The organism is Nonomuraea turkmeniaca (assembly GCF_005889735.1).
Taxonomy (GTDB): Bacteria; Actinomycetota; Actinomycetes; order Streptosporangiales; family Streptosporangiaceae; genus Nonomuraea; species Nonomuraea turkmeniaca.
Window position 1 is genome coordinate 1 of record NZ_VCKY01000016.1, and the last position, 56,196, is coordinate 56,196.

The 56,196-nt window shown below is 68.6% G+C and carries 56 protein-coding genes and 3 pseudogenes (1 of these 59 only partly in view); 29 read left to right on the forward strand and 30 right to left on the reverse strand.

Annotated elements, in window-relative coordinates; genetic code table 11:
- The 13 genes and pseudogenes from ETD86_RS06890 to ETD86_RS59580 form a co-directional block, all read left to right on the forward strand.
- Positions 1-243 (forward strand): annotated as a pseudogene (locus ETD86_RS06890) (sugar ABC transporter permease); the annotation flags it as partial.
- Positions 240-1,151, forward strand: coding sequence for a carbohydrate ABC transporter permease (locus ETD86_RS06895; RefSeq protein ID WP_211369869.1), 912 nt, complete (start codon positions 240-242; stop codon positions 1,149-1,151). The pseudogene ETD86_RS06890 and the gene ETD86_RS06895, both read left to right, overlap by 4 nt.
- Before the next feature lie 20 nt (positions 1,152-1,171).
- Positions 1,172-3,250, forward strand: a complete 2,079-nt coding sequence (locus tag ETD86_RS06900) for a beta-galactosidase (RefSeq protein WP_211369870.1) — start codon at positions 1,172-1,174, stop codon at positions 3,248-3,250.
- 451 nt (positions 3,251-3,701) lie between these two features.
- Positions 3,702-5,366, forward strand: coding sequence for an ABC transporter substrate-binding protein (locus tag ETD86_RS06905; RefSeq protein ID WP_170222917.1), 1,665 nt, complete (start codon positions 3,702-3,704; stop codon positions 5,364-5,366).
- Positions 5,363-6,280, forward strand: a complete 918-nt coding sequence (locus ETD86_RS06910) for an ABC transporter permease (RefSeq protein ID WP_246147711.1) — start codon at positions 5,363-5,365, stop codon at positions 6,278-6,280. The genes ETD86_RS06905 and ETD86_RS06910 overlap by 4 nt, the downstream gene beginning before the upstream one ends.
- 71 nt (positions 6,281-6,351) lie before the next feature.
- A complete protein-coding gene (locus tag ETD86_RS06915; protein WP_246147712.1) occupies positions 6,352-7,176 on the forward strand; it encodes a carbohydrate ABC transporter permease in 825 nt (274 codons plus the stop codon).
- Between the two features lie 4 nt (positions 7,177-7,180).
- A pseudogene (locus ETD86_RS57965) lies at positions 7,181-9,694 on the forward strand (TIM-barrel domain-containing protein); the annotation flags it as partial.
- Positions 9,695-9,701: 7 nt separating this feature from the next.
- Positions 9,702-11,684: a beta-galactosidase gene (locus ETD86_RS56725; RefSeq protein ID WP_211369871.1), complete on the forward strand. Its 1,983-nt coding sequence runs from the start codon at positions 9,702-9,704 to the stop codon at positions 11,682-11,684.
- Positions 11,681-12,178, forward strand: a complete 498-nt coding sequence (locus tag ETD86_RS56730; protein WP_211369872.1) for an alpha-galactosidase — start codon at positions 11,681-11,683, stop codon at positions 12,176-12,178. The genes ETD86_RS56725 and ETD86_RS56730 overlap by 4 nt, the downstream gene beginning before the upstream one ends.
- A gap of 13 nt (positions 12,179-12,191) precedes the next feature.
- Complete coding sequence (locus ETD86_RS56735; RefSeq protein WP_211369873.1) at positions 12,192-12,617, forward strand: hypothetical protein; 426 nt, start codon at positions 12,192-12,194, stop codon at positions 12,615-12,617.
- Positions 12,618-12,715: 98 nt separating this feature from the next.
- Positions 12,716-14,194, forward strand: a complete 1,479-nt coding sequence (locus ETD86_RS06935) for a glycoside hydrolase family 43 protein (protein ID WP_246147714.1) — start codon at positions 12,716-12,718, stop codon at positions 14,192-14,194.
- Between the two features lie 61 nt (positions 14,195-14,255).
- Entirely contained in the window at positions 14,256-15,953 is a 1,698-nt protein-coding gene (locus tag ETD86_RS06940) for a cellulase family glycosylhydrolase (RefSeq protein ID WP_138665270.1), read from the forward strand.
- Between the two features lie 58 nt (positions 15,954-16,011).
- The gene (locus ETD86_RS59580; protein WP_342779234.1) at positions 16,012-16,392 is read left to right on the forward strand and encodes a hypothetical protein; all 381 of its coding nucleotides are present in this window, start codon (positions 16,012-16,014) and stop codon (positions 16,390-16,392) included.
- Between the two features lie 26 nt (positions 16,393-16,418).
- Here the strand turns inward: ETD86_RS59580 and ETD86_RS59585 are convergent, their stop codons facing one another.
- Positions 16,419-16,565 carry a sugar-binding domain-containing protein gene (locus ETD86_RS59585; RefSeq protein WP_342779235.1) on the reverse strand — a complete coding sequence of 49 codons (147 nt, stop codon included), beginning with the start codon at positions 16,563-16,565 and terminating at the stop codon, positions 16,419-16,421.
- Between the two features lie 462 nt (positions 16,566-17,027).
- On the opposite strand from ETD86_RS59585, the gene ETD86_RS06950 reads away from it, so the two are divergent.
- Positions 17,028-18,065: a LacI family DNA-binding transcriptional regulator gene (locus ETD86_RS06950; RefSeq protein WP_246147716.1), complete on the forward strand. Its 1,038-nt coding sequence runs from the start codon at positions 17,028-17,030 to the stop codon at positions 18,063-18,065.
- Here the strand turns inward: ETD86_RS06950 and ETD86_RS59930 are convergent.
- Both ETD86_RS59930 and ETD86_RS59935 read right to left on the reverse strand, forming a co-directional pair.
- Positions 18,028-18,528: a carbohydrate-binding protein gene (locus ETD86_RS59930; protein ID WP_246147730.1), complete on the reverse strand. Its 501-nt coding sequence runs from the start codon at positions 18,526-18,528 to the stop codon at positions 18,028-18,030. The genes ETD86_RS06950 and ETD86_RS59930 overlap by 38 nt on opposite strands.
- Before the next feature lie 20 nt (positions 18,529-18,548).
- Positions 18,549-18,722 (reverse strand): hypothetical protein, encoded by a 174-nt coding sequence (locus ETD86_RS59935; protein WP_425465617.1) that lies wholly within the window; start codon positions 18,720-18,722, stop codon positions 18,549-18,551.
- A gap of 104 nt (positions 18,723-18,826) precedes the next feature.
- Here ETD86_RS59935 and ETD86_RS59940 point away from each other — a divergent pair, with 104 nt between their 5' ends.
- Positions 18,827-19,486, forward strand: coding sequence for a Mu transposase C-terminal domain-containing protein (locus tag ETD86_RS59940; RefSeq protein ID WP_246147718.1), 660 nt, complete (start codon positions 18,827-18,829; stop codon positions 19,484-19,486).
- Between the two features lie 168 nt (positions 19,487-19,654).
- On the opposite strand, the gene ETD86_RS06970 is transcribed toward ETD86_RS59940, so the two are convergent.
- The 3 genes from ETD86_RS06970 to ETD86_RS06980 are packed head-to-tail and all read right to left on the reverse strand — an operon-like array spanning position 19,655 to position 21,127.
- Positions 19,655-20,374, reverse strand: a complete 720-nt coding sequence (locus ETD86_RS06970) for a VOC family protein (RefSeq protein WP_170222918.1) — start codon at positions 20,372-20,374, stop codon at positions 19,655-19,657.
- 11 nt (positions 20,375-20,385) lie between these two features.
- On the reverse strand, positions 20,386-20,946 hold the full coding sequence (locus tag ETD86_RS06975; protein WP_138665272.1) for a PadR family transcriptional regulator: 561 nt from the start codon (positions 20,944-20,946) through the stop codon (positions 20,386-20,388).
- Positions 20,947-20,986: 40 nt separating this feature from the next.
- A complete protein-coding gene (locus ETD86_RS06980) occupies positions 20,987-21,127 on the reverse strand; it encodes a hypothetical protein (protein WP_246147719.1) in 141 nt (46 codons plus the stop codon).
- A gap of 416 nt (positions 21,128-21,543) precedes the next feature.
- Between ETD86_RS06980 and ETD86_RS06985 the strand changes: the two genes are divergently transcribed.
- Positions 21,544-22,386 (forward strand): hypothetical protein, encoded by an 843-nt coding sequence (locus ETD86_RS06985; protein ID WP_138665273.1) that lies wholly within the window; start codon positions 21,544-21,546, stop codon positions 22,384-22,386.
- Positions 22,387-22,766: 380 nt separating this feature from the next.
- On the opposite strand, the gene ETD86_RS06995 is transcribed toward ETD86_RS06985, so the two are convergent.
- The 11 genes from ETD86_RS06995 to ETD86_RS59945 form a co-directional block, all read right to left on the reverse strand.
- The gene (locus ETD86_RS06995) at positions 22,767-23,378 is read right to left on the reverse strand and encodes an LGFP repeat-containing protein (protein ID WP_170222919.1); all 612 of its coding nucleotides are present in this window, start codon (positions 23,376-23,378) and stop codon (positions 22,767-22,769) included.
- 69 nt (positions 23,379-23,447) lie between these two features.
- Complete coding sequence (locus ETD86_RS07000) at positions 23,448-24,044, reverse strand: LGFP repeat-containing protein (RefSeq protein ID WP_138665275.1); 597 nt, start codon at positions 24,042-24,044, stop codon at positions 23,448-23,450.
- Between the two features lie 113 nt (positions 24,045-24,157).
- Entirely contained in the window at positions 24,158-24,817 is a 660-nt protein-coding gene (locus tag ETD86_RS07005) for a hypothetical protein (protein WP_138665276.1), read from the reverse strand.
- A 556-nt stretch (positions 24,818-25,373) separates the two neighbouring features.
- A complete protein-coding gene (locus ETD86_RS07010; protein WP_138665277.1) occupies positions 25,374-26,183 on the reverse strand; it encodes a CAP domain-containing protein in 810 nt (269 codons plus the stop codon).
- Between the two features lie 65 nt (positions 26,184-26,248).
- Positions 26,249-26,485: a hypothetical protein gene (locus ETD86_RS07015; RefSeq protein ID WP_138665278.1), complete on the reverse strand. Its 237-nt coding sequence runs from the start codon at positions 26,483-26,485 to the stop codon at positions 26,249-26,251.
- Between the two features lie 240 nt (positions 26,486-26,725).
- On the reverse strand, positions 26,726-26,911 hold the full coding sequence (locus ETD86_RS54880; protein WP_170222920.1) for a hypothetical protein: 186 nt from the start codon (positions 26,909-26,911) through the stop codon (positions 26,726-26,728).
- A 76-nt stretch (positions 26,912-26,987) separates the two neighbouring features.
- On the reverse strand, positions 26,988-27,290 hold the full coding sequence (locus ETD86_RS54885; RefSeq protein ID WP_170222916.1) for a hypothetical protein: 303 nt from the start codon (positions 27,288-27,290) through the stop codon (positions 26,988-26,990).
- A 62-nt stretch (positions 27,291-27,352) separates the two neighbouring features.
- Complete coding sequence (locus ETD86_RS07020; RefSeq protein ID WP_138665279.1) at positions 27,353-28,330, reverse strand: SDR family NAD(P)-dependent oxidoreductase; 978 nt, start codon at positions 28,328-28,330, stop codon at positions 27,353-27,355.
- A 209-nt stretch (positions 28,331-28,539) separates the two neighbouring features.
- Entirely contained in the window at positions 28,540-28,929 is a 390-nt protein-coding gene (locus ETD86_RS07025; protein WP_170222921.1) for a hypothetical protein, read from the reverse strand.
- A gap of 357 nt (positions 28,930-29,286) precedes the next feature.
- Positions 29,287-29,418, reverse strand: coding sequence for an acetyltransferase (locus tag ETD86_RS56755; protein ID WP_246147721.1), 132 nt, complete (start codon positions 29,416-29,418; stop codon positions 29,287-29,289).
- 28 nt (positions 29,419-29,446) lie between these two features.
- Positions 29,447-29,788, reverse strand: coding sequence for a GNAT family N-acetyltransferase (locus ETD86_RS59945; RefSeq protein ID WP_211369877.1), 342 nt, complete (start codon positions 29,786-29,788; stop codon positions 29,447-29,449).
- Between ETD86_RS59945 and ETD86_RS07035 the strand changes: the two genes are divergently transcribed.
- Positions 29,670-30,383, forward strand: coding sequence for a site-specific integrase (locus ETD86_RS07035; protein ID WP_138665282.1), 714 nt, complete (start codon positions 29,670-29,672; stop codon positions 30,381-30,383). The genes ETD86_RS59945 and ETD86_RS07035 overlap by 119 nt on opposite strands.
- A 141-nt stretch (positions 30,384-30,524) precedes the next feature.
- Here ETD86_RS07035 and ETD86_RS07040 read toward each other — a convergent pair whose 3' ends face one another.
- The 3 genes from ETD86_RS07040 to ETD86_RS07050 are packed head-to-tail and all read right to left on the reverse strand — an operon-like array spanning position 30,525 to position 31,820.
- Positions 30,525-30,812: a YceI family protein gene (locus ETD86_RS07040; RefSeq protein ID WP_138665283.1), complete on the reverse strand. Its 288-nt coding sequence runs from the start codon at positions 30,810-30,812 to the stop codon at positions 30,525-30,527.
- Positions 30,809-31,399, reverse strand: a complete 591-nt coding sequence (locus ETD86_RS07045; RefSeq protein WP_138665284.1) for a dihydrofolate reductase family protein — start codon at positions 31,397-31,399, stop codon at positions 30,809-30,811. The genes ETD86_RS07040 and ETD86_RS07045 overlap by 4 nt, the downstream gene beginning before the upstream one ends.
- On the reverse strand, positions 31,392-31,820 hold the full coding sequence (locus ETD86_RS07050; protein ID WP_138665285.1) for a VOC family protein: 429 nt from the start codon (positions 31,818-31,820) through the stop codon (positions 31,392-31,394). The genes ETD86_RS07045 and ETD86_RS07050 overlap by 8 nt, the downstream gene beginning before the upstream one ends.
- Positions 31,821-31,908: 88 nt before the next feature.
- On the opposite strand from ETD86_RS07050, the gene ETD86_RS07055 reads away from it, so the two are divergent.
- Both ETD86_RS07055 and ETD86_RS56765 read left to right on the forward strand, forming a co-directional pair.
- A complete protein-coding gene (locus ETD86_RS07055) occupies positions 31,909-33,018 on the forward strand; it encodes a helix-turn-helix transcriptional regulator (RefSeq protein ID WP_138665286.1) in 1,110 nt (369 codons plus the stop codon).
- Positions 33,019-33,139: 121 nt separating this feature from the next.
- Positions 33,140-33,577, forward strand: a complete 438-nt coding sequence (locus ETD86_RS56765) for a helix-turn-helix domain-containing protein (RefSeq protein WP_211369878.1) — start codon at positions 33,140-33,142, stop codon at positions 33,575-33,577.
- On the opposite strand, the gene ETD86_RS57980 is transcribed toward ETD86_RS56765, so the two are convergent.
- Positions 33,572-33,940 (reverse strand): hypothetical protein, encoded by a 369-nt coding sequence (locus ETD86_RS57980; RefSeq protein ID WP_246147723.1) that lies wholly within the window; start codon positions 33,938-33,940, stop codon positions 33,572-33,574. The two genes, ETD86_RS56765 and ETD86_RS57980, sit on opposite strands and share 6 nt — an antisense overlap.
- Between ETD86_RS57980 and ETD86_RS59950 the strand changes: the two genes are divergently transcribed.
- Positions 33,827-34,108 (forward strand): integrase core domain-containing protein, encoded by a 282-nt coding sequence (locus ETD86_RS59950; protein WP_425465618.1) that lies wholly within the window; start codon positions 33,827-33,829, stop codon positions 34,106-34,108. The genes ETD86_RS57980 and ETD86_RS59950 overlap by 114 nt on opposite strands.
- 52 nt (positions 34,109-34,160) lie before the next feature.
- On the opposite strand, the pseudogene ETD86_RS59955 reads toward ETD86_RS59950, so the two are convergent.
- The 5 genes and pseudogenes from ETD86_RS59955 to ETD86_RS07080 form a co-directional block, all read right to left on the reverse strand.
- Positions 34,161-34,442 (reverse strand): annotated as a pseudogene (locus ETD86_RS59955) (integrase core domain-containing protein); the annotation flags it as partial.
- Between the two features lie 27 nt (positions 34,443-34,469).
- A complete protein-coding gene (locus ETD86_RS56775; protein WP_211369880.1) occupies positions 34,470-34,874 on the reverse strand; it encodes a helix-turn-helix domain-containing protein in 405 nt (134 codons plus the stop codon).
- A gap of 464 nt (positions 34,875-35,338) precedes the next feature.
- Positions 35,339-37,117: a N,N-dimethylformamidase beta subunit family domain-containing protein gene (locus ETD86_RS07070; protein WP_138665287.1), complete on the reverse strand. Its 1,779-nt coding sequence runs from the start codon at positions 37,115-37,117 to the stop codon at positions 35,339-35,341.
- Entirely contained in the window at positions 37,114-38,310 is a 1,197-nt protein-coding gene (locus tag ETD86_RS07075) for a condensation domain-containing protein (protein ID WP_138665288.1), read from the reverse strand. Before ETD86_RS07075 ends, ETD86_RS07070 begins: the two co-directional genes overlap by 4 nt.
- The gene (locus ETD86_RS07080; RefSeq protein ID WP_138665289.1) at positions 38,243-43,420 is read right to left on the reverse strand and encodes a non-ribosomal peptide synthetase/MFS transporter; all 5,178 of its coding nucleotides are present in this window, start codon (positions 43,418-43,420) and stop codon (positions 38,243-38,245) included. The genes ETD86_RS07075 and ETD86_RS07080 overlap by 68 nt, the downstream gene beginning before the upstream one ends.
- Before the next feature lie 174 nt (positions 43,421-43,594).
- Between ETD86_RS07080 and ETD86_RS07085 the strand changes: the two genes are divergently transcribed.
- Genes ETD86_RS07085 through ETD86_RS07110 form a run of 6 tightly spaced genes read left to right on the forward strand, consistent with a single transcriptional unit; the run spans position 43,595 to position 49,222 of the window.
- Positions 43,595-45,013, forward strand: a complete 1,419-nt coding sequence (locus tag ETD86_RS07085) for a class I adenylate-forming enzyme family protein (protein ID WP_138665290.1) — start codon at positions 43,595-43,597, stop codon at positions 45,011-45,013.
- Complete coding sequence (locus ETD86_RS07090; RefSeq protein WP_138665291.1) at positions 45,010-46,146, forward strand: condensation domain-containing protein; 1,137 nt, start codon at positions 45,010-45,012, stop codon at positions 46,144-46,146. Before ETD86_RS07085 ends, ETD86_RS07090 begins: the two co-directional genes overlap by 4 nt.
- A gap of 5 nt (positions 46,147-46,151) precedes the next feature.
- Positions 46,152-46,385: a phosphopantetheine-binding protein gene (locus ETD86_RS07095; protein WP_170222922.1), complete on the forward strand. Its 234-nt coding sequence runs from the start codon at positions 46,152-46,154 to the stop codon at positions 46,383-46,385.
- Complete coding sequence (locus ETD86_RS07100; protein ID WP_246147724.1) at positions 46,382-47,254, forward strand: thiamine pyrophosphate-dependent dehydrogenase E1 component subunit alpha; 873 nt, start codon at positions 46,382-46,384, stop codon at positions 47,252-47,254. Before ETD86_RS07095 ends, ETD86_RS07100 begins: the two co-directional genes overlap by 4 nt.
- Positions 47,251-48,216, forward strand: coding sequence for an alpha-ketoacid dehydrogenase subunit beta (locus ETD86_RS07105; RefSeq protein WP_138665293.1), 966 nt, complete (start codon positions 47,251-47,253; stop codon positions 48,214-48,216). The genes ETD86_RS07100 and ETD86_RS07105 overlap by 4 nt, the downstream gene beginning before the upstream one ends.
- Entirely contained in the window at positions 48,209-49,222 is a 1,014-nt protein-coding gene (locus ETD86_RS07110; protein ID WP_138665294.1) for a 2-oxo acid dehydrogenase subunit E2, read from the forward strand. The genes ETD86_RS07105 and ETD86_RS07110 overlap by 8 nt, the downstream gene beginning before the upstream one ends.
- A gap of 145 nt (positions 49,223-49,367) precedes the next feature.
- Here ETD86_RS07110 and ETD86_RS07115 read toward each other — a convergent pair whose 3' ends face one another.
- Positions 49,368-49,976, reverse strand: coding sequence for a TetR/AcrR family transcriptional regulator (locus tag ETD86_RS07115; RefSeq protein ID WP_138665295.1), 609 nt, complete (start codon positions 49,974-49,976; stop codon positions 49,368-49,370).
- A 105-nt stretch (positions 49,977-50,081) separates the two neighbouring features.
- Here ETD86_RS07115 and ETD86_RS07120 point away from each other — a divergent pair, with 105 nt between their 5' ends.
- Positions 50,082-51,302 (forward strand): FAD-dependent oxidoreductase, encoded by a 1,221-nt coding sequence (locus ETD86_RS07120; RefSeq protein ID WP_170222923.1) that lies wholly within the window; start codon positions 50,082-50,084, stop codon positions 51,300-51,302.
- On the forward strand, positions 51,293-51,943 hold the full coding sequence (locus ETD86_RS07125) for a DUF3159 domain-containing protein (protein ID WP_138665296.1): 651 nt from the start codon (positions 51,293-51,295) through the stop codon (positions 51,941-51,943). Before ETD86_RS07120 ends, ETD86_RS07125 begins: the two co-directional genes overlap by 10 nt.
- On the opposite strand, the gene ETD86_RS59010 is transcribed toward ETD86_RS07125, so the two are convergent.
- Together ETD86_RS59010 and ETD86_RS59015 are read right to left on the reverse strand one after the other, a co-directional pair.
- Positions 51,921-53,714 carry a rhamnogalacturonan lyase family protein gene (locus ETD86_RS59010; RefSeq protein ID WP_281286881.1) on the reverse strand — a complete coding sequence of 598 codons (1,794 nt, stop codon included), beginning with the start codon at positions 53,712-53,714 and terminating at the stop codon, positions 51,921-51,923. The genes ETD86_RS07125 and ETD86_RS59010 overlap by 23 nt on opposite strands.
- Positions 53,681-53,974, reverse strand: a complete 294-nt coding sequence (locus ETD86_RS59015) for a rhamnogalacturonan endolyase family protein (RefSeq protein ID WP_281286882.1) — start codon at positions 53,972-53,974, stop codon at positions 53,681-53,683. Before ETD86_RS59015 ends, ETD86_RS59010 begins: the two co-directional genes overlap by 34 nt.
- Before the next feature lie 301 nt (positions 53,975-54,275).
- Here ETD86_RS59015 and ETD86_RS07135 point away from each other — a divergent pair, with 301 nt between their 5' ends.
- Positions 54,276-55,151: a TIGR03619 family F420-dependent LLM class oxidoreductase gene (locus ETD86_RS07135; protein ID WP_138665297.1), complete on the forward strand. Its 876-nt coding sequence runs from the start codon at positions 54,276-54,278 to the stop codon at positions 55,149-55,151.
- A gap of 74 nt (positions 55,152-55,225) precedes the next feature.
- On the opposite strand, the gene ETD86_RS07140 is transcribed toward ETD86_RS07135, so the two are convergent.
- Positions 55,226-56,196, reverse strand: the 3' portion of a protein-coding gene (locus ETD86_RS07140) for a LacI family DNA-binding transcriptional regulator (RefSeq protein ID WP_138665298.1). It continues 103 nt past the right edge of the window; the window shows 971 of its 1,074 coding nt (coding positions 104-1,074); the start codon falls outside the window, past its right edge — the gene reads right to left on this strand; the stop codon is at positions 55,226-55,228.

Here is a 56,196-nt window from a genome sequence, read left to right on the forward strand (position 1 = left end):
CTTCTGATGGCACTGATCTTCTCGGTGATCGGCAGCTTCCAGCTGTTCAACGAGCCGGCGTTGCTGCAGCGCCTGGCCCCCAACGTCATCGACAGCGCCTACACCCCCAACCTGTACACCTACTCCCTGGCCTTCGTCAGCCAGGACGTCAACTACGCGGCGGCCGTCTCCTTCCTGCTCGGGCTCGTCATCGTCGTGGTGTCGTACACCGTCCAGCTCGCCGTCGCCCGGAGGAGAAGATGACCGTCACCGCAACGGCGCCGCCCCGGGCCACGGCCGGCGCCGCCCACTCCGCCGCAGCGGGCCGGCGTCGTAGCCCGGTGCTCACGTTGGGGATGCTCGCCGTCCTGGTCTACTTCCTGCTGCCGCTGTTCTGGCTGGTGGTGGCGGCCACGAAGACCACCGGCGCGCTGTTCTCCAGCTTCGGGCTCTGGTTCGGAGGTGACTTCGCGCTGCCGGCCAACGTCCGGAACGTCTTCACCGCTGACGGCGGAGTGTACGTCCACTGGCTGCTCAACACGGGGATGTACGCGCTGGTGAGCGCGGGCGGCGCGGCGCTGCTGGCCGCCCTGGGCGGCTACGGGTTCGCCAAGTTCGCCTTCCGCGGCAACAGGCTGCTGTTCGGAACCGTCCTCGGCGCGATCATGATTCCCAGCACCGCCCTGGTCATTCCCACATACCTGATCTTCTCGAACGTCGGGCTGGTGAACACGCCCTGGGCGATCATCCTGCCCTCGCTGGTGAACCCGTTCGGGCTCTACCTCATGCGGGTGTACGTCGAGGAGGCGGTGCCCGACAGCCTCCTGGAGGCGGCCCGCATCGACGGGGCCGGCGAGTTCCGGATCTTCCGCCAGGTGGTGCTGCGCCTGCTCGCGCCGGGCTTCGTCACCGTGCTGCTCTTCACGCTCGTCGCCACCTGGAACAACTACTTCCTGCCGCTGATCATGCTCAACGACCCCTCCCTCTACCCCGTCACCGTCGGCCTGGCCAACTGGGCCGGGCGGGCGTCGGTGGGTGGAGGCGGCACCGGCGACGTCATCCCCCTGGTGGTCACCGGCTCACTGTTGTCCATCATCCCGCTGGTCGCGGCGTTCCTGATGCTCCAGCGCTACTGGCAGAACGGCCTCACCGCCGGCGGGGTCAAACAATGAACGAAACGAAGGGAACATACGTGTCGCGAGTGCTCTTCGGTGCCGCCTACTACCCCGAATACCACCCCAGTGAGCTGCTGAAGACCGACCTGGACCTGATGGCCGAGGCGCGCTTCTCCGTCATCCGGGTCGGCGAGTCCGTCTGGTCGACCTGGGAGCCCGAGAACGGGCGCTTCAACCTGGACTGGCTCCAGCCCACGCTCGACGGCGCGCACGAGCGCGGCATCGGCGTCATCCTCGGCACCCCGACCTATGCCGTGCCGCCCTGGCTCGCCCGCCAGTACCCCGAGATCGCCGGCGAGCGGGGCTCGGGACGGCGCATCCCGTGGGGCGCCCGCCAGGAGATGGACTTCACCCACCCGGCCTACCGCTTCCACGCCGAGCGGATCATCCGGCGCATCGTGGAGCGGTACGCCGGGCACCCGGCGGTGATCGGCTTCCAGGTGGACAACGAGCCAGGCCCGGTGCTGCTGCACAACCACGGCGTCTTCCAGCGCTTCGTTGATCACCTGCGCGACCGCTACGGCGACGTGGAGACGCTCAACGAGGAGTGGGGCCTGGTCTACTGGTCGCATCGGCTGTCGACCTGGGCCGACCTGTGGACGCCGGACGGCAACGCGCAACCGCAGTACGAGCAGGCCTGGCGCCGCTTCCAGGTTGAGCAGGTCACCGAGTTCATCGCCTGGCAGGCGGATATCGTGCGCGAATACGCCAGGCCGGACCACTTCGTCACCACCTGCATCTCCTACGACCGGCCGGCGGTGGCCGACGACGAGTTGACCCGGCACCTCGACGTCACCGCCGGCAACCCGTACTACGCCATGCAGGACGGTCTCGCGCTGCCCGCCGGGGGGAGCGGCCCGCAGCAGTGGGCCACCCACGACACCTGGGCGTTCTACCTCAGCGCCGACCGGATGTTCGCCTCACGTCAGGAGCCCTTCCTGGTCACCGAGACCAACGCGCAGGCCATCGGTCCGTCGTGGATGAACCAGCCCGCGTACGACGGTCAGTGGCGGCAGGCCGCCTGGGCGCTCGTCTCGCGCGGCGCGAACATGATCGAGTACTGGCAGTGGCGCACCCTGGTCTTCGGCACCGAGACCTACTGGGGCGGCGTCCTGCCGCACAGCGGCCGCCCGGGCCGCGTCTATCGGGAGATCGCCCGGATCGGCGCGGAGCTGGAGACGGCCGGCGAGCTGGTCGCGGGCCTGATCCCGGACGCCGACGTCGCGATGCTCTACTCCATGCCGAGCAATTGGGCGCTGACCGCCCAGCCGGCTCTGGCACTGCCGGACGGCGGCCCGGACCGGCGTTCCTACCAGGGCATCTTCGACCCGTTCTACCGTGGCGCGTTCGAGGCGGGCCTCCAGGTACGGGTGCTGCACGCGGCTCAGGCGGTGGCGGCCGAGCCGGGCGAGCTGGCCGCACGGCACCCGGTCCTCGTCGCCGCCGGTCTGTACGCGGCCGACGACGCCACGCTGGACTGGCTGACGGCCTACGCCGCGGCCGGCGGCCATCTGGTGCTCGGGCCGCGCACCGCGTACGCCGATCACGAAGCACGCGCGCGCCGCGAAGTCCAGCCGGCCCGGCTCGCCGAGCCCGCGGGCGTGTCGTACGACGAGTTCAGCAACCTGCCGGCCGACCTGCCCGTGCAGGCCACGCCTGGCTCACCGCTGAGGCTGCCGTCCGACGCCGCGGGCACCCGATGGGCGGACGGCGCGCACGCGCAGGACGCCGAGGTGCTCGCCGACTACCGGCACCCGCACTTCGGCGGGTGGGCGGCCGTGACCACCCGCCCGTACGGCGCGGGCCGCATCACCTACGTCGGCACCATCCCCAACCCCGGCATGGCCACGGCGCTGTTCCGCTGGCTCGTCCCCGATGCCGGGTCGTGGGGCGGCATGCCGTCGGGCGTGACCTCAACCGGCGCCGTCACGGCGGACGGGCGGCGGCTGCGCTTCCTGCACAACTGGACCTGGGAGGAGGTCGCCGTCCCGGCACCGACGGCGGTGCGCGACGTGCTCGCCGGCGCCGACCACGCGGCCGGCGCGGAACTGCGTCTCGGTCCATGGGATGTACGCGTCCTGCTGGAGATGCCATAGCCGTCGCTGCGCCATGGCCCATCCGAACGGCGGGTGCTGAAGGACCTCAGCCTGCGCGAGATCGCCGTCCGGCTCATCATCGCCCAGGTGCGGGAAGAAAGACCGGCACCCCCTCGCGCGCCGGCGTCATGCGCATGCTGCGCGACCACAACGATTCTTTCGTCGAGGGTTAACCGTTCGAGTAGGTCGTCGACGCGCTTGTGGATCGGCAGCGCGGGGCCCTGAAGGGAACCGTGCCGGCCGCGGGCCAGAGCCGGGAAGCTCACGTGTCAGACCTCTGAGCAGGCTCGATGGAAGTGTGGTCAGCGAAGCTGTCACGAACCTGCCGGGCTGTCAATGCCTCCCAGAAAGGAAATTTTCGTTTAAAAACGTCCCTTGTGTTGCCCGAAACATGTCATTAGTCTCGCGGCAACATAGAAGCGCTTCGACGACTTCGAAGGGTAAACCCCCCATGAAACCCGAGTTGAACCGCAGAAGCTTCATCGGTGCCGCCGCGATGGCTCCTCTCCTCGCCGCCTGCGGCGGCGCACCCCAGCAGAAGCAGAAGGTCGGCACGAACACCAAGACCGGGCTCCGGGCGGCGCTCCCGTCCTACGTGCCGAGCACCTCCGTCAAGGCGGACATCGCCTCCGTCACCGGCTCCGGCGGAGCGGTGACCGAACCCGCCTTCCTGTCCTACCCCTCCGGCGGGATCGCCACGGTCCAGGGCGTGCCGGGCAAGGGCGGCAGCTACACCGCCGTCACCCCGCTCTGGGGCACGGTGCCGCCCGCGAACAACTCCTTCTACCAGGCCATGAACAAGGCCCTGGGCGCCACCCTCACCATGAAGCCGGCCGACGGCAACAACTACGACACCATCGTCACGCCGATGGCGGCGGCCAAGAAGCTGCCCGACTGGATCCAGCTGCCGAACTGGTGGAACGCCAAGTTCGGCACCGACCGGCTGGTCGGCACCCAGCTCGCCGACCTGACCCCGTACCTGGCCGGTGACAAGGTCAAGAAGTATCCCAACCTCGCCGCCATCCCCACCGGCGCCTGGCAGGCCTGCGTGTGGGGCGACAAGCTGTATGGCATCCCCTCCTTCTCCACCAACTTCAGCGTCCCCGGCTACATCACCTACCGGCGGGACATCCTGGAGGCCAAGGGCATCACCCCCGACCAGGTGAAGTCCGTCGAGGACTACATGAACCTCGGCAAGGAACTGACCGACGCCAAGCGCGGCGTGTGGGCCTTCGACGACGTCTACACCTACATGGGCTTCGCCTGGGACATCCCGCTCAAGTGGAAGGTCGAGGGCGGCAAGCTGTTCCACAAGTACGAGCTGCCGCAGCTGCTCGAGGCGCTCGACTGGCATTACAAGCTGGCCAAGTCGGGCTACCTCCACCCGGACGCGATCGCCGGACGGAACGCCGACAGCAACGCCCGCTTCTACGCGGGCAAGGTGCTGATCTCCGGCGGGGGCGCCGGCGGCTGGCACCTCGCCGACTACGAGTCGGGCGTCGCCGCCGACAAGAACTACCGGCGGGGCGCCTTCGACTACATCTCCCACGACGGCAAGAGCCCCGGACGCATGTACATGGGCGAGGCGGCCCGCATCATCAGCTACCTCAACATCAACCTGAAGCCGGAGCAGATCGAGGAGTGCCTGGCGATCGCCAACTACCTGGCGGCGCCGTACGGCTCGGCCGAGTACACGCTGATCAACTTCGGAGCGGAGGGCGTCCACCACACGATGAAGGACGGCGTGCCGACCGCGACCGAGGACGGCAAGAAGTTCGTCCAGGCCTCGACCTTTCCCTTCCTGGCCTCGCCACCCTTGGTCATCAGCAACCCCGGCGCCGACCAGGTCACCAAGGACTACGCGGCCTGGCAGGCCAAGAATGTTAACGCTCTCATCAAGCCGGTGTTCTGGAACATGAACATCAGCATGCCCCAGCAGATCTCCCTGCTGGAGACCTCGCAGGCCATCGACGACGCCATCAAGGACTGCTACCACGGCAAGAAGACGGTCGCCGAGGTCAAGGACGTCATCGACTCCTGGAAGAAGAGCGGCGCCGATCGGCTCAAGGGCTGGATGACCGAGAACGTGCTGAACAAGTACGGCACGGGCCAGTGAACGAGGGCCTGACCAGGCGGGACAGACTGCGGCGCGACCGATCCCTGCTGATCATGGTGGCGCCCGCAGTCGTCCTGCTGCTGATCTTCAGTTACGCGCCGATGGTCGGCGTCATCACCGCCTTCCAGTACTACGACCCGCTGATCGGGATCTGGGACAGCGACTGGGCCGGCCTCGACCAGTTCCAGCAGCTCTTCGCCGACTCGCGCTTCTGGCACGCGTTGAGTAACACGCTCTATCTGAGCTTCGTGCAGCTCATCCTGTTCTTCCCGATCCCGATCGTGCTGGCGATGCTGCTCAACTCGGTGCTCAGCGAGCGGGTGCGCAACTTCGTCCAGTCCGTCGTCTACCTGCCGCACTTCTTCTCGTGGGTGCTGGTCATCACGATCTTCCAGCAGATGCTGGGCGGCGCGGGCGCGTTCAACCAATGGTTGCGCTCGAACGATCTGGCCACCTGGGACGTGATGACCAATCCCGACACCTTCGCGCTCCTGGTCACCTTCCAGGGCGTGTGGAAGGAGGCCGGCTGGGGGATCATCGTCTTCCTGGCCGCGCTGGCCGCCATCAACCCCGGCTTGTACGAGGCGGCCGCGGCGGACGGCGCCGGGCCATGGCGGCGGATGTGGCACATCACCCTGCCGGGCCTGCGCGGAGTGATCGTGCTGATGCTGGTGCTGCGGCTCGGCGGCGCGCTCTCGGTCGGCTTCGAGCAGTTCCTCATCCAGCGCGATGCGGTCGGCCACGAGGCCGCGGAGGTGCTCGACACCTACGCCTTCTACTACGGCATCGCCACGACGAACTACAGCTTCGGTGCGGCGGCGGGCCTGTTCAAGAGCGTGATCTCGCTCCTGCTCATCTGGGGCGCCAACAAGCTGGCGCATTCCTTCGGCGAGGACGGGTTGTACCGGAAATGAGTCAAAGACCAAGTTGGCAGGAGCCGCCAACCCTGGCCGGCCAGTCAACCAAGGGCGTCACCCTCGGTGGGGTGCTGCTGATCGTGCTGGTTCCGCTGTGGATCGTGGTGCTGACCAGCCTGTCCACCAAGGGCGCCATCAACCGGGCCGGCGGCCTGGTGATCTGGCCCGACGGGATCACCTTCGAGGCGTACGAGGAGATGCTGAAGGGCCCGACCGTGCGCACCGCGCTGCTGGTGAGCCTCGGCATCACCATCATCGGCACGGCGATCTCCATGGTCGTCTCCGTCCTGTGCGCCTACGGCCTGTCGCGATCGGGCTCGTTCGGGCACCGCTTCATCCTGGTGCTGCTGATCGTGACGATGTTCGTCAGCGGCGGCCTCATCCCGACGTTCCTGGTGGTGACCGGGCTGGGCGGCTACGGACAGTGGTGGGCGCTGATCCTCCCGGGCGCGGTCTCGGTCTTCAACATCCTGATCCTCCGCTCCTTCTACTCGAGCACCGCTGCCGAACTGATGGACGCGGCCCGGATCGACGGAGCGAGTGACTGGCGGATCCTCTGGTCCGTCATCCTGCCCACCTCGCGGGCGGTGACCGCGGTGATCGCCCTCTTCTACGCCGTCGGCTACTGGAACTCCTTCTTCAACGTCATGCTCTACATGCCGACGGAGAGCGAGAAGTGGCCGCTGCAATATGTGCTGCTGACCTACGTCAACCGCGGCGTCGGCATGCCCGGCTCGGTCAACGCCGGTTTCGGCATGGCGCACTCGCAGACCGCGCCGCTGTCCTTGCAGATGGCCGTGGTGGTCCTCACCCTGGTGCCGCTCGTGATCGTCTATCCGTTCGTCCAGAAGCACTTCCGGACCGGCGTCCTGACCGGCGCCATCAAGGGCTGAACGCATGGTGACCATCGCCGATGTGGCCAAGGCGGCGGGTGTCTCCCCGAGCACGGTCAGCTATGCGCTCAGCGGCAAGCGCCGGGTCTCCGCCGAGACCCGGCGGCGCGTCGAGCGTTCCGTTCTCGAGCTCGGGTTTCACCCGAACGCGGGCGCCCGGGCGCTGGCGGGCAAGCGCTCGCACATCCTGGCCCTGGCAGTGCCGCTCCGCACCGACGTGTACGTGCCGATCATGATGGAGATCGCCACCTCCGTCACCGTGGCGGCCCGCAAGCAGGGCTACGACGTGCTGCTGATCACCAACGACGAGGGCCCCGACGGTATCCGCCGCCTCGCGGTGAGCGGCCTGGCCGACGGCGTCATCCTCATGGACGTCGAGTTGGACGACAAGCGCATCCCGACGCTGGGAGACCTGCGGACCCAGGCGGCGCTCATCGGCCTGCCCGACGACCCCCGAGGACTGTCCTGCGTCGACCACGACTTCTCCGCCGCCGGCGCGCTGTGCGCGGATCATCTGGCCGACCTGGGCCACCGTGACATCGCCTTCATCGGTTACGGCTCCGGTATCTACCGGCGGCACGCGGGATACGCCGAGCGCACCCTCGCAGGGTTCCGCGCGCGTGCGAAGGAGCGCGGTCTGCGTTTCCTGCACCGTCCATGCGAGGGAACCTATGAGGGCACCGCAGGCACGCTCGGCCGCATCCTGTCCGACAGGCCGCACACGACCGGCTTCGTCGTGCAGAACGAGGGAGCCATCGGTCGAGCAGGTCATGTCCCGGATCTCCGCATCCACGCGCGGCGAGCAGCCCACCGACGAACTCGTGCTGCTCAGCCCCACCCTGACCGTCCGTCAGAGCACCGGACCGGTCCCGGAACACAGCCTCATCTAGGAGCACTTCGTATGTCCCCGCATTTCCGCGACCTCGGCGAGGCCCTGGAATGGCGTGCCAAGGGTGAGACCCTGCGCGTCGAGGCGTGGGGCCCGGACGCCGTCCGCGTCCGGGCCACCCCTGGTGGCCCCCTGCTCGACGACCTTCCCGGGGCGCTGCTCGACACGCCGCCACCCGGCGCCAAAGCGCGGATCAGCATCTCAGAGCACCACGCGACCGTGGTCAACGGTGCTCTGACCGTCCGCGTGGACGCCGACAGCGAGGAACGACTCACCCCCGAGCTCCCGGCGACCGCCGGGCGGCTCACCTTCCTGCGTACCGAAGACGGGGCCGAACTGCTCGCCGAGCAACCCGCCCACTTCTGGTGGCCGGGACCCCGGCTCCACACCGCGACCGGGAACGGCTACCACCGGCTGGAGCAGCGCTTCCGCGCCTACCCCGGCGAGCGGATGTACGGCCTGGGCCAGCACACCCACGGCCTGCTCGACCAGAAGGGCGCGGTCATCGACCTGGTCCAGCGCAACGGCGAGGTCTCGATCCCGCTGCTGGTCTCCGACCGCCGTTACGGGCTGCTGTGGAACTCGCCCGCCATCGGCCGCGTGGAGCTGGCTGAGACCGGAACCCGCTGGGTCGTCGACAGCGCCCGCCAGATCGACTACTGGGTGACCGCCGGCCGGCCGGCCGACGTGCTGCGGCGCTACGCCGACGCGACCGGCCACACACCCGAACTGCCCGAGTGGGCCTCGGGGTTCTGGCAGTGCAAGCTGCGATACCGCACCCAAGAAGAGCTGCTGGAGGTCGCCCGGGAGTACAAGCGGCGCGGCCTGCCGCTGTCCGTGATCGTCTGCGACTTCTTCCACTGGACCCACCTGGGGGAGTGGCGCTTCGACCCCGCCGAGTGGCCCGACCCGGCCGCCATGGTCCGCGAGCTGGACGAACTCGGCGTCAAACTGATGGTCTCGATCTGGCCCTCCGTCAGTCCGGTCAGCGCGAACTACGCGCCGATGCTGGACCAGGGCCTGTTCATCGGTACCGAGTACGGGCCGGTCGCGCACGCCGACTGGCCGGACAAGGGGCTCGGCGCCTACTCCGCCCAGGTCGCCTTCTACGACGCCACCAACCCCGAGGCGCGCGCCTACGTCTGGGAGCGCATCAGGCGCCACTACCACGACCTGGGCGTCAAGGTCTTCTGGCTCGACGCGGGCGAGCCGGAGCTCAAGCCCGGGCACCAGCAGGGCCTGCGGTATCACGCCGGCCCGGGTCTCGAGGTCGACACCATGTACCCGCGAGAGAACGCCCGCATGGTCCATGACGGCTTGCGCGCGGCGGGCGAGGACGAGATCGTCTCGCCCAACCGCTCCTCCTGGGCAGGCGCGCAGCGGTACGGCGCCGCGCTGTGGTCGGGCGACATCGACACCGACTTCGCCTCCCTCCGCACCCAGATCAAAGCCGGTCTGAACGTCATGATGTCCGGCATCCCGTGGTGGACCACCGACATCGGCGGCTTCCACGGCGGCGACCCCGACGACCCGGCCTACCGCGACGTCCTGGTGCGCTGGTTCCAGTACGGCGCCTTCTGCCCGCTGTTCCGCCTGCCCGCGACGGAGCCCGGCTCCCGATCCGAAAGGACCAGCCATGACGACCCGCCACCTGATCGACCGCCTCGGCGGCCTCGCCTTCGGCGGCGACTACAACCCCGAGCAGTGGGACCAACCGGTCTGGAAGGAAGACGACACGCTGATGCGCCGCGCCAGGGTCAACCTGGCCACCGTCGGCGTCTTCTCCTGGGCTCTGCTGGAGCCGGAGGAGTGCCGCTACGACTTCGCCTGGCTCGACGCCCACCTCGACCGGCTCCACGCCAACGGCGTGGCCGTGGACCTGGCCACCCCCACCGCCTCTCCGCCACCGTGGTTCACCCTTGCCCACCCGGACGCCCTGCCGGTCGCACCGGACGGCACCCGGCTCACCCACGGCAGCCGCGACACCTACTGCCTGGCCGCCCCCGCCTACCGCAACGCCGCGGTGCGCATCGCCACGGCCCTCGCCGAGCGGTACGGCGACCACCCGGCGGTCGCGATGTGGCACGTGCACAACGAGTACACCACGCTCTGCTGGTGCGACCACACCGCCGTCGCCTTCCGGGACTGGTTGCGTGCCCGCCACGACTCACTTGAGGCGCTCAACGAGGCGTGGGGCACGGCGTTCTGGAGCCAGCGCTACAGCGGCTGGGATCAGGTGCTGCCTCCGCGTGCCACCCAGTGGCACCGCAATCCCGGCCAGGCCCTGGACTTCCGGCGCTTCTGGTCCGACACGGTCCTTGCCGCCTACCGGGAACAGCGCGACGCGATCCGCGCTCGCAGCGACCGGCCGGTGACGACCAACATGATGCTCCCCGGCTATCAGAACCTGGACCTGTGGGCCTTGGGCCGGGAGGTCGACCTGGTCGCCATCGACCACTACCCGAGCGCGCCGGGTCTGGACGCCGCCGCGGACACCGCGTTCGGCGCCGACCGCGCCCGCTCCTTCGCGGGCGGCCGTCCCTGGCTGCTGATGGAGCAGGGCACCAACACCGTCTACGACGGCGACCGCACTCTGGGCAAGGAGCCGGGCGAGATCCTGCGTCACACGCTCGGCCACATCGCCCGTGGCTCGGAAGGCGCCCTGTTCTTCCAGTGGCGGCAATCCCGTGCCGGGGCCGAGCAGTGGCACTCGGCGATGGTCCCGCACTCTGGAGCGGACAGCAGGATCTTCCGTGAGGTCCAGGCGGTCGGAGAGGCCGTCGCACGTCTTGGCGAGCTCGCGGGCTCGACGGTCACCGCACAGGTGGCCGTGCTGCACGACTCGGACGCCTGGTGGGCGCTGGAGTCCGATGGCCTGCCGTCGGCGGACCTCGACTATCACGCGACCCTGCGCCGCGCCCACCGGGCACTGTGGGACGCCGGCGTCACGGTCGACTTCGCCCACCCCGCACACGACCTCAGCCGTTACCGGCTCGTCGTCGCTCCAGCCCTGTTCCTGCTCTCCGACGCCGGCGCCGCGAACCTGCGCCGCTACGTCGCAGACGGCGGGACGTTGCTCGTCCAGTACTTCAACGGGTTCGCCGACGACCGCCTCCATGCCCGCCTCGGCGGCTACCCCGCCATGCCGCTGCGCGAAGCGCTGGGCATTCGCGTCGAGGAACCTCGGCCCCTCCGCCGGGACGAGCGAATCGTCCTGTCGGACGGCACACACGGCACCGTCTGGAGCGAGTCCCTGCGCGCTGAGGGCGCCGAGGCGTTGGTCACCTACACCCACGGCATGCTCGCGGGGGAACCCGCGCTGACGCGCCATCACTTCGGCGCGGGCCGGGGCTGGTACCTCTCGACGCGCCTCGACGATCCGGGGTACGCCGTGCTGATCGGCAGACTTCTCGACGAGACCGGGGTCGACCCCGAACTACCCGGCCTCGAATCCGTCACCCGGCACGCTCCGGACGGCACCCGGTGGCAGTTCGTCCTCAACCACGGCGCCTACGCCGTCAGCCTGCCCGAGCCCGCCCACGACCTGCTGACGGGGGCTCCCGTGGACGAGCTGCCAGCAGGCGGCTGCGCCGTACTGAAGCACGGGAGGACCCCGTGACCAGCATCAGTTGGGGCCACGACGCCTTACGACTAGAGATCAGTGACGCTCGCCTGACCTACTTCGGCCCGCCCGGCGGCGCGGTCCTGGACCGGGTCCGCGAACGCGGCATGGTCCCGGGTCTGTGGCTTGAGCCGGAAGTGATCGGCGTTCGCAGCCCGCTCGCCGAGTCCCTGCCTGACGAGGCATTCTTCCGCCGCGACGGCATCCGCGTCACCGACAACCACCGGCACCACCTGGACCTGCGCCACCCCGCCGCCCGAGCCCACCTCGACCGTGTCGGGGACCGCCTGGTCGGCGAGCTGGGCATCGGCTACCTCAAGCTGGACCACAACATCGACCCCGGCTCCGGCACGAGCAGCCGTCCCGGCGAGACCCCCGCGGCCGGGCTGCTCGGCCACAATCGCGCCCATCGCACCCCCCGCGCCCACCGCCGTCCCTCCCGAGCAGGGCGCCGTCTGGGCCTATCCGCAGCCCGAGGACTCGCTGGATGAGGTGGCCTTCACCATGATCAGCGCGCCCCTCGGCCGGATCCACCTGTCCGGCCGCATCGCGGACCTCGATCCCGGCGCCCGCGCCCTCGTCCACGAGGCCGTCGCCGTCTACAAGGCCATTCGGGCCGACCTGCCGCAGGCCGTACCCTCCTGGCCACTCGGCCTCCCGGCTTGGGACGACTCCTGGATCGCACTGGCCCTGCACGCTCCTGCGGCTACCTACCTCACTGTCTGGCGACGCTCCGGCGCCGAGGACACCACGACCATCCGCCTGCCGTACCCGCTCGACGCGGCGGTTCGCGCAGAGCTGCTCCATCCCCCGATCAGCAAGGCGACGACCGTGTGGGATTCCCGCACAGCCGAACTCATCCTGACTCTGCCCACCGCTCCTTCAGCGGTGCTGCTCCGTCTCGCTCGCTCAAGGGAGGACGATCCTTGAACCGACGAGCACCGAGACCGGCCCGGACCGGGTCGGTGCCCACGATGACGACACCGGCCGCGACCACCGATCAATCACCGATGAAAGGACCACACGGGGTGCCAGACCATCCTCAGGCGGCCGCCACCGTCGCCAATCCCGTGATCGCCGGGTTCCACCCCGATCCCAGCGTCTGCCGTGTCGGCGACGACTACTACCTCGCCTGCTCCAGCTTCGAGTACTTCCCCGGTGTTCCTGTCTTCCACAGCCGCGACCTCGTGCACTGGACGCAGATCGGCAACGCCCTGGAGCGGCCGAGCCAGTTGCGCCTGTCCGCCGACACCCTCTCGTCGGCCGGGGTCTACGCGCCCACGCTCCGGCACCACGACGGCCGGTTCTGGCTGATCGTCACCGTCGTGGCCGATGGCGGCGGCAACATGCTGTTCACCGCCGCCGACCCGGCCGGGCCGTGGTCCGACCCGATCCGGCTGCCCGGCCTCCCCGGCATCGACCCCGATCTGGCCTGGGACGACTACGGCACCTGCTGGTGCACGGTCGCCGGGGTCGGGCAGGTGCGTATCGACCCGCGGACGGGAGAGACGTTCGGGGAGCTGCACAAGCTCTGGTCAGGCACGCCGGGCGCCGCGGCCCCGGAGGCGCCGCATCTCTACCGGATCGATGACTACTGGTACCTGCTTATCGCCGAGGGCGGCACCGAGCGGGGCCACGGCGTGTCGATCGCCCGCGGTCCCGCGCCCGACGGGCCGTTCGAGCCGTGCCCGGCCAACCCGATCCTGACGCACCGCAGCACCGGCCATCCGGTCCAGAACACCGGCCACGCGGATCTCGTCCAGGCTCCCGACGGATCTTGGTGGATGGTCCTGCTGGGTGTACGGCCGCGCGGAGGGACTCCCGGCTGGCACGTCCTGGGCCGGGAAACCTTCCTCGCCCCGGTGACCTGGGTGGATGGCTGGCCCGTCGTCGGCGAGCTCGCCTCGGGCACGCCGGACGGATCGGCCGTGGCGGACCGCGACGACTTCGACCTCGCCGAGCTCCAGGCGTACTGGATCTCGGTGCGGAGCCGTCCGGCGGATCGGTGCACCACGAAGGAGCGGCCCGGCTGGCTGACGCTCCGCGCCCGCGGCCCGTCCCTGGACGACCCCGACGTGACCTTCCTCGGCCGCCGCGCGCAACACCTGAAGTGGCGCGCTCGCACCCTGATCGACCCCACGCGGGGGCGCGGTGGCCTGGCGGTCCGGCTGGACGAGCGGCACCACTACGAGATCGAGGCAGGTGACGGCCGGGTGCAGGTCATCGCCCGCATCGGCTCGGTGCGAACCGTGGTCGCCGAGCATCCGTTCCCTGCCGGTCCGCTGGTGCTCACCGTCCAGACCGGCGGACCCCGGGTGCCGGGCGAGGCGCGCGCAGAGCCCGACACGCTGTCGTTCGGCATCGAGGGTTTGCCCGCGCTCGCCACTCTCGACGGCCGCTACCTGTCCACCGAGGTGGCGGGCGGCTTCACCGGCCGGGTGATCGGCATGTACGCCGCGACCGGCACCGTGCACTTCGACTGGTTCGACTACGAGGCCATGCCATGACCGCCCTCAGCCCCGTACCGGAACCGTAGCCACCTGCTCAACCACTCACGGAAGGAAAGAAATGAGGAAGAACCCCCTCTCGCGCGCGGCGAGCGTCCTCATCGCGCTGATCACTTTAGTGGTGGGGCTGACCGCGAGCCCCACCGCGGCCACCGCCGCCAAGCGCGTCCACAGCGCGACGGATCTCGTGGCGGCGATGCAGCCCGGCTGGAACCTGGGCAACACGCTGGACGCGTTCCCCGATGAGACCTCGTGGGGCAACCCCCTGGCCACCAAGGCGCTGTTCCAGAAGATCCGATCCGAAGGCTTCCGCAGCGTCCGCATCCCCGTCACTTGGACCGACCACCAGTCCGGCACCGCGCCGTACACCATCGACGCGACGTGGATGAACCGGGTCAAGGAGGTCGTCGACCTGGCGCTCGCCTCCGACTTGTACGTGCTGATCAACGTCCACCACGACTCGTGGCAGTGGATCTCCAAGATGCCCGCCAACCACGACGAGGTGGTCGCCCGCTTCAACGCCTCCTGGACCCAGATCGCCGCCGCGTTCCGCGACGCGCCGCACAAGGTGCTCTTCGAGAGCGTCAACGAGCCGCAGTTCGACAACGCCACCGACGAGGAGAAGATGACGCTCCTCGCCGAACTCAACCGGTCCTTCCACGGCATCGTCCGCGGCTCTGGCGGCCGCAACGCCGACCGGATCCTGGTCCTGCCCACCGTTCACACCAGCGCGGACCAGAAGTACCTGGACAGCCTCTACAACGAGATTTCCGCGCTGAACGACAAGAACCTGGCCGCGACCATCCACTTCTACGGCTACTGGCCCTTCAGCGTGAACATCGCCGGAGTCACCACGTTCAACGAGGAGACCCAGCAGGAGCTGATCGGCTACTTCGACAGGGCGGCCCTGACCTTCGCCTCCCGCGGCATCCCGGTGATCGTCGGTGAGTACGGGCTGCTCAGCTTCGACGTGGACTGGAACGCCGTCCAGCAGGGCGAGAAGTTGAAGTTCTTCGAAATGCTGGGTTACCAAGCGCGCGCCAAGAAGCTCACCACGATGTGGTGGGACAACGGTCAGCACCTCAACCGGCAGACTCTGGGGGAGTGGAAGGACCCCGGTCTGTTCGCGCAGATCAAGTCGAGCTTCACCACCCGTTCCGGCACGACGTCAAGCGACTCGATCTTCTTGCCGAAGTCGGGCGCGATCGAGGCCCAGTCACTCACCCTGAACAAGAACGGCACCTACTTCCGCGGACTGTGGCACGGCGCCAGCAGGCTGCATCCGGGCCGGGACTACACGGTCTCCGGCGACAAGCTCACGTTCACGGCGGCGGCCCTCACCCGGCTGGCGGGCGACCGGTCCCACGGCGTCAACGCGACGATCGAGGCCCGGTTCTCCTCGGGAATCCCGTGGAAGATCTATGTGATCAGCTACGACACACCGGTCTTGTCGAACGCGACCGGCACCACGGAGTCGCTGGCCATCCCCACCCGGTTCAACGGCGACCGGGTCGCCACGATGGAGGCCAAGTACGCCGACGGCACCAACGCCCTACCCCACGACTGGACGTCCTACAAGGAGTACGGCAGGTCCTACTCTCCCAGCTACGAAAACAACTCCATCCGCCTGCTCAAGGAGCTCGTCAGCCAGATGCGGGAGAACACGCCGCTGACGCTGACCTTCCACTTCTGGAGCGGCGCCAAGGTCACCTACCAGGTGACCCGGTCCGGGGACACGGTCACCGGCACCACGTCCTGATCTGAGACCACCGCCCCGCTGGTACGCGGGGCGGTGGTCCCTTTTTCAGGAGGTCTCGGTGAGGATGAAGGCGAAGTCGGCGGCCCTGACCTCGAGCCTGTGCTGGGGAAGGACGCCGGGACCGACCGCCCCCGATCCGACGCCGTTGCACGGCGTGGTCGGTGTACAGGTAGATCAGCGGCTCGGGGACCAGGTCGGTCTGGTGCCGGGCCGCCGCGAGCCGCACCCGCCCGCCTCCATCGGAGTAGCCGGCGTGAACGAAGACGTCCCGGATTCCGCCGACGGGCCGGGCCAGCAGCGCGACGTCGCGGAAGATCCCGGACAGCCGCCAGGTGTCCTGATCCTCCAGATAAGTGCCCGACGAGTACTGGTGAACCCGGACGGCAAGGATGTTGGGGCCCGGACGCAGGGCCTGCGTGGCGTCGAACTCCACCGGTAAGCGGCTGCCCCTGGTCACCCCCAACTTCACCCCCCGTTGAGCCAGACCCGCGCGCACGAGTCCACGCCTTCGAAGCGCACCACGGCCGGGATCCCATCCCACGACCCGGGCAGATCGAAGACACGGCGATAGTCGCCGGTCTGGTTCTCGTCCGGGACGAACGGCGGGTCCACCCGGGATCGGGTAGGGGATGTTCAGATAGGCGGGCTTGCCGTACCCGTGGCGCTGCCAGTGCGAAGGGACGGGGAGCCGATCCCAGTCCTCGTCGTCGAAGGCGGGGGATTCGAAGCCGGCCGGCGCGTCGAGTCCGATCGAGGAGAAACGGAACGCCCAGTCACCGTTCAGGTCGAGCCGCGGGGCGTCGGAAGGGAGTGCGGCTCGCGGCGCGAGCTTTCCGTAGCCAGGTGAGAAGTCTTCAAAGGAGCGAGGGGACACGCATTTCCTCTTCTCGTGCGAAAGTTTCGCACGAATCCGTAGTATCGAACGCCCGTTGCGGGAAGGCGTGGAGCTTGGCCTTTCGGTGTCAGGGGGATACCTCGGGTGCGGACGCTCACCGTCACCGGGCACTGGAGACGAGAAAGTTTTTCTCGGACTTGCTCTATAGTTTCCTTGGATCCACTTTTACAGCCAGAAGGGTGAACGTGACCGAAAACCCATCGAGGCAGAGCTCGCAGGGTGAGGGGCCGCCTTCGGTCACCATCGCGTTCATCGCCGAGTCCGCGGGCGTCTCGATCCCCACCGTGTCGAAGGTGCTCAACGGCCGTTCAGGCGTCTCGGAGCAGACCCGCGCCCGGATCGAAAACCTGATCAACGAGCACGGCTACCGACGCCCCTCCGGCAACCGGAGCGGCACCGTGGAGCTCGTCTTCCGCAAGATGGAGGACATGTGGGCCGTGGAGATCATCCGCGGGGTCGAACGGGCGGCCCGCAAGAGCCGGATCGGCGTCATGGTGTCGGAGCTCGGCCCCCACGACTCGTCGCCCGCCGCGTCCATCGACGACACGGTAGGCCGCCGCTCCAACTGTGTCCTGTTCGTCTCCCAGATCTTGGCGACCGAGCGTGAGAAGCTGAAGGCGAAGGACATCCCGTTCGTCGTCGTCGATCCGATCGACGAGCTGCCGGACGACGTCCCCTTCGTGGGCACGACCAACTGGAGAGGCGGCCACTCGGCCACCCGGCACCTGCTCGACCTGGGACACCGGCGCATCGCGATGATCAATGGGCCCGACCATCCGTTCTGCCGGGCACGCATGGCCGGATATTTTTCCGCGCTGGCTGAAGCCGACGTCACCGCGGATCCTGAGCTCATGGTCCGCACAGCCCTCACCCGCCAGCACGGCTACTCCGCGGCCCTCGAATTGCTTTCTCGCGCTGACCGGCCGACTGCGATCTTCGCTTCCAACGACATGCAGGCGTTCGGCGTCTACCAGGCCGCTCGAGAGCTGGGCTTGTCGATCCCGGGAGACCTGAGCGTGGTGGGCTTCGACGACCTCGTCGTCTCGGACTGGGTCGACCCGCCTCTGACCACCGTGCACCAGCCGTTGTTCGAGATGTCGGTCGCAGCCACCGAACTGGCGCTGACCCTCGGTCGTGGCGAGCCGGTTCCCCAGCTCGGGCTGGAGATCGCCACCACCCTCACACTCCGTGACAGTACGGCACCGCCGAGGAGCTGAACTGCGACCAGTTCACGTTGAAGAGTGTGCCGTTGACGCCATCCAGGCGTAGCCCGCTCTTTCCGCCGCCCGCCGCCGAGGCGACTCTCCCGGTGAACGAGCCGTCCGGCCCGTAGGTGAACTTCTCCACGGCGACCGAACGGGTGAAGCCGACAGCCCCGTCCCCATCGTCGCCGCCGCCCTCGGCTACCACCCGGCCACCCTGCCCAAACTCGCCGACGAACTGCGAACCACCTACAGCCGCTACGCTCCCGGCGACCACGCACGGTCCTTGCCGAAGGCACGCTGGCGCAGAGGGATGGAGGCGCTGGACCCGGCGGCGGCCGCTACGGCGCGGGAGGGCGCCGATGGGGCGCGCCGCCTCCGGCCGGCGGGCGGCGACCCGCCGAAGATCGAGGATCTGCTGCAGCAGGTGCAGATCGACCACACGCCCGTCGACCTGGAGGTGGTCGATGAGCGGCATCGGCTGTCGATCGGCCGCCCCTACGTCACCGCGGCCATCGACGTGGCCAGCCGCTGCGTGGTCGGCCTGGTGGTCACGCTGGAGGCGTCCTCGGCGCTGTCGGCCGGGCTGTGCCTGGCGCACACGGTGTGCGACAAGCGGCCGTGGCTGGAGCGGCTCGGGCTGGAGACGGCGGCCTGGCCGATGAGCGGCAAGCCGCAGGAGATCTACGTGGACAAGGCCGCCGAGTTCCGCAGCGAGGCGCTGCGCCGGGGCTGCGCTCAGCATGGGATCACGCTGACGTACCGGCCCAAAGGGCATGCCGCACTTCGGCGGCATCATCGAGCGGCTGATCGGCACAATGATGCAGATGGTGCACGAACTGCCCGTCACCACCTTCTCCAACCCCGCAGAGCGTGGCAGCTACGACAGCCAGGCCACGGCGGTGTTGACCGTCGCCGAGCTGAACCGGTGGCTGGCCCTGGCGGTGGCCGCCTACCACGGCCAGGTGCACGCCACGCTGGGCCAGACTCCGGCCGGACGGTGGGCTGAAGGCGTCGCGGCCGGCGGCCGCCCCGCGACGGTGACCAGCGAGACCGCGTTCCTGATCGACTTCCTGCCGGTGATCCGGCGGACGCTGAGGCGGACCGGCTTCACCATCGACCACGTGCAGTACTACAGCGACATGCTCAAGCCCTGGATCGCCCGCCGCGACCGGCTGGAGAAGTTCGTGCTGCGCCGCGACCCGCGCGACCTGTCCCGGATCTGGGTGCTGGACCCTGATGGGCACGCCTACCTGCCGGTGCCGTACCGGATGCTGTCGCGCCCGCCGATCAGCGTGTGGGAACAGCGCGCCGCGATCGCCCGGCTGCGCCAGGACGGCCGCGCCCAGGCCGATGAGAACGCCCTGTTCGCCATGGTGGAGCAGCGCCCTGGACGCATCCGGCCGTTGACGCGTTTTATGCGTCCTTACCTGTGAAACACGGCCTGCCCAAACACGGGCCAGCCGAGCTGAGCACAGACCCCGACCTACGGCGCACTCCTTAAGGAGGACGTGCGCTACCTCGGCGACATCATGACCCCCGTGCGCCACCACATGCGCGGGCAGCCGCCCCGCTCGGCGGCTCCGCGCAAGCGCCGTACTCGGTCAGATACCAAGCACGGCCTCGAGGTCGTCGATGGCCGCCAGGGACTGGGCGAGCTGCTCGCGTTCTGCCTCGGTCAGGGTGAGGGCGCGCGCCCGGGCCAGGGCGTGCCCGGCGGCGGCGTGGTCCTTGGCGCGGACGGCGAGCTCGGCCCGGTAGACCAGCGCCTCCAGTAGCTCGGCCGCCGACGCGGTGTCCTTGTCCCGCTCCAGGGCGCCGTCCAGGATCTCGGCCGCCCGCTCGTGATTGCCGTTGGAGTCGCCCATCACGACCGCCCGGTCCAGCGAGGTGGTGAGCCTGCTCGTGGCCTCCTCCTTCTCCGGCAGGGGGCGGGCGGCCATGAAGCGGATCCAGTTGCCGCCGGGGTCGATGACGGCGAAGCCGGAGTGGTTGCCGTCGTTCTTCCGCCTGCGCGGCCGGGTCATCCGGGGGATGCCGGAGACCAGGAGCTTGCCGTGCGCCGCGCGCATGCCCGCGGCGAACGCCTCGAACAGCTCTCCGGTGTCCGGCACGACGATCACGCAGGTCCCGTAGGAGTCTTCGGGCTTGAACGCCTCCGGCATGCCGAAGAAGCCCAGCTGGAGATCCTCGCGCTTGAGCAACACGTACGGGTTCGGCCGGACCTGGTAGTAGATCCGGCGGAAACCGAGCATCGTGTAGAAGTCGACCATCTCGTCGATGGAGCGGCACGGAAGCAGCGGTATGGCGATCTCGTTGGCCATCGGGGGAACTCCTATTCGCCGGCCATGGTGAACGCGCCCTCTTCCAGGCGGTGGATCATTCGGTCGGTCCACTGGGCGCCGGCGTCGGCGGTGCTCAGCCACAGGGACAGCACCTCGCCCACCGGGCCCCAGGTCGCCAGATCCGTGCCCTCGGGCAGGTACGCGGTGATGCTCGCGCGCCACTCGCGCATGGCGCGGGCCCGCTTGCGCAGCAACTCCAGGGCCCGCTCCCGGGGAAGGTCCTCGATGAGGCCGACAGCGGCGCCCAGCACGTCCAGGCTCGGCTCGCGGTCGGCCAGCGCCTGACCCAGCAGGTCGAGGTACTCCCGCTCGCCCTGCTGGGTCAGCTCGTACTCGATCCGCGGCGGCCCTCCGGCCTCGGAGGCGACCGTCTCGTGCGTCACCAGCAGGCCCTGACCGGCCATGCTCTTGAGCGCGTGATAGACCGAGCCCGAGGTGGCGGTCGACCACTCGTGCGCGCCCCACGACTCCAGATCCGCGCGGACCTGGTAGCCGTGGGCGCGCCCGCGCCTGCGCAGCGCGCCCAGGACCAGCAGCCGTACCGGCTTCATCGAACCCTCCCGAACTTCGCTAGCCAAATTTGGCTAGCTGCTACCGGGAGCTTACCGCACCAACGTGGAGGAAATCGGCGTAGCGGCCGCCGCGGCGTACCAGCTCCTCATGATCACCCTCCTCGACGACCCGGCCACCGTCCCGGAAGGCGATGCGGTCGGCGCGCTGGACCGTCCGCATCCGGTGGGCCACCATCACCACCCGTCCGGCCGACCATCAGGCGCTCGATCCGCCCTACGGGTGACGCCCCGAAGTGACCGCCTGGTGCGGGATCGCGCCAGGTCGGGGTGGCCGTTCCGGTCAAGCGGCGGGTCATGTCGTCGGTCATCGACCAATAGATCATCGACTCGGAGCCGGCCGATCGGGTCTCGTAGTCGCGGGCCGGCGATGCGGCATCAGGGTGCCGAAGACCCGCTCGGCCGCCGGGTAGCTTCTGGACCGGCAACTGGCCGCTCCGACCGAGGCGGGCTGCCTGCGGATCTTCGCCGACAAGAAGCCCATCAGTCCTGGCCTCTACCTCGCCGCCGCCATCTACCGCCCATTCGCCGTCGGCGCTCCGCCCCTCAGCGCGCGTGTGCAGACGACTCCTGATATCCGTGCACGCGACTCCGGAAAGCGACAACGGGGCACGGGCGGGATGGGTGCACGCCGCACCCGGCGGCTGGCAGATCCACGACCGTGACGGGCGGCTCGTCACCACCCTGCCCGCCGACGACGCGCACGGGCGCGATGTGCTGCTCGCCGCCCGGCACGCGGCGGCCGCGCTGGGCATCCCCGGCGCCGAGCACGCGGCGGTGACGGTCGGCCCGCTCCACGACGACCGCGGCAGAACCATCGACACCTCGCCGGCGGGCCTGGCGTCCTGGAGCCTGCTCAAGAGCCGCGTGCCCGGCCGCACCGACGTCATCGTGCGCAGCCGCTGCGTCGGCTGGCTCCAGCGTGACGATCGCGGCCGTGACGTCGCCTGCACGATCGACGGCCCGGTGCCCGGATCGGCCAGCACCAACCGCGTGCAGGCCGTGACCGCGCTGCTGGCCGCGCTGGTCGCACCCGCGCCCTGCGCGACCTCGGGCCCGAGGCCCGCACGCCCCGCAGGCCGCGCGCTCGCTCGCCGCGTGAGCGGCCGATCAGTCCCTTCACCCCGGCGCAGCTGGCCGCCGCCGCGCTCACCGACAACCTGCCGCGCCTGCCTGATGGCTCCTACCGCGTGCACATCCACGACGGCTTCGACGACACCGAGCTCGGGCGTGTCTATCGCTCCGGCCGCCGCTGGCAGGCCCTCGCTCCCGACGGGCGCGTCGTCGTGCATCGCGCTGCCACCCGTACCGAGGCAGTCGACCAGCTGCTCGCCACTCCCGGCCCGCTCTTCGGCGACCCCGCCGACACGATCCTTCACGACCTATGAGACCCCGAACCGTACGTCAGTAAGTCGCCACTGATTCACGTACAAGATCCCCAGGCATGCAGACAGGGAGAGCGTGATGGACGGAGACCTGGACGCGCCGCGGTCGCGTTGCTGAGGAACCTCAAGCCTGTCGGCCGCCGACCGTGAGCGGCTTTACGAGATCGACGCGGAACTGTCGGAGGCTGAGCGCCGGACAAAGGCCAGGAGGCGCTGACCACCCCCGCCGCGCTCTGCCTCGGCGGCCTACGAGGCGTTGGCGTCTGCGAGAGCTTTGTGACGACGCCGATGGAGACGTTGACCCCGGCGGCGATGGTCCGGGATGGATTCTCCGCGTTCGCGGCGGGCGAGGACCACGGCGCGTTTGTCGTCGTCGACCACGGGGCGCCGGGCGGGAATGGGTGGAGGCCGTAACGATCAGTTTTCGCGGGTGACGGAGGTCCGGATGCTCCAGGGGCTGCAGTCGGACTTGAAGGTGCCACGGTCGCAGCCTTCGACGCTGAAGCTGAACGTTGTCGTGCAGCCGCCGTGGGCGCTGCAGGACGCGTACTCCTCACCCTCCGGGCCCGGATCGTACACATCGACGGGGAGGCTGAAGGCGCCGCTCCATGGGGTCTGGCGGGCGACTCTGACCTGGCGGTTCCCGGTGCCGTTCTTGTCCCAGAGGACGTTGAAGTAGTCCCAGTCGCGGCCGAGGCCGCTCCAGGCCAAGAAGACGCGGTCGCGGGTGAAGTAGGCCCGGACGAGAGTGCCGTTGCCGAGGTTCGGCGACCAGACGATCTTGCCGTTGCGGAAGCGCTGCCAGGAGCCCTTCTTGTCCGAGAAGCCGAACTCCTTGGTGGTCGGGCAGCCGTACACGCTCTTCTGCCCGCCTTTGGACCGCCAGAAGTTGCCGATCAGGCTGCCCTGCGGGGCCACCAGGGCCGGGTTGCACGCGGAGGTGGTGGAGGCCTGCGCGGTGGCGGGCGCGAGGATCGCCAGGCCGGCTGTTGCCGTGGCAGCGGCGAGTAAGAAGCGGATCTTTACCATGGTTGGGTCCCTTCGGATGCTCATCAGGATGAAAGTTCACAGGCCGGCGGATCGGCGGGAGGAGCGGGGTCAGTGGGCGAGGCTGATGGAGGTGGGAATGCTCCACGGGCCGCAGTCCGAGCCGAAGGTGGTCTTGTCGCAGCCCTGGACGACGTAGGCGAACGTGTCGGACCCGTGGCCGTTGGTGGTGGTGCCGACGCCGCCTTGGACGTACGGGGCCATCCGGTACTGGCCGCTCCACGGAGTCAGGCGGCCTGTCTGGACCTGGGTGGCCTTGCCGCCGTCCTTGCTCCAGCGGACGTTGAAGTAGTCCCAGTCACGGCCGAGACCGCTCCACTTGAAGACGATGTTGTCGCCCTTCTGGAAGACGCGGACCAGGGTGTCGTTGCCGAGGTTCGGCGACCAGACGATCTTGCCGTTGCGGAAGCGCTGCCAGGAACCCTTCTTGTCCGGGTAACCGAACTCCTTGGTGGCCGGGCAGCCGAACACGCTCCTCTCGCCCCCGTTGGAGCGCCACAGGCCACCGATGAGGCTGCCGGCGGGCGCCACCAGCGACGAGTCGCACGCGCTACTGGCGGATGCGGCCTGTGGTACGGCGAGACAGACAGCGGCCGTCGCCACGACGGCGGCCAGACCGGTGAGTGAACGGGAAGCTGTGCGGCCCATGGGAGTGCCCTTCTAACGAGAGGTTGGGTGCGGCACCCCTTGTGTAGTGGGGTGCCACTTTCATGCGGGCTTTCGACAACTTGACGGGCTCTTGAGCTGCCTGGCGGTGATCCTCACTGGGTCCAGATGGCGGCGTATCGGCCCAGCTCGGTGCTGATGTGGACCGGGTAGAAGCCCTTGGCCCCGAGCTCGTCGAACCGGCTCTGGTAGACCGGGGCGGTCATGTTGACGTAGGAGTACCAAGGGCCGGACTTGTCGTCGCGCCAGACGGTGGTGTACTCGCCGGTCGTGCTCATCGTGATGGCCGCGGCGCGGTAGCCCTTCGCCACCTGGCGCTTGAACTCGGCTTCGTGCCGTGCCTGCGACAGGCCGACCTTGACCAGCCAGTTCACCCGGCCGGGGTTGGCCGACCAGACCGCGGCGTAGCGCCTGGCGGCGGCGGTGCCGTACACGTCGACCGAGGTGAGCATCAGGCCCTGCGCGCGGGCGGTGCTGGAGGTGCTGAGCAGCTCGGCCGCGCTGATACCGTGCTTGGCGATGAACCGGGAACCGGGCTTCTTCACGAAGATGGCGGCGAAGCGGGCGCCCGTGCCGGCGCCGGTGGCGCTGACCGCGGCGGGCTGGAAGCCCTGAGCGGTGAGCTGCTCGAAGCGCTTCTGGTAGCCGCTGGGGGACATGTCCTGGTAGAACGCCCAGGGCAGGTCGCCGCCCAGGGCGCGACCGGAGGTCGACCACGTCGCCGAGTAGCGGCTGTGGAATAGACCAGTCGCCATCCACCGCAGCGAGTGGCCCGGCTGGTGCGCTGGTTCCAGTAGCACACGCGGATCGCGATGGTGCGGGGCCCGTCTTCGTCCCAGGCGCGCATCCCGGAGCGGCCGTAACCGTTGGGGCCGCACTTTTTGACGGTGTGGTAGCTGGGCTTGTCCCATTCATCGGGGTTGGTCATCTTGATCTGCAGGTAGCCGCACAGCCAGGGCGGGGAACTGTGGTCGTAGACGCGGGCTTCGAAGTTGAAGCTGCCGTTGTCCTCGTCGTCCCACGTCCGGCCGTCGGCGTGGGCCCGTGAGCCCTGGAAGGGTAGGGAGCGCACCGGCCCCCACCCGACGTCGTCGGGGCCGGATGCTAAGGCGGGGGCGGCGAGGGCGGAACCGGCCAGCAGGACGGCCGCGCAGGCGAGCGTGGGCGTGATGGAGCGCTTCATGATGATCCCCCGGTAGGGCTAGGCGAGCGTCATGGACGGGCGGACGGGACCTTGACGACAGCGTGTGCGAGGGGAGCCAACCGTCGTCGTCTCATTCCTCGCCGCCGCTGCGTCGCACGTGCAACGACTCAGGCGCAGTGCCCGAACATCTGCACGTACGTCAGAGCCGGGGTGGTGGAGCCGGCGGCCGGGTCCGCGCTTCCCCAGGCGACTCTGGTGTACAGCACCGTGAAGTCGGGGCTGAGGATGTTGTTGCGGTGGCCCTCGCTGCCCATCCACCGCGAGACGGCCGCCCGGGCCGTGACATAGCCGCGTCCCCACCCCGCGTAGGTGTTCTCGGCGATGGAGGGGGTTCCGCGGCGGCAGTAGCCCACGGCCTGGGCCCGGCTGAGCGGAGTCGATTCGGTCTGCGGATGGATGTGTGAGTTGCAGGTCTTGGACTCGTCCTGGCTGGTCTTGGGATTGTCCTTGTTGGGGACGCACTTCTTGCCCGGCTGCACCTCTCCCCACCAGCGCAGCTTGACGGCGTCTGCGGCGTGCCTGGCCGCCGCGTTGCCGAGGGTGGGTGGGCTGTTCTTGCCCATCTTGCCCAGCGCGTAGGGCCTACTCAGCGGTCGTAGCCCGCCTGCGGTCCGTTCGGCGTTGACAAGGCACAACACCGCTCGTTCGATGGCGGATGACTGCATGCGGTAGTCGACGCGTCCCCTCGCGGTGTCGGGGAAGGCGGATTTGTCCCGGTAGACCATGTCGATGTTCGCGCAGGTTCCGGCGCCTTCCAGCGGCGTGGCCGCGGCGGCTACCGGTTGTGCCGGGGATAGGGCGGCGGTCAGGCCCAGCAGGAGGGTGCCGCTCGCCAGGGCGGCGGCCCGCCGCGAGCGGGACTGGGCGCCATCACGCACATGCCGCTGCCGGTGGGAGAACGGTGAGAAGTGGCTCACGAGGGATTCCTTTGCTTTCGGTGTCGGTCATTGATAGAGGTCTGGAACCGCATCGGCGGTCGCGATCAGCAGGCGGCGGTGAAGTCCGCCTCGGTGGCGCGGCGCATCTCGAAACGCACCGGCCGGTCGCCGGGCCGCCACCGGTCGGCGGCGATGGTGATCGCGTGGCCGCCCGGCCACTGGCCGTCGAGATGGCCGAGAGACGTGACAGGGGATGTGGCGGGAGCCTGGCGGCTGGGGCGGGTGTTCAGGGAGAAGCGGGCGGCGCTGCGGTCGCTTACGTGGCCCCACATCTCGTTCATGACTTGTTCCTAATCGTGTGGTGAAGGTCCCTCTGGCGGGAAGGGCTGCGGATCGCGTTGTCATCAGCGTGCGGTGGCGCCGTCCCCAATGACGAGGGGGCGCATGGCCAGGCCGCCGGGAGGATTTCCCGGCCGGATCAGGGGTTTGCTCCCTTGTCGGTCGTGTGGGGTGGCCGTGCGGGCGCGGTCCCGCGAGGTCGATGTCCTTGACCGGCCCCATGGCCGTGGTACGGGTGACGACTACCCGGTGCGGGGAGCCACGCTTGCGGCTCGTGGGCGCAGGAGCAGCCCGATACCGGCGGCGATGGCCCACAGTGCGATGCCGGTCGCGGTCGGGAACAAGGGGTCGAACAGCGGGGTGAACAGGGCCGTTCCGCTGGCGAGTGCGTAGCCGAGGCCGCCGAGGATGCCGGGCACGGCCGTCACCCAGTTGCCGATGACCAGATCTCGCCGTTCCTGCGGATCAACGGGCAGAGCGCGTCGGAGATCACCGGGCCCGCCTTCAACCCGGCCGGTGACGGCTGTACTTCTCGTCCCAGCGCGGGACGTCGGGGTCGTCGTCCGGCGGCATCACGTACTGCGTGACCGGCCCCTTCCGCACCTGACCGACCCGATCGGCCGGCACACACCAGCGCCACCGGCTCCACCGGCACGGCCCCACTGACACCATTACGGCGGTCCACAGCGCCGTCGTCCGCACTTCCACGGCGGCGGCGCCGACCCCGCCATGGCGGCCGGCATCCTCGCCTCCGCGACGCCGACCAGTGCCGGTGCCGGTCTGGGTGCCCACGTGCCGTCCGTCCACACGAACATCGAACGATGCCGGAATCTCCGGCACCGCCGGGTGACCGGCTTGCCGAATCCGAGTCACTCCTCGCGACGGCGCATGTCGGGAAACACGGCCGCCAGGGTCGGGCTGTCGGGCCGGTACAGGTCCAGCGGGTCGGCACGCATCGCCGCGTCGAGCGCGTGGGCGTCATCACCGACCAGGATGCGCCACGTGCCAGTGCGTACGCCATCAAGGATGACGGTCGCGGCGTCGGCGGCCGACAGCGGCGCGGTGTCGCGAAACCACTCACCCATGCTCTTGACCGCAGCCCGAACCTCCTCATCACTCAACCGGTCGGCGGGAACGCCCGCGGCGGCGGCGGCGAGCACGCGGGCGTCCGCGAGCTCCTCGGCGGTCATGTCGTCAGGCTCGGAGTGGCCGTGGATCCGGCGGGAGTTGATCACGATCTCCGTGCCGACGTGCCCCGGCATCACCAGCGCGACCCGTACGTGCGGCGCGTTGATCCGCAGGTCCGTCAGCATCGCCTCGGAGAAGCCCTTCACGGCGAACTTGGCGGCACTGTACGCGCTCATCGGCAGACCGGGGCCGGCCGCCCAGAACCCGTTGACACTGCTGGTGTTGACCAGGCACCCCTCATCACTGGCGATCAGGAGCGGCATGAACGCACGCGTGCAGTTGTACACCCCGCCCCAGCAGACGCCGAACGTACGCTCCCACTCGGCTCGCGGACTGGTGACGAAGCTGCTGCCGCCGCCGATGCCGGCGTTGTTGAACAGCAGGTTGATGTGGCCGGTCCGGTGCCGCTCGACCACCTCGTCGCGGAACCTCGTCACCTGAGCCTCGTCCGACACGTCGCAGTGGTGGGTGGTGACCCGCACATCGCCGCCGCCGGGTGCGGCTTTGGCGGCTCGCTCGGCGGTGACGGCCAGCCCGGCCTCGTCGACGTCGCACGCGGCGACCGAACAGCCTTCGGCGGCCAACTGAACGACCAGTTCGCGTCCCATCCCGGCGCCGCCTCCGGTGACGACGGCCATCTTTCCCGTGAACGATCTCATCGCTCAGCCCCCTCCGTCGCTGACCACCCTCGCACGTACCGGGGCGGCCATCAACGCCTGGTCCACCTCACAACAGCCGCCTCGTCGTCGCCCGGCACCGGCGAAACGCCGGCGGCTCCCCCGGCCGCCTGGCCGGCTCGGGCAACCATCGACTGCCGGCCGTCGAGGTCTGCGCGTTGGGCTGATGGACACACGTGGCAGGCTCCTCCCTATACTCCAGTCCTGACCGTTCGACCAGGCGGGCGCCCCTTCCGCGGAGAGATCCCATCAGCGGGAAATTTCCCGGTGATGTGCACAAGAATCCGGCACCGGCTGGCGCCCGGTTCGCGCGCCAGGTAGAAGATCCTGTCGCCCGCCAGCGTGAAGTCCGAGTACTGCGGGAGCGCGCCGCCAAGCTCGCGGGTCCGGGTCAGCAGCTCCTCCCGGCGGGGCAGGGTGTCCAGCTGCTCGCGGGCATGGCTGGCCTGGCCGTCGAGCCAGCGGTGGAACTCCTCGCCGTCCGCCTCCATCCACCGGTAGGCATCGTCGAGCGTGATGCCGTGGTGAACGTCGCGCACCACGTCCACTCGGGCGATCGGGGGGCCGCTGATGTCGCTCATCCGCATGATCATAGGCGACGCTTGCGAAGCCGGGTGAGCTGGTGGCGGTGACCGAGATCGCCGCCGTGCTGTCGCGCTCGGCTATGCGAGTCGATGATGCGGCAGCGGGTCATGCAGCTTGCCACATCGGACCGGCCTGGCCTGTGCCGCAGGTCGAGTGGCAGCAGGTGGGCCGTTACTGGTTGATCCCCTGGGACGACTGCCTGAAGAGCTATTTCACGGCGCGCGATTGCCCTGCTACCTGGGTCAACTCCGCTCGGGTGTACTTGGTGACAGCTTCCTTGACGACAGGCCGCCTAGGAAGCACCCGAAACCCTGCGTCTCCTGGTCTGACGGCCGTTGTGTTGGATGCTGAGATCAGATGTTGAACATGGACAGGGGAGCGGTGCAGAGGCTCTGCTCAGCGCCGAACTCCTCGAACGTGCTGATGGGGCGGAAGCCAAGGCGGGCGGCGAGTTTCAGAGATCGCTTGTTCGCGGTCTGGGTCACGACCAAGACCGGCTGGTCGGGGAGTTCGTCAGCCGCAGCGCGCAACGCGGGCCGTTGCGGCCTCGAATGCGAACCCCGCGCCCCATGCACTGCGCCGCAGTACATAGGACAGTTCCAGTTTCTCGCCATCCTCGGTGACATGACGGGGGCGATCGGTCGGCCGGCGGTCGAGCACCAAGGTTCCGATAAGTCGGTTCGTCGTGTTGTCCGCGATGACATAAGCGCCGTGGACAGGGGCGCAGGTGTATGCCGTGAGGCAGACTCTGCCGGCCCGGTTTCGCGCGATGGTGGACGCCGGTGCCGGGCTGGGCCTGCGCCAAGGGGAGATCCTGGGCTTGTCTCCCGATGATCTGGGCTGGCCACGTGACATCGTGACGATCCAGCGGCAGATCAAGGTATGGAAAGGCAGGCTCTACTTCGCCCCGCCGAAGGGCGGCAAGATGCGTCAGGCGCCCCTGCCGCAGAGCGTGAAGCACGCGTTGGCCACGCAGATGGAAGAGTTTGCGCCGGTCACGGTGACGCTGCCGTGGCAACGCCCCGACGGCGTGCCGCACACCACGCGGCTGTTCTTCAGCATGCCGGGTAACGCCTATGGCGGGGCGATCCACAAGGACAGGATCAATCACATCTGGCATGCGGCCTCCAGGGCGTGCTCCATCAGCCCGCGTGCCGAGCCCCTGCCTGCCGTACCTGCTGGCGACCAGCATCATGCCGACGTCGGCCAGCGAGTCGCCGTAGCGGGTCACCACGACGCACCCGGCCAGGCCGTCACCGTCGGCCGCGTCGACAGCGTAGACCTCGCCCGTCTCGAACATCAGCCGCCATTTGGCCTCGTCGGTGGACCACTCGCGATCGCATTCGAGCCGCTGGCACAGGGGCAGTTCCTCGGGACCGAGAAGTCGAATATCACTCAAAGGCGAGAACCTACTCTGTCGGCCACTCCGGCACAGCCCCGGAGGTCCTAGAAGACTCCCCCTCTCCCGCAGGCTCGCCTCACCGACTTGTCGGGGCGTCCGATGCCGCGTTCGACGAGGTTGGGTTGCTGCATCAGCAGCCACCAGCCGTACGGCCCCCATCGGGAACTGCGGCGACGCCAGTGGGTCCCGTCACATACCAAAGGACCGGACGGCGCACCGCTGCTGATCACCGAACGCGTCAATGTCGACGACCCGGACCCCGGTGCTCACCGAGCCCAGTGCGATCGTGGCGCCCGCGGAGCAGCTGCTTGGCCGCTCGGCGGTCGTCACGAAACCGGCGAACTCCTCGAAGGTTCCGCGGACCTCGCCCATCAGATGGCGAACAGAGAACCCGATGACGCTATGCGCCGGGTCGATGGTCCAGATTCCCGCGGGAACCTCTTCGAGAGCGTCGATCGTCAGCGATGCGGCAGTCATGACTGTGCTCCTCCTCGATGGACTACGCGGTAGCGCAGATGTGTGGCGTCGCTACCTTCGAGTCTGCGCACAGGCTCCAGCTCGATGGGATCGAGTCCCGTGGCCTCGAACAGCCGACGGCCACTTCCCAGCAGTACGGGGACGAGGTGCAGCTCGAGTTCGTCGAGCTGATCGGCTGCCAGCAACGCCTGCGCCGCACCTGCGCCGTGCACCAGCACCGCACGGTCTTGCGCGGCTTCTCGGGCCTCGGCGGCACACACATTGACGTCGGTGTAGAACTTCGCGCTGCCAGGTGGCACATCACCCGCCTCGACGTGGTGGGTCAGCACGTGGATCGGCACGCCGTCGTGATGATCGCCCTGCCACCTACCCGCCAGCTCGAACGTGCGGCGCCCCGAGATCACGGCGCCGGTAGCCATAGCCTCGCGGTACACCTGCCCATCGACCCCAGCGGACATCCGCTCGTCAAGCCAGTTGAACAACCGCCCACCCCCGCGTCCCAGCTCCTGGCCCTTGCGGTCGTCCGGCCCGGCGATGAAGCCATCGACGGACATGGCCATGTACAGACGGATCGGCGCGTCACCCATCGGAGTCATCCTTCCCATGCGGCCAATCGGCCGCGGTCATGCCGTCGGCGTGGCCAGGAGGCCACTGGACGAGCTCGATCCTGCGGCCGTCCGGGTCGGCGACGAACGCCGTCTTCAAGCCGTCCTCGCTTTCCTGACCAGGGTCGACAGGCTCGATCCCATACGAGGCGAGGGCCTCCAGCGTGTCCGCCATCGACTCGACCTTGACGACGAGGTGGCTCACATCGGTGCCGCGTACGACCGGCTTGGCGTCGTGAACGAGCTCGACGGTCACGAACTCGTCGTCAGGCAGCTTGAGCATGGTGAGATGCCCGATCGGCGTCTCGGGCACGCACCCGACGACCCCGTAGCCGATAGCCTCATAGAACGCCAACGAACGCTCGAGGTCGGTCACCCGCAGCCCCATGTGCAATGTCCTCATCGTGGCTCCTCCATTCCGTGCGACCAGCCTCTCGCGACCGCATTTTCGCGGCTATCCCACATTTCTGGGGGTCCGGCTACGCTGAACCATGGTCTACGGCCAGGCGATGCGTGAAAGGGTCCGCGACGATATCGGGCGGCTGGTTCACCGTGGGATGCCGGTGGAGGCCTACTGGCGTGCGGTGAGCGATGCCCTGGATGTTGCGGTGCCGTCCGAGGGTTCCTGCTTGATGACCATGGACCCGGCAACCATGCTGCCGACCGCAGAGTTCGTCGAGAACGGGCTGCCCGCAGATTCGATCAGTCGGCTCGTCGAGATCGAGTTGCGCGAACCGGACTACACCAAGTGGGTCGACATGGCGCGCGCGGGCACGGCGGCGGCGAGCCTGAGCCACGTCACCGCAGGCGACCTCGACCTCAGTCGCCGTCAGCGAGAGGTCCGACGTCCTGGGGGCTATTCCGACGAGCTTCGGGTCGTCCTGTCCAGCAGCACCGGTACATGGGGCGCTCTCACCGTGTTCCGCGAGACGGACAGCCCGTACTTCTCGTTGTCTGAGGTACGGCTCCTTTCATCGCTGACCGGGTTGATCTCGGACGGGCTGCGCCGGGCTCTGCTGCTGGATGACGCATGTGCCGACCGCCCTGACACCGGAATGCTCGTGCTGGACCCCGACGACGGTGTCGACCTTGCCAATTGGGAGGCTGAGCAGTGGGTCGACGAACTCGGAGTCGGCGAACGAGCCGGCACCAGGCTGCCGCTCGTGATCCGCTCCGTCGCCAGCCAGGCGCGTGCCATCGCCGCCGGGGAACGGGTTGCCGACGTCGGGCTGGCTCGGGCGCGCGTGCGAACCCGAACGGGCCGTTGGGTGATCGTCCGCGGGTCATTGTTGGGTGAGGGTCCGCTGGCGCCAGTCGCTGTGTTGCTCGAAGCGGCCCGTCCTGCCGAGATGGCACCGTTGCTGGCTGACATGTACGGACTCACCCAGCGAGAGAGACGGGTCACCGAACTCGTCGCGCAAGGACTACCGACCAGACAGATCGCCAACCAGCTTCACATGGCGACCTACACCGTTCAGGACCACCTGAAGTCGATCTTCGCCAAGTCCGGCACCGGGTCCCGGGGTGACCTGGTCGCCCGCCTGTTCTTCGACCAGCGCACCACATCCCTGACCGCCCCATCGGCAACTGCGGACGATTAGCGCGACTTTGACGGTCGCGTAAATCGGCTCTGGCGCCAGCTCGATGAAGGCGTTTCTCAGTTCTTGGACGCTGTGGGTGCCGAAGATTCATCGCAGGTCGGCGTGGTAGGGCGGGTGGGACTTGAACCCACGACCCACGTTCGTCCTCGCTGGGCTGCTCCACCGCCTGCCGATGGACCAGCTGCGGCGCCACATGTTGCTGCTGCGGCCGGAAACCATCCTGCGGTGGCATCGTGATCTACTGCGGCGCCGTCACGCCGCGGCCAGCGCATCACAGCGGCGTGGACGGCCGCGCACGGTCCGCTCCATCCGCGTCCTGGTGTTGCGCCTGGCGCGGGAGAACTCCTCGTGGGGCTACCGGCGTGTTCACGGCGAGTTGGCCGCGCTCGGTATCAAGGTCGCTGCCTCCACGGTCTGGGAGATCCTTAAGGACCAGGGGATCGATCCGTCTCCCGGTCGGGCGGCCACCACATGGGCCGAGTTCTTGCGCAGCCAGGCTGGCACGCTGCTGGCGTGTGACTTCTTCGAGGTGCGCACGCTGACCGGTGCACGGCTATAGGTGCTGGCGGTCATTGAGCACGCCACCCGCCGCGTTCGGATTCTCGGCGTGACCGCGCACCCTACAGGGCAGTGGGTCACCCAACTCGGCCGCAATCTCGTCATGGAGCTGCAGGAAGCCGGTGGCATGGCCAGGTTCCTGATACGTGACCGGGATGCCAAGTTCACCGCGGCCTTCGACGCTGTGCTGGTCGATGCTGGAATCCGCGTCGTCAGGAGCGGTGTCCGGGTACCGCGGATGAATTCGATTATGGAGCGGTGGATTCAGACCTGTCGTTGTGAGCTGCTGGATCGGACCTTGATCTGGAACCAGAAGCACCTTCTCCAGGCGCTGCGTGAATTCGAGACGTTCTACAACGAACATCGGCCACATCGAGCGCTCCAGCAGGCAGCTCCGCTTCGAGCGCTTCCTGATCCAAGCACAGAGATGTGGTGCCGGTCGGCCGAGACGGTGACCGAGCCCCAGCCTCCGTCGTCATGCCAGCCGCTGGAGGAGTGGGCAGCGGCCGGTGGAGTCTGTTCAGGTCGGTGATTCGCTCGGGGTCTGTGATCGGGTCCGGGACGGGACGCAGCGGGGCGGCTTGGTTCAGGGCTTGGTGAGCTCGGTGCTGGTTGTAGAAGTGTTCGTACTCGCGCAGGGCGTGTCGAAGATGGCGTTCGTTCCATACGAGGCAGCGGTCGAGGAGCTCGCGGCGGCACGACTGCACCCACCGCTCCATGATCGAGTTCATGCGAGGCATCCGGATACCGGTGAGCACGGTCTGGATGCCGGCCTCGGCGAGGATCTCGTCCATGAGCGCGGGAAACTTCCCATTCCTGTCTCGGACCAGAAGGCGCGCCCGGCAGCCCGCATCGTCCAGATCCATCACCAGATTCCTGATCGCCTGGATGACTCAGTCGGCGGTCGGGTGAGCGGTGGTGCCCAACACGCGGACGCGCCTACCGGCGTGCTCGATGACGGCCAGGATGTACTGACGCTGCCCGTTCAAGGTGACGGTCTCGACGAAATCGCAGGCTAGCAGGGCGTCGGCTTGGGAGCGCAGGAAGTCGGCCCACGTGGTGGAGGCCCGCTCGGGCGCCGGGTCAAGGCCTGCCTGTTTGAGGATCTCCCAGATCGTGGACGGTGCGACCTTGATGCCGAGCGTGGTGAGCTCACCATGCACCCGCCGATAGCCCCAGCCGGGGTTCTCTCGTACCAGGCGCAGGATGAGGGCGCGGACGGTGGGCGGGCGCCCATGCCGCTTCGGCCGTGCCGGCAGGTACGGGCGTGACGCTGCTTCATCAGATCGCGGTGCCATCGCAGGACGGTGTCCGGGCGGACGAGGAGCCGCAGCCGGTGCAGGACCTCGCGGGGCAGCGATGTCAGGAGGGCGGCGAGAAAGGCCCGGTCATCCGGGGTGAATCTCACCCGGGTGTCGGCGCCGAGTCGCCGTTCAAGGACGGTGATCTGGTGGCGCAGGGCGAGAAACTCCACGTCCTTGTCCCGATCGCCCATCGGCAGCAACCGCAGCGCGGCGAACGTGTTCGTGACGGTCAGGTAGGCCAGGCGAAGGAGCACGGCCGTTCATCATGCCGCACTTGGTTCTGTCTCCTGGGTGGCCGGAGCTCGCGTACGCCACGCGAAGCCCTCACATGGTCATGACCTGGGAGGATGTGATTTATCGGCAGGCGCAGTGTTAACTCACGCCAGTGCAGTGGGGCTCCTGCGCCAGCATGAGCTAGATCGCGCGCCAGTGCAGTATGTCTCCTAAGCCAACGCGAGTCAGGTCGCGCGCCAGCGCAGTAGGTCTCCTGCGCTGATGAGCCGGCCGGCATGGGCGGTGATGGGGCCGTCGGCCGTGCCGTACTCCTTCCAGAGCGAATCGGGGGGCAGTCTGGTCTGCAACCGTCCGGTTATGTCCACGCCCCACAGGCGGCCGTTCGCGGCTGCCAGCCAGATCGCGCCGCCGGCTGGGCCGCAGGGCTCCCACTGGCTTGCGCCGAAGTCCAGCCGCCACATGACGTCGTCGGCCACCACGTAGAACGCGCAATCAGCCGTGGCCAGGGCCATCGCGCCGGCGGGTGCTTCGCCCATCACCCGCCACGTTCCGTTGTCCCGAAATTTCAGCATCCCGTTGGGCGTCACGCCGAACAACCCCTGCGGCACCCCAGCCATGGCTTCGCGCGGTACGGCCAGCGCACAGACGCCGCCACCGGAGCCTGTCGCGCGCCAGGGCAGGTTCTGCCCGCACAGCTCGCGCTCGACCAGCTCACCTTCCTGGTTCACCCCGTAGAGCGTCCGGCCCAACACGGCCATGGCCCGTACGCCGCCTGGACCGATGACCTCCCAGTCGGGTCGTGGTTCCGACAGCCGATCGAGGACGTTGCGCGTGATGCGCGCCACGACGGGGTCGCTCAGGGTGTTGCCCCAGTTCACGGTGGCGGCCGTGAACACCGTGCCGAGTCCGCTGGTGAATACCCCCATCGTGGCCATGCCGCCTTGGCCGTACCGGTTCCAGTGCCGTAGGTCGGCGGTGGCCAGTACGACGAAGGAGGCGGGTGTGCCGTCGCGTCCCGTCACCCGGGGCACCCCGTCGATCTCCTCGAACTCGGCGGCGTCGGTCTCGTAACCCAGGCAGCCCTGGCCGAACGGGGAGCCGTCAGCCAGCCCGGTGCCCTCGAACACCCAGTGGTCGGCGAACCGTACCGTGTAGGACTCGCGCAACATCAGCTTCATGTACGGTCCCCACGCGCCGGCCCCGGCACGGAAGCTGACGCCGGTCAGCGTGTTCTCCGGTCTGCCCACGGTCGACCACTCCGCAGTCGCCAGGCGGCGGTCGCTCACCGGGTCCGCGTGCGGATCGCGATAGCAGATCATCGTGCGGCCCTCGAGCCGGATCTGCCACCACGCGGTGTTGCCGGAGAAGAAGGCCACGTTCCCCCCGCGACGGACGAACTCCTCGACGCTGTCGCGCATTCCGGCAGACCAGTATTCGTCGTGGCCGTTGACCACCAGCAGGCGGTGGCCCGACAGGAACTCCAGCCCGTCGTGCAGGTCGAGGTTGGAGCAGTAGGCGACGTCGTAGCCCGCTGGGCGCAGCCAGCGCATCAGGCCCTCTTCCCAGCGTTCCGGCGGCGGCCCGCCGCCCGGCCGGTCGAAGCTGACGCAGCTCGCCCGGGTGGGAGACTCGGTCCAGTAAATGCTCTGGCCGGGCTCCCCTGCCCGGTTGTAGGCCTGCCATGTCGTGAACGGCACGCTCACCAGGATCGGAGAGGTCGGTACGGCCTGCCGTACCACGAAATAGACCTCGTTGTCCGGGCACGGGGTTTCGCCGGGGAGCCCGTACGGCCAGGCCACCTCCTCGCCGAACACCGCCCGGTAGAGCGAGCTGGGCCAGGAGTCGGGGATCGGCAACTGCCAGTCGGGGGTGGCGTGGCCGGTGAAGACCACCCGGTCATCCGTCGCGTCCCGCACCACCACCGGCACGGGGCCGGAAACTCGGAATTTCAGCGTTTCGCCCTGGGCGCAGGAGGTGGCTGTCGCATACGCGCTGACGTTCACCTGACGGCCTCGATGAGGGTGCTCTCCAGCGAAAGAAGGAACCACTCCATCTCGGGTTTGGGCAGGAACCGGGTGTCGGCGGTAACGGAGATGTTCAGCGGATCCGTGATGTGCACGCAGAAGCGGCAGTTGAGCATGTCCTGGCTGAGCGGCCAGGACAGGGTGGACAGGGGCCGCGCGACTGCGATCTCCTCAGGGGAGACGTCGATGGGTTCCGGGTGGCTGGATCGCATGTCGTTGAAGCAGGCCAGGGGCTGTACCCAGGATCTGTTCGCCCGGTCGGCCGGGTCGTGATAGGCGCTGCTGTACGCCCGCAGCGCCGCAGGGCGCGCCGCACGGAACCTCTCACCGAGGTCCTCATGGATGTCGAGGGTGAACAGTCCTTCTTGAGACAGGGTGCTGACCATGCGGGCCGTATCGGATCTGAACCTGTTGTGCACGATGGGCAGGATCGCGACCTTCGCGCGGCCGGTGACCTGCCCGACGAGCGCGGCCACCGCTGTCAGCGCGACCGTGGAGGTGCTGGTCCTGTGGCGGTGGGCCAGGGCGCGTAAGGCCAGGTCCAAGGCGGGGGACGCCAGGTCGGCCCGCCAGATCGGCGGGCTGGCGGGAGCGCCGGGTGGGTTGTCGAACATGACGACCGGTTCGCACGCCTCCCAGTGCTCGGCCGCCGTACGGGCGACCTGTCTGCCCTCGGGACTGATCTGCCAGCGGGCCAGGTCCAGCGGCTGCGGCGGGAGTGGCCCGGAGACTCTGCCGCGAACCAGTAGCATCCGAAGATCCCGCAGCGCGATGTCGCCGCCCAGGCCATCGGTGGCCATGTGGCAGAAGACCAGCACGATGCGGGTGACCTCCCCGCCGTCGGTGATCAGGCCGACGCGAAGCGGCCACTCCTTCTCGTAGTCGAAGGCCGGAGCCTCCAGTTCTTCCGGCGCTGCGCCCGGCCAGATCTCAGGTTCCGCGTGTTCTTCCACAATCTGGTACGGCTCGCCGCCGAAGCCCAGCCGGGTGCGCAGCGCGGCATGCCTGGTCACCAGATCCTCGACGGCCTGGATGGCGCGGTCGGCACTCAGCGGCCTGGCCCGTTCTGGAACCTCGAGGATCTTGGTGAAGTTGAAGTAGTGGTCATCCGGCCTGGTGCGTTCTACGGCTTGCCATATCGCCTTCTGGCCCCAGGTCAACGGTCCGTTCATGATCGATCCTTCCGATCAGGTCGTCGGGGGTCGCGTCCGGGACGTGGGTGTCGAACCTGGACAGAATCCTCGTGCGCAGCGCTCCGGCGACCAGCAGGGCGATGAAGAGGCCGAAGGCGAGGTAGATGAGGGCGATACCACGGCCGGGTCCCGTCCCGATGATCTGGCCGACCGTTGTGGCGAGTGCCCCGCCGGGCAGCAGAAGGGGGTCGAAGGCCCTTTCCGCCAGCGGAGTCAGCACCCCGACGCCGAGCGGGATCGTGGACCAGGCCACCATCTGGTTGAGGGCGAACACCCGTCCATGGAACCGCTGAGGGATCTTGACCTGGATGATCGTGGCGTAGACGCCGTTGACCAGAGCGAGGCCGAGCGACACGCCGAACGCGCCGATCCCGATGAGGACCAGGTCACGGGTGAGGCCGATCAGGACGCAGCACACGGCGATGATCAGGGTGAGCAGCAGCATGCCGGTCATGCGTCTGCGGCGCGGCCCACCCCACACGCTCATGGCCAGGCCGCCGGTGGCCGCTCCTGCACCGCCGCACAGGGCGATGACACCGACATCCTGCAGCGTGGCGAACGACAGGACCAGTGGCGAATAGAGCATGAAGACCGGGGAGAGCACCAATGCCAGCAGGGCGAAGAACACCACCATGGCGCGGAAGTTCTCGTTGCCGATCGAGATGCGGAAGCCTTCTTTGATCTCTGTGACCACGGGTTCCCTGCGGCGGCGGGCGAGAGTGGCGGGGAAGGTGGTGACGGCCAGAATGGCGGCCGCGATCACATATCCCGAAATATCGGCGATGAGGATGCCTTGTAGGCCGATGGTGGACATCAGGCCCACGGCTGCCAGGGGTGCGACGAACTGGGCGACACCCGCCGCCATCTGGGCGACACCATTGGCGTGTCCCAGGTAGCGCTTGGGCACCAGCTGCGGGATGGCCGAGTTGTAGCCGACCCGTTGGAAGGCCAGTGCGATCGACAGCAGGGTGAGCAGAGGGTACAGCGCCTCCACCGTAAGATTTCCGGTGAACAGCAGCCCGGCCGCGGTGGCCTGGATCACCAGCCCGGCCAGGGTCGCGGTCAGTATCACGCCCCTGCGGCTCGACCGGTCCACCACTGCGCCTACCAGGGGAGCGGCCAGCACGCCTGGGATGACCGCCAGCACGGTGAGAAGCGCCATCTGAACCAGCTGCCCGGTTTGCAGATAGATCCAGATCGGCAGCGCGAACTCCGTGATGGTCCCGCCGGCGATCGTGGCCATCTGCCCCAACGCCACCACCAAGAACCGCCCCACACTCGGGTCCGGCAGGTCCGACTCTTGGCGGCTCCCCGGGCCCAAGTGGGTGCCGGGGGGTGCGGTGAGGATGGCGGCCAGCTCAGCCGTCCGGTACTTCTGGAAGTAGTGGCCGGCTTCGGGAATCACCGCCAGGCCGGTCCGATCGGTCAGGAACCCCCACTCCTCGTAGCGCTCCTCGTAGTAATCCGTCGTCGGATCCCGGTCGCCCACCACGGAGATGATCGGCGCGCTCAGCGGACGGGCACCTGACTCGAGCAACTCGGTGAAGTACGTCTCCGCCTGCCGCCCGTCGTGGCGCATGTTCCTGATGACGAACGCCTGTTGTTCCACATCCAGGTCACTCAGGTCGGCGCCCATCCCGGTCAGCCAGTTCAGCTGTCCCCGGTCGCTGCGCCAGCGGTCACTCCCGGTCAGGCGCGCCCATACCCCCAGGAACCCCCGCGTGGGTTTGGCGAAGGGGAACACCCCGCCTAGGTAGACCGCCTCAACGGGCCGACCGGCGCTCTCCAGCAGGCGCGCGATCTCCACGATCAGCGCGCCGCCCACTCCGCAGTGACCGTAGAGGAAGAGTGGGCCGGAGATCTTCTCCAGGATCTCGCTCACGCAGCTCTGTGCCACCTCGGCCAGCGGGCGTGGCTCTTCGGCCAGGCCGAGGTCGTGCCCGGGGACCGCCACCGAATACAGCGCCGTGTCGTCGGGTAGCCCATCGGCCAGCGGCTGGTAGACGACCGCGCTCGCGCCGCCGTACGGAACGCAGACAAAGGTCCTGTCCACCGCGCGGGGCGGTGTAAGCCGATACAGCAGTCCGCGCGGCCCTCCGCCGCCTCCTGCGATCCCGGCCAGCCCACGGACCGTGGGGTGCTGGAAGAGATCCATGACGCTGACGGGCACATCAAGCTCCCGCGCAAGCCGGGCGATCACCCGCATCGCCAGCAGTGAGTGCCCGCCCAGGTCGAAGAAGTCGTCCAACACGCCCACCCTGGACACACCGAGCACCTCGGCCCACGTCGCCGCGATGACCTCTTCCACGCGGTTGACGGGCTTCTCGTACGGCGCCGCCTGATCGGGCCGATCCCCGGAGGGCTCAGGCAGCGCGGCCCGATCGACCTTGCCGTGCGTCTTGAGCGGCAATCGATCCAGCCAGACATACCGGGTGGGCACCATGTAGTCGGGGAGGCGGGTGCCCAGCAGCTCGCGTAGTTCGCGGGCCGGCCTTTGCTCTCCGACCAGGTAGGCGACGAGCTCCTTGGCGCCAAGCTCGCCGCGCGCGTCGACCACCGCGTGCGAGATGCCCGGCACCTTGGCCAGGGCCTCGTCGATCTCGCCGAGTTCGACCCGGTAGCCGCGGATCTTGACTTGGAGATCCCGGCGGCCCAGGAACTCCAGGTCGCCGGAGGGCAGCCAGCGGGCCAGGTCGCCGGTGCGGTAGACGCGCTCGCCGTCGTGCTCGACGAACTTCTCGGCGGTGAGGTCCGGCCGCCCGAGGTATTCGCGTGCCAGGCGGTCGCCGCCTACACACAGTTCGCCCGCCACACCGATGGGCACGGGTCGCAGGTTCTGGTCCAGGACCATGATGCGGGCGTGCCCGAGCGGGCGGCCGATGGGCGTGATCGGGCCGCTTACGTCGTCGTCGGGTTTGACCGTGTAGGTGGTGACCCCGACGGTCGACTCGGTGGGCCCGTAGTGATTGACGATCTCGCACCCGCCCAGCATGGCCAGATCGCGGGCGTAGGCCCAGCTCAACGCCTCTCCGCCGAAGATCAGCAGGCGCCGCGGGAGGAGGCGCTCGGGGGGCACGTCGGAGGCGAGGGCGGCGAAGTGCGATGGAGTGATCTTGAGGTAGTCCAGCCCGTGATCGGTGAGCTCTGGGCCGGAGATCCGCGGGGGATACAGGTGGAGGGTGCCGCCCGTCATGAGCGCCAGGTAGAAGACGGTGATCCCGAAGTCGAAGGACAAGGACTGCAGCAGGCCGAAGCTGCGGCCGTCCTCGACACGGAAGCGCTCCTGGACGTCCGCGAGGTAATTGAGCACCTGCCGATGCTGGATGGCCACGCCCTTCGGCTGTCCGGTCGACCCGGACGTGTAGATCACGTAGGCGAGATCGTCGGGCCCGGCTGTCCGCTGCGGTGCGGATGATGCCACCTCTTGCGGGATGCCAAGGACCGGGCCGGAGAAGCCGCCCACCGGTCCCGCTGCGACCAGCGCCTTGGCACCGGAATCGGCCAGCAGATAGGCCAGCCGCTCGGCGGGTTGTTCTGGGTCGATGGGGACATAGGCCGCGCCCGCCTTGAGCACGCCGAGCACCGCCATGGCCAGCTCCGGCGACTGCTCCAGGCAGACCGCGACCCGGTCATCACGGCCGATGCCCAGGTCCCGCAGCCGGTGCGCGAGCGCGTTGGCCCGGCCGTCCAGTTCCTCGTAGCTCACCCGGCGGGAGCCGTACACGAGGGCGGTCTTCCCCGGCCTGACGGTGATCAGCTCGTGCAGGGCGCGTGCGGCGGGTGGGACGGGTTTGCCGCGGCCCCACTGATCGAGCAGCGCGAGTTCGGCGTCATCGGCCAGGCGCAGGTCGGACAGGCGGATCCTGGGGTCGGCGGCGACCTGTCGGAGCACGCTGGTGAAGTGCGCACAGAACCGCTCAGCGGTGGCGCGTTCAAACAGGTCGGTGCTGTAGATGAGGAAGACCCGCAGGCCGCGCGGTCCGGCCGCGACCTCCATGGCCAGGTCGAACTTCGCCCTGGCGGTGCCCGGGTCGTACGGCTCGGCCCGCACTCCTTCGAAGTCCAGCCCGCCTGCCACGTCTTCACCCATGACGAACTCGACCTGGAACAACGGCGTCCGGCTCAGGTCCCGTGGCACGTCCAGGGCGTTCACCAGCCGGTCGAACGGCACGTCCTGGTGACGGTAGGCGGCAAGACACGTGCCGCGCACGCGGCGAAGTACGTCGGTGAAGGCAGGGTCATCGGTCAGGTCGGTACGCAGCGCAAGCGTGTTGATGTGGAAGCCGATCACCGGCTCCAGTTCCTCGCTGGTCCGGGTGGATGCCGGTGTGCCGATGCAGATGTCCTCCTGCCCGGTGTACCGGGACAACTGGGCGGCAAAGGCCGCGAGCAGCGTCATGAACAACGAGCAGCGCTGCCGCCTGGCCAGCTCGGCGATGTCACCGGCGAGCCCGGCGGGCACAAGCATCTCCACCCGGTCTCCGGCGGAGCCCTTGATCTTCGGCCGTGGCCGGTCGGTGGGCAGTTCCAGCGGCATGACTCCGGCTAATCGGTCGAGGAGTTCCTGCGGCGGATCGGTCGGCTGAACGTGTGAAATTTCCGGCAAAGGGGGAAGAACGGCTTCTGTGCCACGGACGGTGGCGTTGTAACAGGCGGAGAGCTCGCGCATGAGGATGCCGAGCGACCACCCGTCGGCGGCGATGTGGTGCATGACCACGATCAGGATGTGGTCCTCGGCGCCCAGACGCAGCAGGCTCGCCCGGATGACCGGATCTTCGGCAAGGTCGAAGGGGCGGGAGGTGCGGTCGGCGACCATCTCGGCCGTCGGCGCTTCCACCACTTCGAGGGGAATGCGTGGAAACGGGTCGACCACGGCTACGGGCTCGCCGTCGTCGTCGGTGTAGCGGGTGCGCAGCACCTCGTGGCGGGCCACGACCGCGTTGAGCGCATTCTGGAGGGCATCGTGGTCGAGCGGCCCGATCAGCCGCTCGGTGATGAACATGTTGTAGGCGGCGTTGCCCGGATCGAGCCTGCTGAGGAACCACAGACGGCTCTGGCTCGACGTCAGCCCCTTGAGGCTGGTGGTCATCGTCCGACCGCCCCCTAACTGGAAACCTTGTTTCCTATTTTGGTCAGGGTCAGTGTGGCATTTGCCGGAGCTAGTGCGCAAGGCGGCCAAATTCCCTAGTTTTACGGGCTTGCGGCCACGTTTGTGATCATGCAACACTGGACCAAACCCAAATAGTAAAGATTCTTTCTAATTATGACGACTCTCCTCCAGCTCCTCGACACCCGGGCGGCCTCCGAGCCGGATCGGGTGGCCTTGATCGTTCCGGGTGCCGAGCCGCTGACCCATGGACAATGGGCGGAACGGTCGCGCCGGGCGGCGTCCGGGCTGGTGGACAGGGGAGTCAAGCCAGGCGATCGGGTCGGCCTGGTGTTCGGGGCCGCTGCTTGGCCGGACTACGCGGTGGCCTTCATGGCTGTGCTCAGGGCGGGTGCGGCAGCCGTACCACTGTCTGCTCGTTTAGCCCCTGCCGACCTGCGGTTCAAGCTCCACCACTGCGACACCGTCGGTGTCATACACACCGGCGGCGCTCCGGACGCTCCAGGCTGGACGGCCAGGCTTGATGACCTGTGGGGGTCCGCCGAACTGCCGGATCCCAAGCCGGCGGATCTCGCGCAGGTCCTCTACACCTCAGGCACCACGGGGAGTCCCAAAGGGGTGACCGCTACGCATGCGAATCTGGTCTGGGGATGCGGCGGGCGGCGCCGGCCCTTCGCTCACTCCCGGCATCTGGTCCACGGCTTCCCCATCGGGACGAACGCCGGCCAGCAGATGTTGATCAATGCGCTCGACGCGCACCCGGCCGTGGTCACCTTGCCGTGGTTCACACCCGATCGATTCGCCGCACTGATCGAGACTCACCGTGCCGGTACGGTCTTCCTCGTTCCCGCGATGGCCATCGAACTGCTCAGCGCCCGCGTCCACGAGGAACACGACCTGTCCAGCGTGCTCCTTCTCGGGTCGGCCGCCGCGCCGCTGCCCGGCCGCGTGGCCGCCGACCTGTGCCGGGTCTTCCCGAAGGCGACGATCGCCAACTACTACACCTCGACCGAAGCGGCGCCTGCCCAGACCGTCATGATCTACGACCCTGAGCGGCCAGGGAGCCTGGGGCGTGCGGCGGCGGGATCCGCCGTGAAGATCGCCACTGCCGACGGCGAACCGCTGCCGTCCAACAGCACCGGCGAGGTGTGGATGCGCTCGCCCGTCTCCCGCTCCTACTACGGCGACCAGGGGTCGAAGGTGTTCCAGCGCGGCTGGGTGCGGATGGGCGACCTGGGATACCTGGATGAGGAGGGCTACCTCTACCTCGTCGACCGGGAGAGCGACGTGATCAAATCAGGGGGATTCAAGGTCTCCACCATCCAGGTCGAGGAGGCCGTCTACGCCTGCCCCGGCGTCGTCGAGGCCGCTGCGGTCGCGATCCCGCACGCCATGCTCGGCAAGGCGGTCATGGTCGCGGTCGTCGGCAGCGTCACGCAGAAGGACCTACGGATCTTCCTCAAGGACCGGCTGGCCGCGCACGAGCTGCCTGTCAAGGTGATCACCGTCGACTCCATTCCCCGCAATCACAACGGCAAGGTCGACAAGCGAGCACTGCGTGAGGCTGTCACGTGAGCGAGGTCAGCTTCATCCAGCACGGCATCTGGATCAACGAGCAGCTGGGGGCGGGTACCGCCTACCGGATGCCCATCGTGATCACCTTCGCCGCGGCGCCCGAGCCCGCAGCCCTGGCCAAGGCCATCGACCAGCTGGTCGAGCGGCACCCGATGCTGGGCTCGGCGATCGAGGAACGAGACGGCGTGCTCCACCTGGTGCCCGCGGCCCGCAGACCCGCACTGGGCGCGTCGTACGAGCTCGACATCGACACCGGGCCGCTGATCACCTTCACGCTCAACGGACGGACACTGACGATCGTCGCCCACCATGTGATCTTCGATGGTGCGTCCAAGGAGATCCTGGTCGACGACCTGGCCGCATTCCTCGACGGCACTCCGCCGCCGCCTCTTGCCGCGCACGACCACGCGGCCGGCCTCCGGCAGCGGGTCGCTGCCCGGCTTGAGGCCGCCAAGGAGTTCTGGGCGAGCAGGTGGCGAGAGCCGCAGGAGATAGTCGTCGCAGGGAAGACGGTGCGCGGCCGGAGGTTCAGCGCAGGCCACGAGCACAGGTTCTCGCTGGAGGTGCCCAGGGTGCCGGGGCTGACGCGGTTCGAGGTGTTCGTGGCGGCACTGCACACCCTGCTTCATGAGTACGGCAACGCCGAGATCGTCACCGCCATCGACCTGTCGACGCGCTCCGTCGCCGAGGAGGGACACGTCGGTCCCTTCGTCAACGAGGTGCCGCTGTTCTCATCGCTTGATGGACCTTTCGAGAATCTCGCGGCCGGGCTGCGGGCCGAGCTGCGGCAGCTGTACCGCTTCCGCGAGGTGCCGCTGGCCAGGGCCGTCCCGCGCATCAGGCCGCACGCCTCGCTGGCGCCGATCTCGGTCAGCTACCGCCACGGGGGACGGCAGCCGCCGTGGGGAAACGTGGAGTGGCTGACGTTCAACGGCGCTGTACGCGGAGCCTTGCAGCTCCAGCTCCTGGATGCGCCGGACGGGCTGCTGGCCGGCCTCCGCTACAGCCAGGAGGCAGACGACGTGGCGGAGATCTTCTCCAGGGATCTGGCTGAAGTCCTGGGGCGTGTCGCGGCCGTTTCTCCCGGGGAGCTGCCCGCATTTACCGAAATATCAGACAAGTCAACGGGGTGAGTTCTGTGCTGGACAACGCTGTCGTAGATCCGCGAGCCGCGGAGATCCGGGCCATTTGGGAGGAGGTCCTGGAAATCTCGCCGATCGCCTTGGATGACGACATTTTCGACCTTGGCGCCCACTCCCTGACCATCACGCAGATCATCGCGCGCATGCGCAAGCGCCTGGGCGTGGAGGTGAACATCGAAGACTTCTTCGACAACCCCACCATCCGCGGCGTGCTCGAGGTTCTGAAGTGACCGAGCTGCTGGATCGCAGCGTCGATGAGGACCTGGAGCTGATGCTCACGATCAGGGCCTTCGAGCGCAAACTCCTGGAGCTGTACGGCCAGGGCCTACTCAACGGCACCACCCACACCTGCCTGGGCCAGGAGTACGTGCCGGTCGCCTTGGAAGCCCTCCTGCTTGCCGACGACTACGTCTTCAGCAACCACCGAGGCCACGGCCACTATCTGGCTCGGTTCGGCGATCTCGAGGGGCTGCTGGCCGAGATCATGGGCCGCCAGGGCGCGGTCTGCGGTGGCGTCGGCGGCAGTCAGCACATCAAACGGGGCCGCTACCTGTCCACGGGAGTCCAGGGGGAGTCGCTCCCGGTGGCCGCGGGGGTGGCGCTCCACCTGAAAAGAACCGAGCCAGGCCGCCTGGCCTGCGTCTACATCGGCGACGGAACGCTCGGCGAAGGCGCGGTCTACGAGGCTCTCAACATCGCCGCCCTCTGGCGGCTACCGCTCCTGGTGATCGTGGAGAACAACGGCATCGCCCAGACCACCCCCGCGGGCATACACCTGGCAGGCAGCGTCGCGGGACGGGCCGCCGCCTTCGGGATCGCGTATCAGCGCGTAGACACCGTCGACGTGGCCGCGATCCGCGACCGACTTGCCATGCCGGTGGCCGCAGTCCGAACCGGATCGCCGCTGGTCGTCGAGTTCGTCACCCATCGCCTGGGCCCGCACAGCAAGGGCGACGACACCCGGCCGCCCGAGGTCCTGCGCGCGGTCGAAGACTGGCAGGCGGCGGTGGATCCGGCGCAATCGGAACGCCTGGAGCGCCGGGCACGCGCCCGCGTGGAGCAGGTCGTCGCCGAAGTGATCATGCGGGGACCGGCATGAGAGTGGCCGAGAACCTCAACGCGGCCCTGCACTCGCTGCTGGCCGCCCGGCCCGACCTCTACGTGCTCGGCGAGGACATCCTCGACCCGTACGGCGGTGCCTTCAAGATCACAAAGGGATTGTCCAGTCGGTTTCCCGACCGCGTGCTCACCACACCCATCAGCGAAAACGCCATCACCGGCGTGGCGGCAGGGCTGGCCCTGGCGGGCGACGAGGCGATCGTCGAGATGATGTTCGGCGACTTCATCGCTCTAGCCTTCGACCAGCTCGTGAACTTCGCCAGCAAGTCCGTCACCATGTACGGCTCGCGCCTGCCCTTACGCATGGTGGTGCGCTGCCCGGTCGGCGGTGGCCGCGGATATGGCCCCACCCACAGCCAGAGTCCGCAGAAACACTTCATCGGGATCCCGAACCTGGCGCTGTACGAGGTTTCGCCGTTCCGCGACAACCTCGAGGTGTTCGCCGAGATGCTGGGCCGCGGTGAACCATGCATCCTGTTCGAGGGCAAGGTGCTCTACACCCGGCAAATGCACGCGGTGCCCGAGCCGTTCACCGTACGCCTCGATGACGGGGTGGCAACCGTCTTTGTCGAGAAAAATCCGGATTTCGTGCTGATCGCTCCGGGTGGGATGGCCTATCAAGCCCTCGAGGCGATGCAGACGTTACTCATGGAGGACGATCTGCTCGGCACCTTGATCGTGCCCTCCCGGCTTTATCCGTTCGAGGTGGACGTGCCGGATGTGCCGTACCTCTTCGTGGTGGAAGAGAGCACCGCAGGGGGAACGTGGGGGGCCGAGGTGGCCCTTGGCCTGAACCAGGAACGCTGGGGGCGGCTGGCCCAGCCGGTCACGGTGATCCACTCGCAGGACAGCATCATCCCGGCGGCGGTCCACCTGGAAGACCAGGTCCTGGCGAACGAGGCGGCCATCCGGCGCGTGATCAAGGAGACCCTCCGTGGCTGAGCTTCGCATGCCCAAGCTGAACTCCAACGACGCCGAATATCTGCTGGTGGAGTGGCTGGTCCCCGACGGAACAGAGGTCAAGGCCGACGACGTGGTGGTGTCGGTGGAGACCTCCAAGGCCGTCGAAGAACTCACCGCGGACGCCGACGGCCCCCTTCACCACATCGCCGCTCCTGGCACCTGGTGCAAACCCAACGAACTCATCGCCAATATCGACCCCGCGCCGTCCCTATCCCCTGCGCGCCCGTCCGAGAAGGCCTTGTCCAGCACTGGGACTTCGCTCATTACCGCGCCCGCGCAGGCCCTAATGGACGAGCTGGGTATCTCTCGTGAACAGGTCGAAACACTCGGTCGCAAGGTGATCCGCAGGACGGACATCGAGCAGTTGAAGCCGCACGGCATCAAGCTGTCCAAGGTCCAGCACGCTGTGGCCAGGGCTGTGGAGCTGTCTCACCAGGCGATCCCGGCGGCGTACACCGTCGTTCGGATGAACCTGTGCCCCGCGCTGGAGAGAGCGGCCGCGGCGACTCGCGAAATTCGCCGCCCGGTCGGTGTCGCAGAACTCTTCGTCCAGGCCGTGGCCACGATGCACGCCGACTTCCCGCTGTTCTTCTCCCACATCGATGGCGATCAAGCCATACCCGCCACAAGCCCGAACGTCGGCATCACGGTGGACGTGGGCGAGGGCTTGTACGTCCCAGTCCTGCATGACCCGGGCGGCCTGAAGGAGATCGCCACCACCCTGATGAAGTACCGGGTGGCCGCCGCGTCCGGTTCGTTCAAGGAAGCCGACCTCAGCGGCGCCAACTTCATGATCACCCTCCACACCGAAGGCGAAGTGGTATTGGCGATCCCCTTTGTTTTCCCCGGCACCACTTGCGCGCTGGCCGTCGCCTCGCCCGGTGAGTCCACCTACGTCGGACTCGCCTATGACCATCGCCTGATCAACGGCCGGGAGGTCGCCCTCTTCCTCGCCGAGCTCCGCCGCCGCATGGAAGCGCTATAGAGCGCGCCAAGCCGCATCTGCAACTGCTCGGCGCCACCCTGTGGGTGCCACGCTCTCGGATGCCGACATCCGACGCCTTCTGTCCTCCGGTCCCCAGCAATGATCCACATCGTGTCGGCCATGCGCGATGTTTCCCATGCGACCGTCACCGCGATGGGCTCGGCTCGGTCAGGCAGTGTTGCACGATCGGGCCGAACCAGCTGACCAGGTCGTCAACGGAGGCGGACGCGACCGGCTCGATCCGTGCGACGTAGCGCGCCACCGCGAGGCCCAGGATCTGCACGTTCAGCATCGCGACCCGCACCGCGGCGTCCGGTGTGCCGAGCATCGTCACCAGTCGGGTGGTGATCTCCCGGTCGAGGTACTGGCGGAGCAGGATTTCGGACTCGTCGTGCGTGAGGGCCGAGCGGGTGAGCGTCACGAGCGGGGTGCGGTTGGACTTGTCCAGGTTCTCCACCAGCGTGCGGACCATGCGTGCACCGATGCCGTCGAGGCCGCCGGTGAAGATCGACTCGATGGCGGGCGGGACGTGCTCGGGCATCTCGATGGCGGCCCCGAACAGGCCCTGCTTGGTACCGAAGAAGTAGAAGACCATCGCCGCGTCGACCCCTGCCTCGGTGGCGACCGCGCGCACCGTGGTGCCGCCGTAGCCGTGCTCGCGAAACAGCGCGCGGGCCGCTTCCAGGATCCGCTGCTTGCTCTCCGCGCCTGACCGCCAGCGCCCGGGGCGGCCTGAGGGGTTCGGTTCTGTCATGACCGGAACACTCTATCGAATGCTTTCTTCATCGGTCGATTGAGTTTCGTGCTCACGCAAGGCTAGAGTGAAACCTCATCAATCGGTGAAGAAAGGCATGAAGCGATGCGGGTGATCGTGGTCGGCGCCGGGCTCGGCGGATTAACGCTGGCCCAGGGGCTACGTCTGGCGGGGATCGACGTCGTGGTGTACGAAAGGGACGAGGAACACGGCCGTCCCCAGGGCGTGAGCCTGCACATTGACGATCGGGGCACGGAGGCGCTGCGCGCGTGCCTGCCCCGGGGGCATGTGGCGATGGCGGAGGCCACCATGGGCCGGCCGCGTGACCGCACCTTGCAGGTGTCCGAGATGGACGGCGAGCTCGTTGTCACGCACTCGCGACCGGCCGACGGCACGGCGGGGCTGCGGCCGGGCCGGCAGGCCAGTCGGCGCCTGCTGCGGGCGGTACTGCTGACCGGGCTGGAGGACAGGGTGCGGTTCGGGACGGCGGTCACACGGTTCGAGCAGCGCGCCGACGGCGCCGTCCGGGTGTGGCTGGCCGATGGCCGCACGGAAACCGCGGACGTGCTGGTCGGCGCGGACGGGGTCGGTTCGGCGGTCCGCCGCCAGTATCTGCCGCACGTGGAAGTGGTCGACACGGGAAAACGCATGCTGATGGGCGCGACACCGCTCCGAGCCGTGGCCGGAACCGGGCTGCCCGCCCTGATCGGCGACAGCGGTACCAGCGCGCAGGTGCGCGGTATGACGATGGCGCTGGGCGTCCACCGGTTCACCGAGTCGCCGGTCGCTGCCCGGGACCGGTGGCTGCCCGCCCTTTCCTCCCGCGTAGTCGCCGACGCCGAGGACTACGTGATGTGGTGCCTGCCCGTCACCCAGGCTCACCTTGGACGCGCCAGTTCACCGGCCGAGGCCTGGCGGCTCGCCCAAGGGTTGGCCGCGGATCTGCACCCGACGTTGCGGCTGGTCGTCGATGCGGCGTGGCCGGACGTCACGGTCGCGCTGCGGATCGGGATGATCCCGCCGGTTCCGGCGTGGCCGGCCGGTCCGGTGACGGTCATCGGCGACGCCGTCCACGCGGCCCCGGGGTTCGGCGCCAACCTGGCGATGCAGGACGCGCACCGCCTCCGTGACGCCCTGGCCGCGCACGCCCGTGGGGAGCAGGATCTGTTCACCGCGATCGGCGCTGCCGAGGAGGCGATGCGTCGCGACAGCCTCCCCACCCTCGACGCCCAAGGTCGCGCCCTGCCGCGCGAGCCCCGTCCCGGCGGAGCGGTCGGGCCGGTCCCGGTCGGCATCGGCACCGCGGAGCCGGACACATGCCCCTGACCGTACTGACACAGAAGTCGCTGTCCCTGTTCACCGCCGTGGGCGGCTGGCGCACCGTCGCCGAGGCCGTGGTGTCGAAGACGGTGTTCTTGATCGCCCATCTGCTGACCGGCCAGGTGCCGCTCTCCGCGACGGTGGCGGTCGGTGCCGTGGTGGTGTTCGCGATCGTCCGAACGTGCACCGACCGCAAGTACTGGCAGGCGGCGGGCGGGCTCGTGATCGTGGCGGTGGCCGCGTCGCTGGCCAGCAGCAGCGGAGAGGCGGTGGACTTCTACCTTGTGAGCGTGTTGGTTTCGGTGGGCGCGGGGGCGGTGTTCCTGGTGTCTTTGCTGGTGCGGTGGCCGATCATTGGAGTGGTGGTCGGGGGGATGCGCGGTGAACGGTCCGGCTGGCGGCGCGATCGGGCGCGGTTGCGGCGCTACCAGGCCTGCACGGCGGTGTTCCTGGTGAAGTTCAGCCTGTCCACGATGGTGATGGTGCCGCTGTACCTGGCGGGTCAGGTGACCGCGCTCGGAATCGCCTCGACGTTGCTGGGCACGCCCGCGACGGGCCTGTGCGCGTACGTGTGCTGGCGGATCCTGCGCACCGAAGCGGATTCCACCGGGTCCGATCCGGCCATCACCGCACCGAGCCATGGTTGAGAGCGGTCTTCCCGCCATCGAGCGGGTTCGGGCCGAGCACCACCGGGAACCGTGCTGGAAGATCGCTTCCCGAACGTACGTTGATCGTTTGCTGAGAATCAATGTGATGACAAGATCCTCGCGATGCCGGACACTGGCCAGATGGATGACGCAGCTCACCACACCTCAGCAGGGCCGCGTCGCAAGGATGGCCTGGGAGCGGCCGCTGGCCGAGGCCGCGCAGATGGCCGGTGAACGGTATCCGTTCCGGCCGCGCCGCACGATGCCGCAGGCCAGGAACCTCATCAACCCCTGGTGCGCCGACCATCGGCCGACCGGCGGTTTGCCTGCGCTGTCGTCTGGGCTCCGGCGCGATCGTGGTCACCGTCCCCGATACGGAGCGGTTGATCGTCTGCCGCGCCGTCTGCTGCTCAGTGCCGTGGGCGTCGAGCAGCCAGGGCAAAGATTCGGGCTCCGGCGAGGGGTTCGCATGAGTTTCACCGAGCACGACGTCCAAGAATGCCGCCGCCTGATGATCGGCTGCCGCGTCAACCAGCTGGCCATCGGCGACATCCTGGCGGCCGAATGGGCCGACAACACCGACATCGCCGCCGGCGTCATGATCCCCGACGGTCGCCGGCTGCGGCGGGCTGTCGGGGTCGTCCGCGTGATCGCGGCCGATCGGGGCGATCGTCTGGAGCGGTTCATGCCGTCGGGTGTCGGAGCTGGTTTCGTACTTGTCGATTCTGGTCTGGTCGAGCAGTTCCCTGACCGGGTCGGCGTCCCACCAGGCGAGGAAGTTGATGGAGGACGGTTTGCGGCCCGCCGTGTTGCCGGTGACGCTGCGCAGGTTGCCGTCGGCGGCCGACCAGAACTCACTGGCGATCCTGACCGTCGAGATGTCCCCGGCCACGCCGCGGCCGTTGTCGGAGCCCGAGGCGGTGGACCAGAGGATCTGGCCGGTGCGTGGGTCGATGTAGAGCGAGCCGGGCTGGGAGGTGGACTCGCTGACCTTGAAGTACTCGAGGCCCGACCGGGCGGGGTCGAAGTCGCCCAGGTGCTGGGCGTCCCCATGGCCGGTGCGCGTGCTCCACATGCCGGTGCCGTTGTCGTTCACGGCCATCGCGCCGTACACGATCTCGTCGCGGCCGTCGGCGTCGACGTCGCCGACGGACAGGCTGTGGCTGCCCTGCCCGGCGTACTGCGAGCCCGCCGAGTTGCTGTCGAACGTCCACCGCTTGGTGAGCGTGCCGTTGCAGAAGTCCCAGGCGGCGATGACGCTGCGGGTGTAGTAGCCGCGGGCCATGATGAGCGAGGGGCGTTCGCCGTCCAGGTACGCCGTTCGGGCCAGGAAGCGGTCCACGCGGTTGCCGTAGTTGTCGCCCCAGGAGGAGACCGTGCCGCGTGGCGGGTCGTAGTTGACCGTGGACATCGCGGCGCCGGTCAGGCCGTTGAACATGGTCAGGTACTCGGGGCCGGCCAGGATGTAGCGGCTGGAGTTGCGGTGGTCGGCGCTGGAGTTGCCGATCACGGTGCCGGCGCCGTCCCTGGTGCCGTCGGCGGTTTTCATGGCGACCTCGGCCCGGCCGTCGCCGTCGTAGTCGTACACCTGGAACTGGGTGTAGTGGGCGCCCGCGCGGATGTTGCGGCCCAGGTCGATGCGCCACAGCCGGGAGCCGTTCAGGCGGTAGGCGTCCACGTAGGCGTTGCCCGTGTAGCCGGACTGGGAGTTGTCCTTGGCGTTGGACGGGTCCCACTTCAGGATGATCTCGTACTGCCCGTCGCCGTCCACGTCTCCCACGCTGGCGTCGTTCGCGCTGTAGGTGAAGGCGACCCCCTGGTGGAGCCGCGGTACACGTTGAACGCGACGCCGTCGGGGTCGGTGCCCAGTAAGCGCAAGGACACGAGGTTGCCCGAGCCGGACCGTACGCTGATCAGCCCGCGATCCAGGTCCTCCATCTGCTTGGTGGGCGGGGCCGCCTGAGCGGGAGCCACGGTCGTGGTCGTGGCCGCTGCGAGGGTGAGGACGGCGGCGGCCATTCTTAACCGCATCGAGGGGCCCTTTCTGTAGGAGCGGTAAGCGTTTTCCCAATGGTCGAAAAGGAAAGTTTCATGGGGTCGGACGGACGGGTGTTAGCGTTAACGCCGCTGGGCAGGGGCGGGGAAGGTGTGCTGGACCTGCGGGGACGGGCATGTGGTCTCCTGGTCGGCGGCGGGGGTGCGGAGAGCCGGGCTCGGCGTATTAAAGCCGTCTCACCCGGGCCCGGCAAGCGGTCGCGAGGGGGCGGGTTTGCCTTGACGCCGGTGTCAGGGTTCTAGCGTGGGCGCGGAACCTAGCGGAGGGTATGCGCACATGACGGTGAAGTTCGGGATCAGCTACAACACCGCCCATTTCGGCGTCGATCCGGAGGGGATCGTGGAGTTCGCCCGGCATGCCGACGAGTGCGGTTTCGAGTCGCTCTACCTGCCCGAACACGTAGCCCTCTATCCCGGCGCCAAGGTGGGGCCGTTCGAACTCCCGCCGACGTTGCCGTACGTCGATCCGCTCGACTGCCTAGCCTTCGTCGCCGCGGCCACCCGGCGGATCCTGCTCGGGACGGCGGTGCTGCTGTTGCCGTACCACCATCCGGTGATCCTCGCCAAGCGTCTGGCCACCATCGACGTTTTGTCCCAGGGCCGGATGCGGCTGCTGACCGTGGGGCTCGGCGCTCTACCCGGCGAGGCGCAGGCGGTGGGGGTGGACTTCGCCACGCGGGGCCGGCGCGCCGACGAGGCGATCGACGTGCTGCGGCTGCTGTGGGGCGGCGGCGCGGACGGGGTCGGCTTCGCGGGGGAGTTCTTCGCCTTCGACGATCTGTGCAGCTTTCCGAAGCCGTACGGGGTCACGCGGTTGCCGATCCACGTCGGCGGGTCGAGCCGGGCGGCGGCCCGCCGGGCCGGGCGCCGCGGCGACGGCTACTTTCCCGGCGGTGCGCTGGACGCCAAGGAACGGGCCGCGCAGTGGGAGCTCGCCCGGTCGGCCGCCACCGAGGCCGGGCGGGATCCGGAGGCGCTGGAGTACACGCGGTGGGGGGCGATCGACATGACGGAGGAGGATCTCGAGCGGCTGGCGGGGCAGGGCGTGACCCGGATCGTGGTGAGCCCGGCCGCCGCGGAGCCGGAAGGGCGACGTGACGAGCTGTCGGCGTTCGCCGAACGCTTCGGCCTTCGCGCCGCCGTCACCGGTTGACGAGCGGCCGGCCGTCACCGGTTGACGGGCCGTCGACCCCTGGCCGCCGACGTGATCAGCCCAAGGTGCGGCGCTCAGTCGAGGGAATCCGCGGTGGGTGACGGCGCGACGGACTCCCGGCTGCGGACGGGCATCGGAACCCGGTGCACCTGGCCCACCTCCTCGGTGTCCGCGCGGTCGCGCTCGATCTCGGTAAACAACACGTCCACGGCCTTACGGCCCAGCTCGTAGTGGGGCAGCGCCACAGTGGTCAGCCTGGGCCGCACCCACGAGGCTATGGGGTGGTCGTCGAAGGAGACGACGGAGACATCCGCGGGCACCTTGAGCCCGAGGTCGTCGAGCGCCTGGTAGGCGCCCATCGCGATCCGGTCGTTGAAGCAGATCAGCGCACGCGGCTGGACGGTCCGCAGGAGGTCCTGCGTCGCGGCGAGGCCGTACTCCGGCTGCCAGTCGGGGCAGGTGCGGGCGCCCGCCACCTTGACGCCCGCCTCGCCGAGCGCCTCACGGATGCCGACGAGCCGTTCCACCGCCGCGAGGCTCTCCGAGGGCACGTTGCGCAGGCCCGGACCGGCGCCGATCAGGTAGATGCCGTCGCGGTGGCCGGCGTCGAGCAGAACGCGGGCCGCGCGGCGGCCGGCCTCGACCTCGTCGGGGAGGACGGCGGGCAGGGGGGTGGGCTGCTTGGGCAGCGCGTTGAGCAGCACGGCGGGCCCGGCCGTGATGGCTTTGGGCACCTTGATGGTGCGGGTGAACATCGAGGCCAGGATGAGCCCGTCGACCTGGCGGTCGTGCATGGCCTGCAGCAGGAGGCGTTCGAGTTCGGCGTCGCCTTCGGTCTCGCCGATGAACAACATGAAGCCGCGCTCACGGGCGGCCTCGAGCGCTCCCTTGATCATGTCACCGGCCAGCCGGGTGGTGGCGACGGTGTCGGAGACGAAGCCGATCGTCCGCGACGAGCCCGTACGCAGCCCCACGGAGACGATGTTGGGCCGGTACTGCAATTCGTCGGCGGCTCGCAGGACACGCTGCTCGACGTCCTGAGAGA

Bases quoted from the DNA above. Each gene is read 5' to 3' on its own strand.
- ETD86_RS06895 (WP_211369869.1), top strand. From the start codon at position 240: ATGACCGTCACCGCAACGGCGCCGCCCCGGGCCACGGCCGGCGCCGCC.
- ETD86_RS06905 (WP_170222917.1), top strand. From the start codon at position 3,702: ATGAAACCCGAGTTGAACCGCAGAAGCTTCATCGGTGCCGCCGCGATG.
- ETD86_RS56725 (WP_211369871.1), top strand. From the start codon at position 9,702: ATGACGACCCGCCACCTGATCGACCGCCTCGGCGGCCTCGCCTTCGGC.
- ETD86_RS56735 (WP_211369873.1), top strand. From the start codon at position 12,192: ATGATCAGCGCGCCCCTCGGCCGGATCCACCTGTCCGGCCGCATCGCG.
- ETD86_RS06940 (WP_138665270.1), top strand. From the start codon at position 14,256: ATGAGGAAGAACCCCCTCTCGCGCGCGGCGAGCGTCCTCATCGCGCTG.
- ETD86_RS59930 (WP_246147730.1), bottom strand. From the start codon at position 18,528: ATGCCGCTCATCGACCACCTCCAGGTCGACGGGCGTGTGGTCGATCTG.
- ETD86_RS59940 (WP_246147718.1), top strand. From the start codon at position 18,827: ATGCCGCACTTCGGCGGCATCATCGAGCGGCTGATCGGCACAATGATG.
- ETD86_RS06970 (WP_170222918.1), bottom strand. From the start codon at position 20,374: ATGGCCAACGAGATCGCCATACCGCTGCTTCCGTGCCGCTCCATCGAC.
- ETD86_RS06975 (WP_138665272.1), bottom strand. From the start codon at position 20,946: ATGAAGCCGGTACGGCTGCTGGTCCTGGGCGCGCTGCGCAGGCGCGGG.
- ETD86_RS06980 (WP_246147719.1), bottom strand. From the start codon at position 21,127: ATGCGGACGGTCCAGCGCGCCGACCGCATCGCCTTCCGGGACGGTGGC.
- ETD86_RS06995 (WP_170222919.1), bottom strand. From the start codon at position 23,378: ATGGTAAAGATCCGCTTCTTACTCGCCGCTGCCACGGCAACAGCCGGC.
- ETD86_RS07000 (WP_138665275.1), bottom strand. From the start codon at position 24,044: ATGGGCCGCACAGCTTCCCGTTCACTCACCGGTCTGGCCGCCGTCGTG.
- ETD86_RS07005 (WP_138665276.1), bottom strand. From the start codon at position 24,817: ATGGCGACTGGTCTATTCCACAGCCGCTACTCGGCGACGTGGTCGACC.
- ETD86_RS07015 (WP_138665278.1), bottom strand. From the start codon at position 26,485: ATGAACGAGATGTGGGGCCACGTAAGCGACCGCAGCGCCGCCCGCTTC.
- ETD86_RS07020 (WP_138665279.1), bottom strand. From the start codon at position 28,330: ATGAGATCGTTCACGGGAAAGATGGCCGTCGTCACCGGAGGCGGCGCC.
- ETD86_RS07025 (WP_170222921.1), bottom strand. From the start codon at position 28,929: ATGAGCGACATCAGCGGCCCCCCGATCGCCCGAGTGGACGTGGTGCGC.
- ETD86_RS59945 (WP_211369877.1), bottom strand. From the start codon at position 29,788: ATGTCACGTGGCCAGCCCAGATCATCGGGAGACAAGCCCAGGATCTCC.
- ETD86_RS07040 (WP_138665283.1), bottom strand. From the start codon at position 30,812: ATGACTGCCGCATCGCTGACGATCGACGCTCTCGAAGAGGTTCCCGCG.
- ETD86_RS07045 (WP_138665284.1), bottom strand. From the start codon at position 31,399: ATGGGTGACGCGCCGATCCGTCTGTACATGGCCATGTCCGTCGATGGC.
- ETD86_RS07050 (WP_138665285.1), bottom strand. From the start codon at position 31,820: ATGAGGACATTGCACATGGGGCTGCGGGTGACCGACCTCGAGCGTTCG.
- ETD86_RS07055 (WP_138665286.1), top strand. From the start codon at position 31,909: ATGGTCTACGGCCAGGCGATGCGTGAAAGGGTCCGCGACGATATCGGG.
- ETD86_RS59950 (WP_425465618.1), top strand. From the start codon at position 33,827: ATGGAGCGGTGGATTCAGACCTGTCGTTGTGAGCTGCTGGATCGGACC.
- ETD86_RS57980 (WP_246147723.1), bottom strand. From the start codon at position 33,940: ATGTTCGTTGTAGAACGTCTCGAATTCACGCAGCGCCTGGAGAAGGTG.
- ETD86_RS56775 (WP_211369880.1), bottom strand. From the start codon at position 34,874: ATGGCACCGCGATCTGATGAAGCAGCGTCACGCCCGTACCTGCCGGCA.
- ETD86_RS07075 (WP_138665288.1), bottom strand. From the start codon at position 38,310: ATGAACGGACCGTTGACCTGGGGCCAGAAGGCGATATGGCAAGCCGTA.
- ETD86_RS07080 (WP_138665289.1), bottom strand. From the start codon at position 43,420: ATGACCACCAGCCTCAAGGGGCTGACGTCGAGCCAGAGCCGTCTGTGG.
- ETD86_RS07085 (WP_138665290.1), top strand. From the start codon at position 43,595: ATGACGACTCTCCTCCAGCTCCTCGACACCCGGGCGGCCTCCGAGCCG.
- ETD86_RS07105 (WP_138665293.1), top strand. From the start codon at position 47,251: ATGAGAGTGGCCGAGAACCTCAACGCGGCCCTGCACTCGCTGCTGGCC.
- ETD86_RS07115 (WP_138665295.1), bottom strand. From the start codon at position 49,976: ATGACAGAACCGAACCCCTCAGGCCGCCCCGGGCGCTGGCGGTCAGGC.
- ETD86_RS07120 (WP_170222923.1), top strand. From the start codon at position 50,082: ATGCGGGTGATCGTGGTCGGCGCCGGGCTCGGCGGATTAACGCTGGCC.
- ETD86_RS07125 (WP_138665296.1), top strand. From the start codon at position 51,293: ATGCCCCTGACCGTACTGACACAGAAGTCGCTGTCCCTGTTCACCGCC.
- ETD86_RS59015 (WP_281286882.1), bottom strand. From the start codon at position 53,974: ATGCGGTTAAGAATGGCCGCCGCCGTCCTCACCCTCGCAGCGGCCACG.
- ETD86_RS07135 (WP_138665297.1), top strand. From the start codon at position 54,276: ATGACGGTGAAGTTCGGGATCAGCTACAACACCGCCCATTTCGGCGTC.